At 54.9% G+C, this 56,337-nt stretch carries 55 protein-coding genes and 1 riboswitch (1 of these 56 only partly in view); of the genes, 35 read left to right on the top strand and 20 right to left on the bottom strand.

All coding sequences use genetic code 11. The features are described 5' to 3' along the window. From ACT3RU_RS09810 to ACT3RU_RS09780, 7 genes are all read right to left on the bottom strand, one after another. Nucleotides 1–810: the 5' end (the start) of a VRR-NUC domain-containing protein gene (locus ACT3RU_RS09810; protein WP_193053599.1), read on the bottom strand. 885 nt of this gene lie to the left of the window's left edge; the window shows 810 of its 1,695 coding nt (coding positions 1–810); it begins with the start codon at nt 808–810; its stop codon lies off the left edge, out of view. A 44-nt stretch (nt 811–854) separates the two neighbouring features. Further along, nucleotides 855–1,220, bottom strand: coding sequence for a hypothetical protein (locus tag ACT3RU_RS09805; protein WP_193053600.1), 366 nt, complete (start codon nt 1,218–1,220; stop codon nt 855–857). A 57-nt stretch (nt 1,221–1,277) separates the two neighbouring features. Next, a complete protein-coding gene (locus ACT3RU_RS09800) occupies nt 1,278–2,321 on the bottom strand; it encodes a histone deacetylase family protein (protein WP_193053601.1) in 1,044 nt (347 codons plus the stop codon). 69 nt (nt 2,322–2,390) lie between these two features. After that, nucleotides 2,391–2,669 (bottom strand): GIY-YIG nuclease family protein, encoded by a 279-nt coding sequence (locus tag ACT3RU_RS09795; RefSeq protein WP_087108829.1) that lies wholly within the window; start codon nt 2,667–2,669, stop codon nt 2,391–2,393. Between the two features lie 9 nt (nt 2,670–2,678). Then, on the bottom strand, nt 2,679–6,650 hold the full coding sequence (locus ACT3RU_RS09790) for an EAL domain-containing protein (protein ID WP_226912061.1): 3,972 nt from the start codon (nt 6,648–6,650) through the stop codon (nt 2,679–2,681). A gap of 37 nt (nt 6,651–6,687) precedes the next feature. Then, nucleotides 6,688–7,680: a tripartite tricarboxylate transporter substrate binding protein gene (locus tag ACT3RU_RS09785; RefSeq protein ID WP_193053602.1), complete on the bottom strand. Its 993-nt coding sequence runs from the start codon at nt 7,678–7,680 to the stop codon at nt 6,688–6,690. A 36-nt stretch (nt 7,681–7,716) separates the two neighbouring features. After that, nucleotides 7,717–8,190, bottom strand: coding sequence for a YchJ family protein (locus tag ACT3RU_RS09780; protein WP_193053603.1), 474 nt, complete (start codon nt 8,188–8,190; stop codon nt 7,717–7,719). Between the two features lie 184 nt (nt 8,191–8,374). Here ACT3RU_RS09780 and ACT3RU_RS09775 point away from each other — a divergent pair, with 184 nt between their 5' ends. Next, nucleotides 8,375–8,686: a hypothetical protein gene (locus ACT3RU_RS09775; protein WP_193053604.1), complete on the top strand. Its 312-nt coding sequence runs from the start codon at nt 8,375–8,377 to the stop codon at nt 8,684–8,686. A 61-nt stretch (nt 8,687–8,747) separates the two neighbouring features. Here the strand turns inward: ACT3RU_RS09775 and ACT3RU_RS09770 are convergent, their stop codons facing one another. Continuing rightward, nucleotides 8,748–9,650, bottom strand: a complete 903-nt coding sequence (locus ACT3RU_RS09770; RefSeq protein ID WP_193053605.1) for a LysR family transcriptional regulator — start codon at nt 9,648–9,650, stop codon at nt 8,748–8,750. 103 nt (nt 9,651–9,753) lie between these two features. Here ACT3RU_RS09770 and ACT3RU_RS09765 point away from each other — a divergent pair, with 103 nt between their 5' ends. The 4 genes from ACT3RU_RS09765 (at nt 9,754) to ACT3RU_RS09750 (ending at nt 13,520) form a co-directional block, all read left to right on the top strand. Continuing rightward, nucleotides 9,754–10,392: a 4-carboxy-4-hydroxy-2-oxoadipate aldolase/oxaloacetate decarboxylase gene (locus ACT3RU_RS09765; protein WP_193053606.1), complete on the top strand. Its 639-nt coding sequence runs from the start codon at nt 9,754–9,756 to the stop codon at nt 10,390–10,392. A 101-nt stretch (nt 10,393–10,493) separates the two neighbouring features. After that, on the top strand, nt 10,494–11,459 hold the full coding sequence (locus ACT3RU_RS09760) for a tripartite tricarboxylate transporter substrate binding protein (protein WP_193053607.1): 966 nt from the start codon (nt 10,494–10,496) through the stop codon (nt 11,457–11,459). 84 nt (nt 11,460–11,543) lie between these two features. Further along, the gene (locus ACT3RU_RS09755) at nt 11,544–11,993 is read left to right on the top strand and encodes a tripartite tricarboxylate transporter TctB family protein (RefSeq protein WP_193053608.1); all 450 of its coding nucleotides are present in this window, start codon (nt 11,544–11,546) and stop codon (nt 11,991–11,993) included. Nucleotides 11,994–12,005: 12 nt separating this feature from the next. Then, entirely contained in the window at nt 12,006–13,520 is a 1,515-nt protein-coding gene (locus ACT3RU_RS09750; RefSeq protein ID WP_193053609.1) for a tripartite tricarboxylate transporter permease, read from the top strand. A 30-nt stretch (nt 13,521–13,550) separates the two neighbouring features. Here ACT3RU_RS09750 and argE read toward each other — a convergent pair whose 3' ends face one another. Further along, complete coding sequence (argE, locus tag ACT3RU_RS09745; protein ID WP_193053610.1) at nt 13,551–14,717, bottom strand: acetylornithine deacetylase; 1,167 nt, start codon at nt 14,715–14,717, stop codon at nt 13,551–13,553. 218 nt (nt 14,718–14,935) lie between these two features. On the opposite strand from argE, the gene ugpB reads away from it, so the two are divergent. From ugpB to ACT3RU_RS09705, 8 genes are all read left to right on the top strand, one after another. Further along, nucleotides 14,936–16,264 (top strand): sn-glycerol-3-phosphate ABC transporter substrate-binding protein UgpB, encoded by a 1,329-nt coding sequence (ugpB, locus tag ACT3RU_RS09740; RefSeq protein WP_193053611.1) that lies wholly within the window; start codon nt 14,936–14,938, stop codon nt 16,262–16,264. A gap of 161 nt (nt 16,265–16,425) precedes the next feature. Further along, on the top strand, nt 16,426–17,310 hold the full coding sequence (gene ugpA, locus ACT3RU_RS09735) for a sn-glycerol-3-phosphate ABC transporter permease UgpA (protein WP_193053612.1): 885 nt from the start codon (nt 16,426–16,428) through the stop codon (nt 17,308–17,310). 18 nt (nt 17,311–17,328) lie between these two features. Further along, on the top strand, nt 17,329–18,177 hold the full coding sequence (gene ugpE, locus ACT3RU_RS09730) for a sn-glycerol-3-phosphate ABC transporter permease UgpE (RefSeq protein ID WP_193053613.1): 849 nt from the start codon (nt 17,329–17,331) through the stop codon (nt 18,175–18,177). A gap of 1 nt (nt 18,178) precedes the next feature. Then, nucleotides 18,179–19,234 carry a sn-glycerol-3-phosphate import ATP-binding protein UgpC gene (locus ACT3RU_RS09725; RefSeq protein ID WP_483392664.1) on the top strand — a complete coding sequence of 352 codons (1,056 nt, stop codon included), beginning with the start codon at nt 18,179–18,181 and terminating at the stop codon, nt 19,232–19,234. Between the two features lie 132 nt (nt 19,235–19,366). Continuing rightward, nucleotides 19,367–20,584, top strand: coding sequence for an RNA polymerase sigma factor (locus ACT3RU_RS09720; protein WP_483392663.1), 1,218 nt, complete (start codon nt 19,367–19,369; stop codon nt 20,582–20,584). 105 nt (nt 20,585–20,689) lie between these two features. After that, nucleotides 20,690–21,532, top strand: a complete 843-nt coding sequence (locus tag ACT3RU_RS09715; protein ID WP_193056564.1) for a YciI family protein — start codon at nt 20,690–20,692, stop codon at nt 21,530–21,532. Then, a complete protein-coding gene (locus ACT3RU_RS09710; protein ID WP_193056565.1) occupies nt 21,529–21,906 on the top strand; it encodes a YciI family protein in 378 nt (125 codons plus the stop codon). The genes ACT3RU_RS09715 and ACT3RU_RS09710 overlap by 4 nt, the downstream gene beginning before the upstream one ends. Continuing rightward, nucleotides 21,903–22,271 carry a DUF1428 domain-containing protein gene (locus ACT3RU_RS09705; RefSeq protein WP_193053616.1) on the top strand — a complete coding sequence of 123 codons (369 nt, stop codon included), beginning with the start codon at nt 21,903–21,905 and terminating at the stop codon, nt 22,269–22,271. The genes ACT3RU_RS09710 and ACT3RU_RS09705 overlap by 4 nt, the downstream gene beginning before the upstream one ends. 77 nt (nt 22,272–22,348) lie before the next feature. Here ACT3RU_RS09705 and ACT3RU_RS09700 read toward each other — a convergent pair whose 3' ends face one another. After that, nucleotides 22,349–23,995 (bottom strand): bifunctional metallophosphatase/5'-nucleotidase, encoded by a 1,647-nt coding sequence (locus ACT3RU_RS09700; protein ID WP_193056566.1) that lies wholly within the window; start codon nt 23,993–23,995, stop codon nt 22,349–22,351. A 337-nt stretch (nt 23,996–24,332) separates the two neighbouring features. Here ACT3RU_RS09700 and phnD point away from each other — a divergent pair, with 337 nt between their 5' ends. The 5 genes from phnD (at nt 24,333) to ACT3RU_RS09675 (ending at nt 30,690) form a co-directional block, all read left to right on the top strand. Continuing rightward, a complete protein-coding gene (phnD, locus tag ACT3RU_RS09695; RefSeq protein WP_193056567.1) occupies nt 24,333–25,214 on the top strand; it encodes a phosphate/phosphite/phosphonate ABC transporter substrate-binding protein in 882 nt (293 codons plus the stop codon). Between the two features lie 99 nt (nt 25,215–25,313). After that, nucleotides 25,314–26,117 (top strand): phosphonate ABC transporter ATP-binding protein, encoded by an 804-nt coding sequence (phnC, locus tag ACT3RU_RS09690; protein ID WP_193056568.1) that lies wholly within the window; start codon nt 25,314–25,316, stop codon nt 26,115–26,117. Nucleotides 26,118–26,133: 16 nt separating this feature from the next. Beyond that, nucleotides 26,134–26,937: a phosphonate ABC transporter, permease protein PhnE gene (phnE, locus tag ACT3RU_RS09685; protein WP_193056569.1), complete on the top strand. Its 804-nt coding sequence runs from the start codon at nt 26,134–26,136 to the stop codon at nt 26,935–26,937. Between the two features lie 253 nt (nt 26,938–27,190). After that, nucleotides 27,191–30,157: a formate dehydrogenase subunit alpha gene (gene fdhF / locus ACT3RU_RS09680; RefSeq protein ID WP_193056570.1), complete on the top strand. Its 2,967-nt coding sequence runs from the start codon at nt 27,191–27,193 to the stop codon at nt 30,155–30,157. Continuing rightward, nucleotides 30,157–30,690, top strand: coding sequence for a helical membrane plugin domain-containing protein (locus tag ACT3RU_RS09675; protein WP_441678152.1), 534 nt, complete (start codon nt 30,157–30,159; stop codon nt 30,688–30,690). The genes fdhF and ACT3RU_RS09675 overlap by 1 nt, the downstream gene beginning before the upstream one ends. A gap of 45 nt (nt 30,691–30,735) precedes the next feature. Here ACT3RU_RS09675 and ACT3RU_RS09670 read toward each other — a convergent pair whose 3' ends face one another. After that, nucleotides 30,736–31,734, bottom strand: a complete 999-nt coding sequence (locus ACT3RU_RS09670; RefSeq protein ID WP_441678150.1) for a mechanosensitive ion channel family protein — start codon at nt 31,732–31,734, stop codon at nt 30,736–30,738. Between the two features lie 487 nt (nt 31,735–32,221). Between ACT3RU_RS09670 and ACT3RU_RS09665 the strand changes: the two genes are divergently transcribed. The 4 genes from ACT3RU_RS09665 to ACT3RU_RS09650 all read left to right on the top strand — a co-directional run bounded on the left by ACT3RU_RS09665 (nt 32,222) and on the right by ACT3RU_RS09650 (nt 35,714). Then, on the top strand, nt 32,222–33,385 hold the full coding sequence (locus ACT3RU_RS09665; RefSeq protein ID WP_483392662.1) for a glycosyltransferase family 4 protein: 1,164 nt from the start codon (nt 32,222–32,224) through the stop codon (nt 33,383–33,385). Beyond that, the gene (locus ACT3RU_RS09660) at nt 33,348–33,887 is read left to right on the top strand and encodes a phosphatase PAP2 family protein (protein WP_087108870.1); all 540 of its coding nucleotides are present in this window, start codon (nt 33,348–33,350) and stop codon (nt 33,885–33,887) included. The genes ACT3RU_RS09665 and ACT3RU_RS09660 overlap by 38 nt, the downstream gene beginning before the upstream one ends. Before the next feature lie 1,153 nt (nt 33,888–35,040). Continuing rightward, complete coding sequence (locus ACT3RU_RS09655) at nt 35,041–35,172, top strand: entericidin A/B family lipoprotein (RefSeq protein ID WP_087108872.1); 132 nt, start codon at nt 35,041–35,043, stop codon at nt 35,170–35,172. A gap of 5 nt (nt 35,173–35,177) precedes the next feature. Beyond that, the gene (locus ACT3RU_RS09650; protein WP_192527328.1) at nt 35,178–35,714 is read left to right on the top strand and encodes a YqiA/YcfP family alpha/beta fold hydrolase; all 537 of its coding nucleotides are present in this window, start codon (nt 35,178–35,180) and stop codon (nt 35,712–35,714) included. Between the two features lie 17 nt (nt 35,715–35,731). Here the strand turns inward: ACT3RU_RS09650 and ntrC are convergent, their stop codons facing one another. The 4 genes from ntrC to ACT3RU_RS09630 form a co-directional block, all read right to left on the bottom strand. After that, nucleotides 35,732–37,159 (bottom strand): nitrogen regulation protein NR(I), encoded by a 1,428-nt coding sequence (gene ntrC, locus ACT3RU_RS09645; protein WP_087108876.1) that lies wholly within the window; start codon nt 37,157–37,159, stop codon nt 35,732–35,734. Then, complete coding sequence (gene glnL, locus ACT3RU_RS09640; protein WP_192527327.1) at nt 37,156–38,214, bottom strand: nitrogen regulation protein NR(II); 1,059 nt, start codon at nt 38,212–38,214, stop codon at nt 37,156–37,158. The genes ntrC and glnL overlap by 4 nt, the downstream gene beginning before the upstream one ends. Before the next feature lie 270 nt (nt 38,215–38,484). After that, nucleotides 38,485–39,891, bottom strand: a complete 1,407-nt coding sequence (glnA, locus tag ACT3RU_RS09635; RefSeq protein WP_172117682.1) for a glutamate--ammonia ligase — start codon at nt 39,889–39,891, stop codon at nt 38,485–38,487. A gap of 487 nt (nt 39,892–40,378) precedes the next feature. Beyond that, nucleotides 40,379–41,407, bottom strand: coding sequence for an acyltransferase family protein (locus tag ACT3RU_RS09630; RefSeq protein WP_192527326.1), 1,029 nt, complete (start codon nt 41,405–41,407; stop codon nt 40,379–40,381). Between the two features lie 165 nt (nt 41,408–41,572). Here ACT3RU_RS09630 and ACT3RU_RS09625 point away from each other — a divergent pair, with 165 nt between their 5' ends. Both ACT3RU_RS09625 and ACT3RU_RS09620 read left to right on the top strand, forming a co-directional pair. After that, nucleotides 41,573–42,448 (top strand): alpha/beta hydrolase, encoded by an 876-nt coding sequence (locus ACT3RU_RS09625; RefSeq protein WP_412767835.1) that lies wholly within the window; start codon nt 41,573–41,575, stop codon nt 42,446–42,448. Between the two features lie 64 nt (nt 42,449–42,512). Then, nucleotides 42,513–42,818 carry a hypothetical protein gene (locus tag ACT3RU_RS09620; RefSeq protein ID WP_087108882.1) on the top strand — a complete coding sequence of 102 codons (306 nt, stop codon included), beginning with the start codon at nt 42,513–42,515 and terminating at the stop codon, nt 42,816–42,818. A 103-nt stretch (nt 42,819–42,921) separates the two neighbouring features. Here ACT3RU_RS09620 and ACT3RU_RS09615 read toward each other — a convergent pair whose 3' ends face one another. After that, a complete protein-coding gene (locus tag ACT3RU_RS09615) occupies nt 42,922–43,101 on the bottom strand; it encodes a hypothetical protein (protein ID WP_192527325.1) in 180 nt (59 codons plus the stop codon). 98 nt (nt 43,102–43,199) lie between these two features. Here ACT3RU_RS09615 and ACT3RU_RS09610 point away from each other — a divergent pair, with 98 nt between their 5' ends. From ACT3RU_RS09610 to ACT3RU_RS09595, 4 genes are all read left to right on the top strand, one after another. Further along, nucleotides 43,200–43,853, top strand: coding sequence for a hypothetical protein (locus tag ACT3RU_RS09610; RefSeq protein WP_087108896.1), 654 nt, complete (start codon nt 43,200–43,202; stop codon nt 43,851–43,853). A 293-nt stretch (nt 43,854–44,146) separates the two neighbouring features. Beyond that, nucleotides 44,147–44,881: a metal ABC transporter ATP-binding protein gene (locus ACT3RU_RS09605; RefSeq protein ID WP_087108900.1), complete on the top strand. Its 735-nt coding sequence runs from the start codon at nt 44,147–44,149 to the stop codon at nt 44,879–44,881. Beyond that, nucleotides 44,865–45,755 (top strand): metal ABC transporter permease, encoded by an 891-nt coding sequence (locus tag ACT3RU_RS09600; protein WP_192527324.1) that lies wholly within the window; start codon nt 44,865–44,867, stop codon nt 45,753–45,755. The genes ACT3RU_RS09605 and ACT3RU_RS09600 overlap by 17 nt, the downstream gene beginning before the upstream one ends. Before the next feature lie 21 nt (nt 45,756–45,776). Beyond that, nucleotides 45,777–46,829, top strand: a complete 1,053-nt coding sequence (locus ACT3RU_RS09595) for a metal ABC transporter solute-binding protein, Zn/Mn family (protein WP_192527323.1) — start codon at nt 45,777–45,779, stop codon at nt 46,827–46,829. Here ACT3RU_RS09595 and ACT3RU_RS09590 read toward each other — a convergent pair. Further along, nucleotides 46,826–47,698, bottom strand: coding sequence for a LysR family transcriptional regulator (locus ACT3RU_RS09590; protein ID WP_318779690.1), 873 nt, complete (start codon nt 47,696–47,698; stop codon nt 46,826–46,828). The genes ACT3RU_RS09595 and ACT3RU_RS09590 overlap by 4 nt on opposite strands. A gap of 147 nt (nt 47,699–47,845) precedes the next feature. On the opposite strand from ACT3RU_RS09590, the gene ampC reads away from it, so the two are divergent. Both ampC and ACT3RU_RS09580 read left to right on the top strand, forming a co-directional pair. Beyond that, nucleotides 47,846–49,009 (top strand): class C beta-lactamase, encoded by a 1,164-nt coding sequence (ampC, locus tag ACT3RU_RS09585; RefSeq protein WP_225733787.1) that lies wholly within the window; start codon nt 47,846–47,848, stop codon nt 49,007–49,009. A gap of 134 nt (nt 49,010–49,143) precedes the next feature. Next, nucleotides 49,144–49,809 carry a cupin domain-containing protein gene (locus ACT3RU_RS09580; protein ID WP_192527321.1) on the top strand — a complete coding sequence of 222 codons (666 nt, stop codon included), beginning with the start codon at nt 49,144–49,146 and terminating at the stop codon, nt 49,807–49,809. Here the strand turns inward: ACT3RU_RS09580 and ACT3RU_RS09575 are convergent. Beyond that, nucleotides 49,806–50,171, bottom strand: coding sequence for a DUF6164 family protein (locus tag ACT3RU_RS09575; RefSeq protein WP_087108910.1), 366 nt, complete (start codon nt 50,169–50,171; stop codon nt 49,806–49,808). The genes ACT3RU_RS09580 and ACT3RU_RS09575 overlap by 4 nt on opposite strands. Before the next feature lies 1 nt (nt 50,172). Then, a complete protein-coding gene (gloA, locus tag ACT3RU_RS09570; protein WP_087108912.1) occupies nt 50,173–50,706 on the bottom strand; it encodes a lactoylglutathione lyase in 534 nt (177 codons plus the stop codon). 227 nt (nt 50,707–50,933) lie between these two features. Next, nucleotides 50,934–51,029, top strand: a riboswitch (TPP riboswitch). A gap of 24 nt (nt 51,030–51,053) precedes the next feature. On the opposite strand from gloA, the gene thiM reads away from it, so the two are divergent. From thiM to ACT3RU_RS09545, 5 genes are all read left to right on the top strand, one after another. Further along, nucleotides 51,054–51,854: a hydroxyethylthiazole kinase gene (gene thiM / locus ACT3RU_RS09565; protein WP_192527320.1), complete on the top strand. Its 801-nt coding sequence runs from the start codon at nt 51,054–51,056 to the stop codon at nt 51,852–51,854. Beyond that, nucleotides 51,854–52,468 (top strand): thiamine phosphate synthase, encoded by a 615-nt coding sequence (thiE, locus tag ACT3RU_RS09560; RefSeq protein ID WP_192527319.1) that lies wholly within the window; start codon nt 51,854–51,856, stop codon nt 52,466–52,468. Before thiM ends, thiE begins: the two co-directional genes overlap by 1 nt. Then, the gene (locus tag ACT3RU_RS09555; protein ID WP_192527318.1) at nt 52,465–53,385 is read left to right on the top strand and encodes a LysR family transcriptional regulator; all 921 of its coding nucleotides are present in this window, start codon (nt 52,465–52,467) and stop codon (nt 53,383–53,385) included. The genes thiE and ACT3RU_RS09555 overlap by 4 nt, the downstream gene beginning before the upstream one ends. A gap of 86 nt (nt 53,386–53,471) precedes the next feature. Continuing rightward, complete coding sequence (locus ACT3RU_RS09550) at nt 53,472–53,888, top strand: DoxX family protein (protein ID WP_192527317.1); 417 nt, start codon at nt 53,472–53,474, stop codon at nt 53,886–53,888. Nucleotides 53,889–53,992: 104 nt separating this feature from the next. Further along, a complete protein-coding gene (locus ACT3RU_RS09545) occupies nt 53,993–54,730 on the top strand; it encodes a DODA-type extradiol aromatic ring-opening family dioxygenase (RefSeq protein WP_192527316.1) in 738 nt (245 codons plus the stop codon). 114 nt (nt 54,731–54,844) lie between these two features. Here the strand turns inward: ACT3RU_RS09545 and ACT3RU_RS09540 are convergent, their stop codons facing one another. Continuing rightward, on the bottom strand, nt 54,845–56,146 hold the full coding sequence (locus ACT3RU_RS09540; protein ID WP_192527376.1) for a D-alanyl-D-alanine carboxypeptidase family protein: 1,302 nt from the start codon (nt 56,144–56,146) through the stop codon (nt 54,845–54,847). Nucleotides 56,147–56,337: the final 191 nt, after the last annotated feature.

Below are 56,337 nucleotides of genomic sequence, written 5' to 3'. Positions count from 1 at the left end.
CTCCGCTTCGCGGCCCATCTGCAACACCACGCGGGCATGCCGAGTCGCTAACCAGGCGTTAGCGGGTTTGGGCGGTAGCTCATGCTGTAGATGTTCAAGTGGCTCGCCCTCTTCAAGACGCTGCCTAAGCCTATGCAAGACGAAGTAAGCATTCACTTCTTCGCGTTTCTGAAAGGCACGCGAGGCGGCGGTGAACGGTACCTTTTCAAACCGCTGAAGCCCAAGCTCCGTCAGCACGAACTCGGCCCAGTCCTGGCGCAGGTTGCCAAAGAACATCAGCCGTAACCGGTCGCACACGTCCATTACGTTAAGGCGCACGATGCTGTCCGACGCTTTTGGCCACCACTCGGTTAACGGTTTTATCTCAGTGAGCTGGGGCGTTAGCGTGGCCTGGAGTACCGCTTTGCCAGCAGACGCGGGCAGCCCCGCATCGCGTATAGGCGTTGCCAAGGCTGAGCGCAGCTCGGCCAAGCGCAGTTGATGAAACAGCTCATTCACACTCAGCGCCGGGGCAGTATCCACCCAACCAAGCGAGGCCAAAGGTGCGAGGGCATCTGCCGTGTCGCCTATTTCCGGGTAGTTGAGTTTGTAAAGCCGGAACAGCTCGCCCTTGCGCATTACCATACGGGTAAGCAACGCCTGGGAAGAGCGCGGCAGCGTATCAAAGCGGCTTATAAAGGTGAGTTCGTCGGTATCTAGAAGGTCAGCGTGGCGCTCACCCACCCACCCCAGCACGAAGCGGAAGTTCGTCAGGTAGTAGAAGGGGTCGTCGAGCGAAGCAGTAACGGAAGTGGCAGAAGCACTGTTCATGCATCCATTGTATCAGCGCGATTTGCCCCGCGTCATGGGCTATTTCAGCCCACGCGGTGCTGCCTTAACACCTCAAGTGCATCATCCACTTCGTCATGGGAAACGCTGGAAGACACGGGGGATTGGCGGGTGGTGCGAGGCTTCGCACTATCACCTACCAGTACGTACCATTCGGCTTCGGTGAGGTAGTGCTGACACCAACGACCCAGGCCGTCGGCGACTACGTCACGGCTCTGCTCGCCACCGCGAAAGCCGTGGGCCAAGTAAAGCAGGTCCTGCCGGGCGGTGCGCGCACGGGCATTGCCGCCATGCACCTTGGAAAGCGGGCAGCGCCGGTCGTAGGCCGCGTTGGTTAACGCATTAAGCCAACGCTCCAATTCATGCCCCTGAATACCGCCGTAAACTGCCACGCCTGCGCTCCCTGCCCGTTAGTGGGGGCGTTAGCCTGCCCTAATAAAGGCCAGCTGTCATCTATCTCGCGAGTTTATCTGCTCAAACCCTTGTAGCACATTGACGACGTTGACACCTATTTCTTCAACCGCATAGCCTCCCTCCATTAAAAAGGTGGTGGGTAGACCGGCTTCTGCCAAACGCTTGCCCAAGGCAATAAAGTCATCGCGCTTGAAAGTGAACGCGCTAATAGGGTCGCCTTCGAAGATATCCACGCCGAGCGATACGATCAACAGCTCACACTCATGGGTTTTGATGGCAATAAGCGCCTGCTCCAGCGTTTGCATCCAGGTGGCTACGCTGGTGCCAGGCGCCATCGGGTAGTTGAGGTTGAAGCCCTGCCCTTCGCCCGTACCGGTTTCATCGGCGTAGCCTAGATAGTAGGGAAAGGTCACATCAGGGTCGCCATGTAGCGAAGCAAATAGAACGTCGTTACGCGCATAGAAAATCTGTTGGGTGCCGTTGCCATGGTGGAAGTCGACATCCAGCACCGCCACGCGGCGTCGGCCTGCATCCAGCGCGTGCTGGGCAGCAATCGCGGCATTGTTAAAAAAGCAGTAGCCACCAAACTGGTCAAATGCAGCGTGGTGCCCCGGCGGGCGGCACAACCCAAAGCTGGGCTCTCCCGTGGCCAAGGTATATTCCTCAGCACCCAACGCGGCGTCCTTACTCGCCATGGCCGCTTCAAAGGTGCCTTCACAGATAGAGGTTTCCGCCGCAAGCGCGTAGTAGCCAAGCTGGCCACTCACCGAGAGCGGAATTTTATCCTGACGCAGGGTGCGCGCTGGCCAGATATTGGGGATCGCCTCACCGCTATGCCCGGCTGCTTGCCATGCCTGCCAGCAGGTTTCAAGGAAGCTGACGTAACTGGCGTCGTGAATCGCACATACCGGCTCAAGGCCATAGGCGTCAGGAGCGCGCACTTCGAAACCGGCCTGGCGCAGTTGTTCGAGCACCAGGTCAACACGCTCGGGGCACTCAAAGGGGCTGACAAGTGCCCCGTCATGAAGCTCCGTTCGCGCCTGGCGCAAACGACTATCCTCAGAGAAAAACGTCAGCATGTTGGCTCCTGAATAACCGGGAAAGGCGGCAGGCTCGTATAAAAACGAGCGCTTTAGCTTTACGTTAGCTTAATCCACTTCTATCGAAAGCGGCCAGCGCGTTGCCCAATGACGTTTTTGAACAGAGGTTTGCTGTTTCAACTGATACTCCGCCCGGCTGGCGGCGGCCCTATCTTCAAACGGCTGGGCGCCCAGCAGAGCAACCGGTGGGTTAGCACGGGTATAACGCGCCCCTTTGCCCGCACAGTGGGCGCGATAGCGTTTAGCGATATTGTTGGTGATGCCCACATAAGTCCCGCGTCGGCACTCTAATAAGTAAACATACCAAGGGGTTGAGGGTAACGACATCCCAGCTCCTTAGGGAGATAAATGGGCAATAAAGGCTTGCAGGGCTTCCACTGGCATCGGCTTGGCCAGTAGATAGCCCTGGAAAATATCACACTGATAGCCCAGCAGGCGCTGATACTGCTCTTCGGTCTCCACTCCTTCAGCCACGACCTTGAGCCCCAAGTGGTGAGCCATGGAGATAATCCCTTGCACAATCGCCGCATCATCGTAGCTATTGGTGAGTTCATTAATAAAGCTGCGGTCAATTTTCACCGTGCTAATAGGCAGGTCCTTAAGATAACTAAGGCTTGAATAGCCCGTACCAAAATCATCAATCGACACGCCAATATGCATACTGCGCAGGGCATGCAGCGTATCGATCGCGCCTTCAGCGTTATCCGTCAAAATACCTTCGGTCAGTTCCAGACTCAGCTGTTCAGCCGGTAGGCCGGTGGTTAGCAGGGTTTGGCGCAGCGTGGCAAGAAAATTGGAGCGCTGGAACTGGAGCGGTGAAAGGTTAACCGCCACACGTATTTTACCCAGCCCTTGTTGCGCCAGTGACTGCATATCCTGGCAAGCACGTTGGAGTGCCCACTCACTGATCGGAATAATTTGCCCGGTGGTTTCTGCCAGCGGAATAAACCGCGCGGGAGAGATAAAGCCTTTTTCCGGATGCTCCCAGCGCAGTAGCGCTTCTACACCGGCAAGCTTTCCTTCCCGATTCATTAACGGCTGGTAATGCAGTGCGAACTCTTCGCGCTCAATGGCTTCCTGGAGATCATTACGCAGCACCATGCGCTCGCTAACCGTATCGGTAAACGCGTGGGTAAACCACTCGTAGGCATTACGCCCTTGCTGCTTGGCCTTGTACATCGCCATATCGGCTTGTTGAATCAGCGTTTTTGGCTGAAGTGTATCTGGCTGGCTCATCGCGATACCGATACTCGCGGTCAGGTAAAGCTCTTGGGATTCAATACGGTAAGGGCGCGCTAACATAGGCAGCAACCGCTCCACCAAATCAACAACGTCAGACTCGTCGTTAATCGCCGTTTGCAGAATAACGAACTCATCCCCGCCCATACGGGCAACCGTATCCTCAGGCCTGACCGCATTGATAAGCCTACGGGCGACTTCGACCAACACCTGATCACCCACTGCATGCCCCAAGTTGTCGTTAATGGGCTTGAAATCATCCAGATCCACAAACAGCACGGCCAGACGCTTTTTATCCTTACCCAGCGTAGAAAACTGCTTTAACAGCATTTCCTCAAAGAATGTACGGTTAGGCAGGCGGGTCAGGTCATCATGTGAAGCATTGTGAGCCAAACGCGCCTCGTACGCTTTATGCTCGGAAATATCTTGCTGCACGCCGACAAAGTGCGTTACCTGATCGTCCTGGTCGCGTACCGGCGCTATATACAGATCATTCCAGAATAGCGTGCCATCTTTGCGGTAATTGCAGATAGTGACGTTGACGTCTTTCTGCTCATTAATACAAGCACGAATGCGTTGGATAACCGCCGGATCGCTGCCAGGCCCCTGAAGCAGGCGACAGTTTTTACCAAGGATTTCCTCCTGGCGATATCCCGTTATTAACGTAAACGCTTTATTGGCATAAACAATGGGCAAATCAGGCTGTCCAGCATCGGCGATCACAATGCCGTTAACGCTGGCTTCCACACTGCGCTCCAGGATACGCAGGCGAGACTCCTGTTGACGGGCAGCTGTCACCTCCTGAGCAATGGCATGCACCCCTTGCACGGTGTTATGCACCACCATCGGCAGATGAATAATATCCAATTGATGCAAACGACCCGCGCGGTCTTTCAGATTGAGTTCATATCGGTCAATCCCCCCTTGCAGGGCCGTTTCAATATAGGCCTCTACGCGCGTCACATCCTGTTCAGCAATAAAGAAGGTGAACGGCTTGCCGAGCATTTCCTCAACGGAGTAACCGGTCAGTGACGCGCAGGTGGCATTGGCCGTTACAAAGCAGCCCGCCTCATCCAGGGTAAATACCGCATCAGGATGATGGGTAAACAATGAGCGATAGCGCTGCTCGCTCTCCTCCAACGAGCTCCGCACCTGAAAACGCTCAACAGCCAGCGCCATCAAGCCAGCCGCTTTTTCAATTCGCACCGTATCGGCACTGCCTGGGGTGCTGGGCTTTGGGTAGTAAACTGCAATAGTGCCTACCAGTTGGCCCTCGCCACCGTAGACAGGGCTCGACCAACAGGAGGCAAGCCCCGCCTGTTTGGAAACGCCATGATAGCCCCGCCAGCGCTCGTCCTCGGCAATATTAGCGCATATCACCGTTGCCCCCTGATAGGCGGCACTACCACAAGCGCCATTATTCGCGCTGATCAAAATGCGTTGTATCGCGCTGCGATAAGCGGCGGGCAGTCGGTCTCCCGCGATGAATTCCAGGTGAGTACCTGTCTCGTTAGCCAACATGACAGAACAGATTGCCGAAGGTAACTCGCGCTCCAACATAAGACACAGACTTTCCAGCGTTTCCTTTAGGGGCTGCTCTTGGGCAATCATGTGCTGAATCGCCTGCTGGTCTTCCAATGACTGACGCGTCTGAACAAGCTCGCGGGCACGAGAAACACTGACGCTCACAACGCCAAGACTAAAAGCCAACAAACCACTAAGCAGCAAGCTGCCTAACGCAACCGCAAACGACAGCAGGTTCAATTGATGCCAGTTGTGCTGGTTACCTGGGTAGACATAAAGCACCAGGTTAATGCCGCCGGGCAAGCCGATATAGCGTGACGCCAGCGCAAGCTCTGGCGTTTCCATGCGGTCGGCAGCAAAACCAGCGGGGTGTAGCTTCATCAGCGGCATGTCATCACGATTCACTCTCACCTGGAAAGGGCCCACCTCTAGGCGCAACTCGTTTTCCAACATGGTGGCCAGGTTAAAACTGGCGAACAGGTAACGATTGTTAGCGGGAACCGGGATAACAAATACCGCTTCGTGGGGTCGGCTGGTATCCGTCATCAACATCCTTGGACGACCGAGCGGAATTTGCATCCAGGCACGTGTTTGCTCTTCCTCCAACTGCTGACGTAGCCATCGTTCCATTTCAACCGTCCGCCCCACTCCCCACTCCCAGGACAACTGCTGCTGATCAACTATCGCAATGGCGCTAATACTGGGGATGTCCCGCAGATAGTGTTGTGCGTCATTATCCAACAGGTTCACATCCCAGTCTGTGCCCATGGCGTTCAGCCGCTCCGCCATTCGTTGCATTAATCGCAAGCGGTCTTGTGTTGCCCGCTCGATATTGAGTTGAACGTTATCCAATAGATAGGCGGCTTGCTGTTGCAGCGACGTTTGTTGATAAGCGTTTAACAATAACCAGATAAAACAACTGATCGTAACGCCCCATAGCGAGGCGACGACGGTCACCCGACCTGGATTTAGACGTTGCGGTTTACCCCGTAAGCCTGCTGCCAGCATGGCGGTACCTAAAAAGCAGGTAATGACCAATGCACTCATGGGCGACGATGAGAACAGAGGAGATGCACCGCTTAGCGTAAGCCATAGTTTTCCAACCACAAAAAGGGCAAGCCCCCACAGGCTTAGCCCACCGGCTATCCATAACCAGCGCCGCCATGCGGTAGAAAGCCCCAACCAAAAGCACACCCCAATCATTAAAAAAAAGCCTGCCGACAAGCTGGTGATACGCGGCCCATTGCTGAGCCATGAGTCGCCTCGACCGCCTTCCAGGCTATTATGTACCAAGGTGTAGGTGACAACCAAAAACAGAGATAAGATACTGATAGTTCTTGTTTTTCTCCACCCCTGAAGCGACGCCAGCAGCGCAATGCCGACCAGCAGAGTGACCAGTGCTCCATCCGGCACTAGCGTTGCAAAAAATGGCCGTGTCGGCACACTGAGACCGACCACCACCCCGACGACTCCCATGCAAACGAGGGTTGCCGATATCATAAGTAGCAGGGTTTCCAACGCCAATTGGCGCGTATTTATCCGCATGGTTCTACGCCCCATCAGGCCTTGGCATTGATATCTTTCACCGTCCCAAGTGTACCCGTTCTGTGAGTGATACCAGCTCATTAAATTGCTCATCCAAATAGTCGCGATAAGTGCTCAGCGACCGATAATCAATTAATGAGCCATACTCATGTGTAATCCGATGACGTAATGGCTCGCTGGCAAGCGCGTAAGCTAACGCATCGTTCAAAACGGCAAGCTCTCCCGGTGGTGTTCCTGCAGGCGCAAACACACCTCGGTCGCTCGTATGGACCAGATCAATTCCCTGCTCACGAAGCGTAAGAACGTCCGGCAACCCAGAGAGTCGCTCACTCCCCGCTACGGCCAGTGGCACCAAGGCACCCGAGACAAAAAGAGTGCCCGCCGAGGGCAGGTTAAGCATGGCGAAATCAATTTCTCTAGCCACCAAAGCTTCTACCTCGGAGGCCGTATCAGGAAAATGAACCAACTGTACATCCGAGAGCGAGATACCGCTTTGTTCAAAAAACTGCAGCCAGAACAAGTGGTCGGTGGAGTTAGCGATAACGCCAAACTTGAGCGGGGTTGAGGAAGTCTGCACTAACGCGCCAATATCGCTGGCTTGTTGAGCCGCATGCCCTGCATACGTGGCGGGAATATTAATCGTGCGAACCAGCAGTGACACCGGCGCAAAGTCTGCATGGGAAAACGAAGCGAGCCCCGCCAGGTACGAAAGATCAATCGTTTGATGACTACCGAGCAACGTATAACCATCGGGCGAGGCATTTTTGACATACTGAGCGCCCCGCATGGCTTCACGACCGGGCATATTAACCACAAGCACTGGCTGGTCTAGATAAATTTGTGCCGTGTCAAAAATATCCCGAAACAACACATCGGTCGCCCCTCCTAAACCAAAGGGAATGACAACGGTAATTTCTCTATCCGGGTACCGATTTTCAGCAAACGTGAACGTCGTTCCCCACAATAACAACCCACTGACAAACCCTAATGTGATGCAATAACGAGCGAGTCCCCTGCCACTATATGCCATGACATCAACCCCTCGTTTTTATTAGTTAACGCATAGCTACTCTTTGCAACATAGCTTTAATTTTCGGCCGCTACCACAAAAGCAGGGATCGTTACGCCGCGGCTTGAGACGCACGACCTCAGGCGTCCCATCCACGTACCACCACCGGCTCTGCTCAAACACGAAACGCGAGTTTTCTTCAAGCATGTGCCAGCGGCCACGCTCTTTGAAATAAGCGCGAAAATGAATATAACCTTTATCAGCATCGGGGGGCGTCTCTTCGGATGCTGCTTTAACAATGATGAGAGCTTTCCACTCGGTGTTAAGGTCCGGTGATAGCGCTTCAGGGCGAGTGCTCACGTGCCAAGTGGCAAGCACGTAGTCGCATAGATTCAGCGCAAAGGCACTGTAGCGAGAGCGCATTAGCGCTTCCGGGGTAGGGGCTGGCGCGCCATCGTGGTAACGGCCACAGCATACGTCAGTCGACAACCCTGTACCGCAAGGGCAACTTTTTTCAATTAGAGACATCATAGAAAGGCTCATATATCACGGTCACTTAAGCCTAACCGATAATCCTTAAAACCGTCCTACACATGGCCTATGTTTTATTCGATTTTGGTCCCATGTTAAGCGTATAGTGGCTGAGCAAGATTTTTTTGGCTTACGGAGTACGAAACACGACCCAATATTCTTTCCAAATGCAGCGGAGGTTCTCATGAAGGTTTATAAACCCGAATGGCAGTGCACGTTTAGCGTAAACGAAGGCGCAGAAGAATCAGCCAACTGGAAAGAGCGAGTCGCCTGGCGGCTGCGGGCGATAGCCGACCGTTTGGACGGTGTTGGTCGGACGCTGAAGGTTAATTGTCATGTTTCTCCTCAGGTCAGCCAGGAGGAAATGGATACCTGCCTGGGCAAAGGGTTTGAAGTCACCCAGCAGCTATTGACCCAACTGGCGCACCAGCAGGCGTGTGAAGATGTAATGCGCAATGCCAAAGCCGAGCTTTTCGAGCATAACCATCAGCACTGAAGTGGTTCGCAAGCAGTCTCGACTTTCCACTCCGCAACGGGGTGGGAAGTTTCTTGTAGGATCACTTTATTGCTTCGTCAGCCTTGCTGATCAACATCCGAATGAACCCCTCCAGCAGCGGATTCGCCTCCCCCTTTCGGCTCACCGCCACCAGCATGGTACTGATGTCAATGTCATTGACAGGTAGAAACACGACATCTCTTCGGTTATTGGTCGTAATCGAACCGCTCACTAACGTGACTCCCAACCCTGCTCCCACCAGAGCCAACGCCGTGTGTATTTCAATCGCGTCATGGATGACCGCTGGGCGCACGCCTCTTTCGTCGAGATACGTCAGCATCTTTTGACCGAAAGGGCTACGTTTATCTTTCGGATAGAGAATGAAGGGTAATTGCTCGAAATCGCGGATGGAAAAGCTGTCGCGCTTGGCCAGCGGATGATCGATGGGCAAGGCGACCCAGAAAGGGTCATTGATGATAACCTCGTACTGCATGTCCGCCTGCCGCTCGAAGGTGCCGATGAATCGCGAGACACCGACATCGATGCGGTGCTGCCTTAATCGCTCTTCCTGATATTCCGACAGTACTTCAACAAGATCCAGATGAACCTCTGGATGCTCCTCACGGTAACTCTTGATCACGCTGGGCAATAATGAAAAAAGCGTTGAGCGGATGAAACCCACTCCCAACCATCCACCGCTCCCATTAGCCACTTGCCTAGCCTCTTGCTCCAACCGTGAAGCCTGAGCCAATAGCTCTTTTGCACGGGGATAGACGAACTTTCCCAGCGAAGTGAGCTTCATCGGCCGCGTTGCGCGATCAAAGAGCTCCCCACCCAAGACTTGTTCCAGCAGCGCGACCTGCGCACTGATAGCAGTCGGCGCCACAAAAAGCCGCTTGGCAGCCGCACTTCCGCCACCGGCATCGACCACTTCGCAGAAATAACGTATCTGTCGTAAATTCATTTTTTTTGGACTTATGTGCGCTATTCGCTGATTGATTAAAGATAATCGATTATAGACAATCAATAGACAATAGTGAAATTGTTGTCAACCTAGGAACACAATAATGATAAATAAGCATCTCGCTTCACAACTCAGTCAGTTCAGTAGCGCCTCTATCTATGAAGCGCAAGGTGCTGTCGGCGCACTCGACAGCGGTATCAAGCCTCTCTGCTCCTCCATGCGCCTTTCTGGGCCCGCGTTCACGGTCGATATACGCCCAAGCGACAATCTCATGCTGCATTACGCCTTACTGCATATTCAGCCGGGTGATGTACTGGTGGTCGATGCCAAGCGCTTCATCGAAGCGGGTCCTTGGGGGGATATTCTCACCGAGCAGGCGATCAGCAAAGGCGTTTCGGGTCTCATCATCAACGGTTCGGTCAGGGATGCCCAAGTGATAAAAACGCTGGGCTTCCCTGTCTTCTGCCGCGGCTTGAGCATCAAAGGCACCGCCAAGAAGCAGCCGGGCAGAATCAATGTTCCTATTTGCATCGGGGACACGGTCATTCACTCAGGGGACTATGTGTTTGGAGACGAGGACGGTGTCGTGGCGGTTCCGCAGCAGAATCTCGCTGCGGTGCTAGAAGCCACTGTAGAGCGCGAAAGCACTGAAGCCTCATACCGAGAAGAGATCAAGAAAGGGCGCAACACAGTCGATCTGCTCGGCCTGAAGGATACCTTGCAGCGCCTCGACCTGGTCTGAAGCCGGCGAAAACTATGTCTTTTCAGACCATGGCCATTAGACGCCAGCCACGCATCCATAACTATAAATCTATACGACAGATATAAAGAAAGAGGTTAAACATGAAAACGATAACAACCATCAGCATACTCTCCTGCCTTTCACTGCCCATGATGTTCGCCGCCCCTGCGGCAGCGGATACCTATCCAGAAAGGCCCATTTCGGCGCTCATATCCTTCGGCGCCGGAGGTAATACGGACGTGGGCGCACGTATCCTGTTTCCGGGCGTCGAGCGCGAGCTTGGCGTACCACTCAATATCATCAACCGTCCAGGCGGCGGTGGCTGGGTAGGTTGGACGCAACTGCTCAATTCACCCAGTGACGGCTACACCCTGGGATACATCAACACACCCAACTTGATCACGGGCTACTTGGACCCCCAATATCGCCGTAATGTCGACCTGGATGACTTCGAGTTCATTGCCAACCATGTCACGGACTACGGTGTTATTTCGATCAATAAAAACGAGACACGCTTCAGCAATATCGACGAGCTGGTGGAGTATGCTCAGTCAAACATATTGACAGCATCCACCACGGGGGCAAATGGTGATGATCATATCGCCATGTTGAAGATGAACCGCCACTACGATACGCAATTCGTGCCTGTACATACCACCGGCACCGCAGAACAACGTGCCGCCATTCAGGGAGGTCACGTCGATGTCAACTTCTCCAATGTGGGCGATACCAACATGGCGCATCGCAACGGTGACCTGAACATCATTGCGATCATGGCGCCGGAACGTTCGGCGTTCATTCCCGACGTTCCCACTCTTGAGGAGCTTGGCTATTCAGGCGTGATCTCTTGGTCGGCACGAGGTATCGCAGCACCAAAAGGGATCGACCCTGCTCAGCGCGAGCTGCTGGAGGCAGCATTCGTTCGCGGCATGCAGGACCCTGAGCACATGGCCAAGATGGAAGAGATGGGCCTGATGGTCGATATCCGCACTGGAGAGGCCTACCGAGAGATGCTGGAGGAAGAGGAGGAGAGCGTTCGCGCACTCGAAGGCCTGCTCGGCTGGTAGTCCGAGTCCCTGGCCGCGGCAGTTTCCCACTTCACGGCCAGCCCCATCTCACGCCGTTCTCTACAAGAATAAATTGGTGGTTTTATGAAAACGCTCCATATGGACGTGGCTATTGGGTTAGCCATGCTGCTGTTCACGATCGTGTTTTATAGTCTCACAGTGATGATGCCCGCTGACCCAGCGGTGTTCCCCAAACTCATTCTTTCCGTTTTAGGCCTGTTTTCGCTACTGATCCTCGCCTCGGGCATCTCCAAGACACGGGGCCCCCTAAAGGCAAACGTCAACTCCGCGCCCATTTTCACCCATGTGCGCGGTCCTGCCGTGACGTTTACCGCCCTGTGTATCTATTTAGCGCTCATCAGCGTACTTGGCTTCTTTACGGCCAGCTCCCTCGCCGCCATTTTTTTCATGTTTTACTTTGGCCTCAAGTCGTATGTCCAAATGTTATTCGTCCTCGTGCTGATGAATACTTTTGTCTATTTACTGTTCGTCTGGCAGCTTCGTATCTCGCTGCCTACCGGACTACTTTTATAGAGGAGAGGGATCATGACTATTGATACGACCCTGCTATTGTCGGTGCTCTCCCAGCTTACCTCTCCAGATGTTCTCCTCATGCTGGTCATTGGGGTCCTGGGGGGCATTTTCCTGGGCGCGCTGCCAGGACTGAGTGCCACCATGGGCATTGCCCTGTTAATTCCAGTAACGTTTGGAATGCAACCCGTAGCGGCGATGGTATTGCTTGCAGCCATTTATGCGTCGGCCGTATACGGGGGATCCATTACGGCGATCCTGATTCATACGCCGGGCACTCCGGCATCAGCCGCGACGGCAGTCGATGGCTATCAAATGACGCTGCATGGCGAAGGGCTCAAGGCACTGGGAACATCCACGCTCTGCTCCGTCATCGGCGGCCTAGTGAGCGTGGTGGCCCTGCTATTACTCGCGCCTCCTTTGGCACAAATTTCGCTGCGTTTCAGCGCACCGGAATATTTTCTAATCGCTATATTCGGCTTGACCATTATTGGTAGCCTCTCGAGCGATGCTCTAGTGAAAGGCCTCTCTGCCGGGCTGCTGGGTCTATTGATCAGTTTAGTAGGGGTCGATGTCATGACCGCCTACCCGCGCTTCACCTTTGGCGTGGCTGAGCTGGAGAGTGGAATTTCGTTGATTCCCGCCATGATCGGCCTCTTCTCTATCTCGCAGGTTATGATTCAGTCGGAGAAGCTGCACAGTACCCACGCCCCTAGCTCCCAAGCCCCCACGTTGAGCGGGCAGCTCTTCCCCAGCCGAGTAGAGTGGAGAAAACTGAGGCGCACGATTTCACGCTCTTCGGTCATTGGCGTAGTGGTGGGCGCCTTACCGGGCGCAGGCGGCGACGTCGCCTCATGGGTGGCGTACAACGAAGCCAAGCGCAATGCCAAACAGCCGGATCGTTTTGGCAAGGGCGAAATCGAGGGGTTGGCAGCAGCGGAAACAGCCAATAACGCCGTGACCGGCGGCGCCATGATTCCCTTACTTACGTTGGGTATCCCAGGCAGCGCGGCGACTGCCGTCATGCTGGGCGGCCTGTACATTCATGGCTTGCAACCCGGGCACGAGCTGTTCAGCGTCAATGCGCATATCGTCTATGCCATTATCGTTGGACTGCTGCTGGCTAATATATTGATGGGTATCGTCGGCTTGGCGTTGGCAAAGCAGGTTGTCAAGGTAGCGACGGTACCTTTTGCTATCCTTGCGCCGATCATCGTGATTCTGTCGGTCGTGGGTTCCTACACCATCAACAACAGCATGTTCGATGTTTATGTCATGGCCGCGTTTGGACTGCTGGGCTACCTGATGAGAAAGACCGGCTTCCCGACCGCCGCCATTGTGCTGGCCATGATTCTAGGTGCGATGGCCGAGATCGGTTTCCGTCAATCGCTGGTCATGTCGAAAGGCAACATGCTGAGCTACTATTTTGATCGGCCATTTTCACTGCTCCTCATGGGGTTGATCCTGCTGGCCCTGATCTCTCCCCTCATCCTGCGCTGGAAGCGGTACAAGGCTCAGCAGGAGGTCTAGCGCGAACCGCTCAACAGCAGCCATGGCGGGTCATCGCCATGGCTGCTCCAGCGCCTTCCCCAAACAGCCCATAAACGCCAGGCACGCCTCAAGTTCGCTTTTCTCAATATATTCATCCGGCTGATGCGCTTGAGCGATACTGCCCGGACCCAGAATAATCGTTTGTAACCCTTGGCCTTGAAATTGCCCCGCCTCGGTGGCGTAGGCCACTGCGTGGTTGCAGCACTTACCTGGCAGGTGGTCCTTGGCCAAGCGCAGTACAGCGTGGTTATCTCGGTCGGCAAGGCCTGGCACCGTTACATTCAGCGGTTCGGTCGTAATCTGTACGTCCTTGCCACGCGCCCTTAGCTCGGCACTTAACGTATCGGCATACGCTTCAAAACGCGCAAACACCTCATCAAACGTCTCGGTGGGCAGGTGGCGTATTTCCCACTCAAACTGGCACTCTCGCGCCATGATATTGATGGCCGTACCGCCCTTGATCTTGCCCACGTGGAGGCTGGTGTGGGGTACGTTGAACGCCTCATCCACTTTGCCCTCCTCCACCAACGCCGCCATGGTGTCTTCGATGAAGGTGACCAGTCGCGCTGCCACATGAATGGCCGAAGTGCCCTGGTTCACCTGACTGCTGTGCGCTTCGCGCCCTACGACGGTGGTGCGCAGATTAGTGGCGCCCTTCTGGGCCACGACGGGCTGCATGCTGGTCGGCTCACCAACAATGACGTGCGCGGTGGTTGAGTAGTGCTCGTAGAACCGTTTGATCAGCGCAGGCGCACCGACACAGCCAACCTCCTCGTCATAGGAAAAACCAAAATAGATCGGCTGCTGCAAAGGCGTTTTCACCCACGTGGGCACCATGGCAAGAGCGCAGGCAATGAAGCCTTTCATATCACAGGTGCCACGGCCGTAAAGCTTACCGTCCTGGCCGTCATGCAGGGCGAAAGGATCCGTCGACCAGGGCTGGCCTTCCACCGGCACCACATCGGTATGGCCAGAGAGCATCACCCCACCCGGCGCATCAGGGCCTATACGGGCAATCAAGTTCGCCTTGGTGCCGCAGGGGCTCATCACCCGTTCGGAGGCGGCGCCGTACTCTTCAAGATAAGCTTCGACAAATTCGATCAGCGCCAGGTTAGAGCCACGGGAGGTAGTATCGAAAGAGACCAGTTTGGTTAATAGCGCTATTGCGTCACTCATACGACTCTCATTAGTTATGCACATTGTCTCAACCCTATCATCGCCCTCGCAGAGCGCCTACTACCAATGCCCTTGGATAAAACCCAAAGCTTTTATAAAACCTTGGTCCAGTTAGCATTCATCAAAATGTCATCTACACTCACTAATGTTCAGTGCACCCACAAATCTTAAAAACGCATTGTGCCACCTGGCTCTCGCCAGGCCCAAAAGGAGCTTACATGTCTCGTTTTATGTTACGCGCGTTATCTGCCGGTATTGCCGCGGCCACTCTGAGTGTTTCTGCCCACGCCGCTACCGAGATCACCTGGTGGCACTCCATGGGCGGCGAGCTGGGCGAGCGCTTGAGCGCGCTTGCCGAAGACTTCAACGCCACCCAGGATGAGTACCGTGTCACGCCTTCCTACCGGGGCGAATACGAACAAACCATGGTGAACACCATTGCTGCCTTCCGCGCAGGCGAGCAGCCCCACATCGTACAAATTTACGAAGTGGGCACCGGCACCATGATGGCCGCCCAGGGCGCTATCTATCCGGTGTTTGAGCTGATGGAAGAGCACGGCAACACCTTTGATCCGGCTGATTATCTGCCCGTGGTAACCGGTTACTACACCGACACCAACGGCAACATGCTCTCCATGCCGTTCAACTCGTCCACACCGATTCTTTACTACAACAAAACCATTTTTGAAGCGGCTGGCCTCGACCCTGAATCACCGCCTACTACGTGGGCTGAGATGGGTGAGATGGGTCAGCAAATCGTCGATGAAGGCGCGGCCTCTTGCGGTTTCACCATGGCCTATGCGGCTAACTGGGTCGGCCTTGAGAACTTCTCAGCACTGCACAATCAATCCATCGGCACCCAGGAAAACGGCTTCGGCGGTCTGGACACCGAGTTTGCCTTTAACGGCGACGTACAGGCGCGCTTTTGGGATCAGTTGAAAGAGTGGTCGGATAGCGGCGTCTACAGCTACGCAGGCCCAGCAAACGGCCCGGACGCGGCACCCTCGTTCTATTCCAGCGACTGCGCGATGTACATGAACTCGTCAGCATCACGCGCCGATGTGTTGGCTAACTCCGACTTCGACGTAGGTTTTGGCATGCTGCCCTACTACGACGACGTAGACGGCGCACCGCAAAACTCGATCATCGGCGGCGCGACTCTGTGGGTGCTTTCTGGCCACGAAGACGACGAGTACACCGGCGTTGCTGAATTCCTTGAGTACCTCTCCTTGCCTGAGATTCAGGCCGAGTGGCACCAGGGCACCGGCTACCTGCCGATTACCACCGCCGCTTATGAGCTGAGCCAAGAGCAGGGTTACTACGACGAAAACCCAGGTGCGGATATCGCCATCGAGCAGATCAACTTAAACGAGCCGACAGAGAACTCCAAAGGCCTGCGCTTTGGCAACTACCCCCAAGTGCGCATGGTTCTGGACGAAGAGTTCCAGGCCGTACTAGCCGGCGACAAGAGCGGTCAGCAAGCGCTGGATGATGCGGCAAGCCGCGGCAACCAGATCCTGCGCGACTTTGAGGCAGCCAATAACTAAGCACTTCGCATTACTTGTCAACAAACCCCGGCTTTTATAGCCGGGGTTTGTTATAGGAGCCATCCCATACGCCCAAGTCACCGGGGCCTATGGGATGGCTTACTTCCTGGCAGCTGAGCACAGCAGCCAGCCGCACCAACGCCCGTACGACAGGATGTGTCATGCAGACCAAACGTTCCACCTATCAAAACCGGTGGCTCCCTTTCTTACTGTTAGCGCCGCAGTTGGCGATTACGCTGGTGTTTTTTATCTGGCCGGCAAGCCAGGCGGTTAAATCGAGCTTCGAGCGCACCGATGCATTCGGCTTTAAAACAACGTTTGTCGGTCTGGAGAACTATGCACGCGTTCTGGCCGACCCCAGCTACCTGAACGCGCTGGGGCGCACCGCGATTTTTTCCGTCTCGGTGACGGTGCTTTCCATGAGCCTGGCGCTTTTACTGGCCGTTTGCGTCAACCGTGTGCTGAAGAGCGCCAAGTTCTACACCACGCTTCTGGTATGGCCCTACGCCGTCGCCCCAGTGGTAGCAGGTGTATTATGGTGGTTTCTGTTCAACCCCACCATCGGCCTCCTGCCGCATCTGCTCGACTGGTTCGGTATCAGCTGGAATCACCGCGTTTCGGGCTCTCAAGCAATGATTTTGATCACCATTGCCGCCGCTTGGAAGCAGATCTCCTATAACTTCCTGTTTTTCCTGGCAGGGCTGCAATCTGTGCCGCAGTCACTCATGGAGGCAGCGGCCATTGATGGTGCGGGCCCCTTCAAGCGCTTCTGGACCATCGTGCTCCCGCTTCTATCGCCCACCACCTTCTTCCTGCTGATCATCAACATCAACTACGTGATGTTCGACACCTTCGGGGTGATCGATGCCACCACCGCTGGCGGGCCTGGCCAAGCCACCATGACATTGGTCTACAAGGTCTACACCGATGGCGTAGCGGGGCTGAATATAGGCTCCTCATCCGCCCAGTCGGTCATGCTGATGGGCATCGTGATTATCTTGACGTTTATCCAGTTCCGATACGTGGAACGCCGGGTCAACTACTAGTGCGTTAAGGAAGTAAACATGGTTGAAAACAGACCCTTTCTAAATATTCTGACCCACCTGGTGCTCATTGCAGGCGTATTGGTCGTGGCGTTCCCGGTATACGTGGCCTTTATCGCCTCGACCCACGAATCCAGCGCCTTCGTGCGTGGGGTGTTGCCGCTGCTTCCCGGCGACAACATGTTTGCATCCTACCGGCAGATGCTCAGTTCCGGTTGGCAGGTAGGCGGCACGCCGCCGGTCTGGCTGATGCTGGGTAACTCGCTGATCATGGCGCTGACAATCGCGATCGGCAAGATCGCCATTTCGATTCTTTCCGCTTTTGCGATTGTCTATTTCCGCTTTCCGTTTCGCATGCTGGCGTTCTGGATCATTTTTATCACGCTGATGCTGCCGGTCGAAGTGCGCATCATCCCCACCTACGCCGTTGTGGCAGATCTCGGCATGCTGAACTCCTATGCGGGCTTAACCCTGCCACTGATTGCCTCTGCTACTGCGACCTTCCTGTTCCGCCAGTTCTTCATGACCGTGCCGGAAGAGCTGATGGAGGCCAGCCGAGTGGATGGCGCCGGGCCGATGAAGTTCTTCAAGGACATACTGCTGCCGGTATCGATCACCAATATCGCCGCTCTCTTCGTGATCATGTTTATTTACGGCTGGGTGCAGTACCTGTGGCCACTGCTGGTCACCACCGACGAAGACTTCTACACCATCGTGCTGGGCATCAAGCGCCTGATGGCCTCGTCCGACCGCGTACCCGCCTGGAACCTCATTATGGCGACCGTCACGCTTGCCATGCTGCCGCCGGTATTAGTGGTGCTGTTTATGCAAAAACTGTTTGTGAAAGGCCTGACCGAGACGGAGAAATAAGATGGCCAGTATTACCTTGGAAGGGCTTAGAAAGACCTACGCTGGCGATGTTCAGGCAGTGAAAGGCGTCGATCTTGCGATTGAAGACGGTGAGTTTGTGGTGCTGGTAGGGCCTTCGGGCTGCGGTAAATCCACGCTGTTACGTATGGTGGCCGGGCTTGAAACGATTACCGACGGCACGCTCAAGATTGGTGATCGGGTGGTCAACAGTCTCGAACCCGCCGAGCGCGATATCGCCATGGTATTCCAAAACTACGCGCTCTATCCGCACATGACGGTGTACAACAACCTCGCTTACGGGTTGAAAAACCGCGGCTTTAAAAAACCCGAGATCGAAGAGCGGGTACGTAAAGCGGCCAAAATGCTTGAAATCGAAGAATTTCTTGCGCGCAAGCCGCGCAAGCTCTCCGGCGGTCAGCGCCAGCGCGTCGCCATGGGCCGGGCATTGGTGCGCGAGCCCGCGGCCTTCTTGTTCGACGAACCGCTCTCTAACCTGGATGCCAAGCTGCGTGTGCAGATGCGGGTGGAGATCAAGCAGCTTCAGCGGCGCTTGAAGACTACCAGCCTCTACGTAACCCACGACCAGTTAGAAGCGATGACGCTGGGCGATCGCTTAGTGGTGCTTAGCGCTGGCAAAATCGAGCAGGTAGGCACGCCCATGGAGATCTACGCGCGCCCTGCGTCGATGTTCGTGGCAGGGTTTATCGGCTCGCCTGCGATGAACATGGTGCCGCTTGAGTACCTGCAAACGCGCGGCACCCATGACCTGCTAGACGATCTTCCCGCCGAGACCGACACAGTCGGCATTCGCCCGGACGATATGCGCCTATCGCCACCCAATGCCCCCCACCTGGTGGTCGACTCCACGCTTGAGCTTTTTGAAGCCGCCGGCGCCGAAAGCCACCTTTACGTGCGGCTCGCCGACAGCGACCAGCCCACTGTGATTCGGGTGAGTGGCCAGCCGCCGGTCAACGAAGGCGAAACGCTACGCTTCTATGTCACCCGCGAAGCGCTGCACCCGTTTAACAGTGTAACCGGCCAGCGCGCGGGGGATTGACTCGCCTTTTACGAAAACAACAGCCAGTAGAAAAAGAGCAAGTAAAAAGGGGCGCTATAGGCTAGGTTTGAGAAAGCATTATTGACTATTATCCACTTTGGCGCCCCTATAGATGCGAATGGGTCTTCTACCATGCGTCCTAAACCCTCCTTACTCGATGCCCTTTACCGTACTCATGCCAGACGTGTTCAGGCCACCCTGATCCGTCTGCTGGGAGACTTCGAGCTTGCCGAGGAAGCCATGCAAGATGCCTTTGTCGCCGCAGCTCAACAGTGGCCTGCCAAAGGCGCCCCCGATAACCCTCAGGCGTGGCTGATCCGCACCGGCTATTACTGCGGAATCGATCAAATTCGTCGACGCAGTACAGCACGACGCCGGGCACATTTGCTATTACCGATGGAAGAAACCTGGGAATTCGACGATGTCGCTATCGCAGATGACTCACTGCGGCTGCTGTTTACCTGCTGCCACCCAAGCTTAAGCATAGAAGCACGCCTTGCGCTAACACTACGAGAGATGTGCGGGCTAACCACCGAACAAGTCGCCCGTGCCCTACTGATGAAACCTTCAACCGTGGCACAGCGCATCGTACGGGCAAAACGCAAGATTCGCGATGCGCATATTCCCTATGCGGTACCTGCGCCGGAGGCATTGCCCGAGCGTTTGCCGGACGTACTCCAGATTATTTACCTGGTTTTCAATGAAGGTTATTCAAGCAGTAGCGGCACGGCGGTGGTCGATATCAGCCTGACCCGCGAGGCGCTACGTCTTGGCGAGGAACTGGCAGCGTTGCTACCCCAGGGTGAAGTGTTTGGGCTACTGGCACTCATGCTGCTTACTAACGCCCGCCGGGATGCCCGCCAGGATCAACAAGGCGGCCTGGTCACACTGGAAGCGCAAAACAGGCGCTTATGGCACCAGAAGGAAATTCACACAGGTATTGAGTGGCTCGAACAGGCACTCGCCCTTACCCCTGTTGGTTTTTATACCCTCCAAGCCTCAATTGCCGCCGTACACGCCCAAGCCCATGACCCTGGGCAAACCGACTGGGCACGAATTGTTAGGCTGTATGACGCTTTATGCCGCCATTACCCATCGCCTGTCCTGACCTTGAATCGCGCGGTGGCCGTTGCCATGCATGATTCCCCAGCAACCGGATTGAGCCTGCTTGATGAGCTATCTCATCATCCTCAACTCTCTCGCTACTATTTATTGTATGCGGCACAGGCGGATTTGCTACGTCGACAGGGCAACAATGACGCCGCGCGCGATGCCTACCAAAAGGCCCTGACATTAACCTCTCAGTATCCAGAAAAACGCTTTTTGCTCGACAGATTGACCGAACTTTAAGCATCGCTATAAAAACATCGTTATAAAAAAATAATCTGCAGGCCTGTCGATTTGCGAACACGCCAGACGTCTAGAGAGTATCCACCACAATAAAAGAGACTCTCAATGAAATTCATGCTGATACGGCGTGCCGATGCGGCCACCGAAAATGGCGTTATGCCATCCCAGGAAATGCTTGCCGCCATGGCTGATTACAACGAGCGCATGATGCAAGCCGGTGTACTCGTAAGCGGCAACGGCTTACATCCAACAAGCGATGGCTGCCTGATCCAGTTCAATAACGGCACTCCCACTATCCTCCCCGGCCCTCTGGCTCCTGCCAGTGAGCGTATCGCTGGTTATAGCGTGCTGGAGACACCTTCACTTGACGTCGCTTTGGAGTGGGCACAACAGTGGCCAACGCTGGATGCCGACGGCAACGTACTCCTTGAGCTAAGGCGCTACTTTACACTTGAGGAGTTTGAGCCCGGCGCAGGCCTGGATAAGCATCACGACCATGCTCGCGTACCGGATGCCATGAATGTGTATGTCGCCTTTCCTGGCACCTGCCGGGAAGCCATGCAGTTCTATGCCGACGTGCTCGGCGGCCACATAGAGTGCTTGCTGACTTACGCAGAAACCCCAGCAGCGGAACATGTCCCCCCTTCACTGCATGACCGCATCATCCACGCCTCGCTGAACCTACGCGGTCGTCGCTTGATGGGCGCCGACATGGCGCCTGAACAGTACATGCCACCACAAGGCGTGCAGATTCAGCTGGAGTATCAGGAGATCGAGCAAGCCTCCCTAACCTTTACACGGCTTGCCGAAGGCGGAGAGGTGATCATGCCTTTTGAACCAACATTCTGGTCTGCAGGGTTTGGCATGGCCACTGACCGCTTTGGCGTGCAGTGGATGATCAATGTGTCGGCGGATAGTTGCCTTTCTACTGAAGGAGAAACGCCATGAAATATGCGGCCTTAGTGTACTACCAGGAACAACTTATTAGTGCCATGAGCGACCAGGCGTGGCATGACCTTAATCAGGAGTGCATCGCGGGGGTAGAGCGATTGAGTGCTCAAGGAAATTACCTAGCCGGTGAAGCGCTGCAGCCAATAGACACTGCTACCACGGTGCGTGTACGCAATGGCGAGACAGTGATTACCGACGGCCCGTTTGCGGAAACCAAAGAACAGCTGGCCGGTTTTTACCTGCTCGAAGCGCGTGATTTAAACGAGGCCCTACAGCTAGCCAGCCGCATTCCACCCGCGAGACTCGGCAGCATTGAAGTACGCCCCATTCGAGAACTCCCGCCCAAAGCCCAGACTGGAGAAGCATCATGAGCACCACCACTCAACGCTATATTGATGGTTTCGTCGCGGCCGTGCCCACGGCTAATAAAGAAATATTCATCGAGCACGCCCGTGTTGCTGCCGAAGTTTTCAAAGAGCATGGCGCGCTGCGGGTAGTCGAGTGCTGGGGCGAGGATGTCCCCGAAGGGGAAATCACCTCTTACTCCATGGCTGTTCAGCGCAAGGATAATGAAACCATTATCTTTTCGTGGATCGAATGGCCATCCCGCGCCGTGCATGATGAGGCGATGCCCAAGGTCATGAAGGACCCGCGCTTACAGCCGGATATCAATCCAATGCCGTTTGATGGCAAGCGGGCGATATTCGGTAGTTTTGCCACGCTTATCGATGAGTGACCAAGCTTCTGCCTGGCTTTCATGACTCTGAATAAGGGCCGCCTCTGCGTAACGTCCGGACGGCCCGTCATCCACGTTTAATGCTGGCGAGCCTGGTCAGTGATGCGCCCTTCGACCTGATAATCCACGCCACCTAACGAAACCATATAGTCACGCAACATTTCCCAGTCGGTATTGCCAACAATGGTGCTGCGCTCATCCTCATAGGCGGCTTCTAACGCGGTATGGCTGTCGCCACCAGCTGCGGTAAAATGGTTGGTGGCGATGGTGTAGGTACTTTCAGGGTCTACCGGCTGCAACATGCCATTCTGCGTCACCTTCAGGCTTACAACGCGCTCACCAACGGGTTGGCGACTGTCATATACCAACTCGGTACCGTTCGACACCTGCAGGAAACCGCCGTTTTCATCCGGGGCATTTGCCAGTCCAATCTCGAACGTTTCCAAAAGCTCCGCGCCCGTCACGCTCACCAGCGCCAGGCGATTGCCAAACGGCTGCACGGCAACCAGCTCACCCACACTCACATCACCCTGGGCGATGGGCTCACGAATACCGCCGCTATTTTGAATGGCCAGCACGGTTCCCGGGTTCACCCGGCGGGCAGCAACAAGCTGACCATCGGCAATCAGATTTCCCAGCGCCGTTTCATCGGCACGCACGCTCTGTTCATCACCCTTGCCGTGGCGGGGGTTAGGCAGGGCTGAAACCACCCGAGCGCCCACCAGCGTATCGCGTACCTCCTCAATTTTCGCGGTATACGGCGCCAAGAGGGCGGCAGCTTCGGCGTCTGGCTCGCGCTCTGCGGTGGCAAGCAGCTCCCCGTTAGCCTCCAGTACGTTGCCATTATCATCGAACGTTACCTGCATGACGCCCAGGTGCTGACCGTACTCGCCTGCCTGACCAATCACGGTGGGCGCTATCGGCTCGCCCCGGTCGTTTTCGGTTAGCATAACAGGGGCTTGCAAGTGAGTATGGCTGTGCCCGCCGATGATCACGTCCACTCCTTCCACATGCTGGGCGAGCAGCAGGTCATTGCCCATACTCGGGTCGCTGTCGTAACCTAGGTGAGTAAGCGCGACGATCTTGTTGACCCCTTGGGCTTCAAACGCTTCCACCATCGCTTCAGCGGCCGCCCTATAATCGCTAATGGTTACCTTACCGGGGCTGGAGACGGTCTCGCTGCCTTGCGTGCTTAGCCCGAAGATGCCGATTCGCTCGCCACCTTGCTCTACCACAATGCCATCGTAAAGGTGGCCAGGCTTAGGCTTATGTTCGAGCCCAGTGCTGATCGAATTGCCTAGTAGATCGGCAAACTCGGGCGAGGTAGAGAAGTCCAGATTCGCGCCCACAATGGGGAAGTCAGCGGCGGTAAAGAAAGCCGCAAGAGCCTGATGGCCCTCTTCCGGATCGCCCAGGTCGAACTCATGGTTACCGGGCACGAACGCGTCATAGCCCATCAGGTTCATGAACTCGACGGCGTCCTGCCCTTGGTATTCGGTGAAATAGAGCGTACCCGAAAAGATATCCCCAGCGTACAGCAGCAAGCCATCGCCGAACCGCTCGCGCGCCTCGTCCAGCGTGGTGATGAGCTGAGGGTAGTGGTCGGTACGTCCGTGCAGGTCATTGGTATGAAAAATGGTCAGCGTATAGGGCGCAGCATACGCCGAGGTAGTAAGCAGCCCCGCCGCTATCCCTAGCGTAATACTGTGAGGAATAAGACGCATCAGTATGGTTCCTTTTATATAAGCGTTATAGCAAAACGATAGCGTGCCCTAAAAGCCTGACAAATTGGTGACGGTCCTTATGCATGTCATTTCAGCGCACTCATTTACCTTAGCTTAAGTGATACAAAAATAGCCTTTTACCTCATTTTGCTCACGGCAACAGGCAGACTAAATAGTCCTCACTGTTCCAACCACCATGTCATGAGATAGAGATAAAACCGTCATCTTCGCTACACCCAAGTGTCATCAACAGCTGCCACTCTATGGAGCCATCACTCCATGCTAGGCAAGCTACAGCTGCGTTGCCTCTGATATCTCCTCTCTTGGGAAGCTCACAATGCACAAGTCACTCCTCGCGCTTGCACTCTCCACCGCCGCAACGCTGGCAACGACCGCCACCACCTACGCCAATGAAGATTTAAGCGACATCTGTCCTAATCCGCTGCGTATGGCCGACACGGGGATTGAAGGCATGGGGCCACTGGCAGAAGCGTTTGGCCCCTTCGCTGAGGCGTTTGAGGAAACGACCGGACTTGAGCTTAAGATGTTTAGCCTAAGCAACCGTACGGCGGCGGGAACAGCGCTTCAATATGACGATGTGGACCTGGTATTTGCCGGTCCTTCGGAATTCGTGCTGTTCGATCGCGAAAGCGATATTGAAATCCTGTTCGCCATCGAGCGCCCACACTATGGCAGCAGCTTCTATGTGCCCGCCGATAGCGATATCGAATCTCTTGAAGATTTAGCAGGCAATCGCGTAGCGCTGAAGGATGTTGGCTCTACCAGTGGACATATTTTCCCAAGCCAAATGCTGGTGGATGCCGGGCTGGATATTAACCGGGACCTGGAAATTATCATGGCTGGCGACGCGCGTATTGCTGCCCTGATCAATGGCGATGTCGATGCCATGGGCGGCGGCAATCGCGACATTGATGAGATTCAGGCAATGGATCCTAACGGCGAATACCGTGTTATCGCCACTAGCGATGTACTGCCTGGCGACCCCGTGGTTATGCGGGGCTCTTTAGATGATGCCTGTAAAACAGCACTGCGTGACACGCTAAATGCCAATGCCGATACGCTGTGGAGTGCATTGATTGCCACAGAGCGCAACGAAGGCAAATTCTTAAACCGAGACTCATCGCTGGGCTTTGACCGCACCAATGAAGATTACGACGTAGTCCGTCAAGCGTACGAAGCCGCGGGCATTCCCCTTTAACGGTTAGGTACCCAACATGCACAGGGACGTGCCGTTTAAAGGTTTCAACATGATGGCCTATAACTTCCCCCTCCTGGCAGTAACGCAGGAGGTTTTTGTATGAATGCGATCACGATTACTGACTTGCATAAATACTACGCAAAGCTTCATGTACTACGCGGCTTAAATCTCAGCGTTACTCAAGGCGAATGCGTTATTTTGCTGGGCGCCAATGGGTGCGGCAAATCGACGTTGATGCGCTGTCTCAACGGATTGGCCCCCCACGACCAAGGCAGTATCCACATCCTGGGTGAGCCGCTAACGCGCCTGTCGACAGCCCAAATGCGCAGGCTGCGCCAGAAAATAGGCGTTGTGTTCCAGCAGTTCAATCTGGTGCAAAACGTGAGTGTTTTTCAAAACGTTTTATACGGTGCACTTGGCCAGCAGCGTTTAGGACTTCTCACCAGCCTTGCCTGTTTCGCCAGTGATGAGCTGCGCGAGCGGGCGATGGCGGCGCTTGAGCGAGTAGGGTTGGCGCATAAAGCACAGGCTGAATGTCGGGCACTTTCAGGCGGCCAACAGCAGCGCGTGGCCATCGCCAGAACACTTATGCAGGATGCCGAAATTATTATTGCCGATGAGCCTGTTGCCAGCCTTGATCCTAAAGCCGGCCGTGAAATCATGGATTTATTGCTGGATGTCGTGACAGAGCGAGGCATGACGGTGCTCTGCACGCTGCATCAGCTAGAGCTCGCCCAGCAATACGGCGACCGTATTGTGGGGATGAAAGCAGGAAGAATTGTCCTGGACTCGCCACGCCAACAGGTCGAATTAGACGATATGCAGCAACTGTATCAAGGCGAGACCCGTGTCGATCAACCACTGCTTTCGACCCCTACTCGTTTAACGCCCGTTCCCCACTAACTGCCGAGAGCAGCCCATGCCTACTAATCGTCCGCTTGCGACGGCGTTGCCGCCCCGATTTAAACGACCGTCACTGTTTACCTGGGGTATTGCGCTGGCGTTTTTAGCCCTGTTTATTCAAGGCACCATGGCGACCAACGTCACGCTTGAGCGCTTGCTGCGCGGGGTCGTGAATCTGAGCCATTTTTTGGGCCGCGCTTTCCCTCCCGATCTCAGCAATCTAGATGTATTGGCATGGTCGATGTTTGAAACGCTAAACATTGCCATTGTGGGCGTGACGATTGGGGTAATACTTAGCCTACCGTTTGCCTTGCTGTCGGCGCGTAATACCACCCCCGCCTCCTGGGTTCGCACCCTAACGCGGTTTATTGTTTCGACGATGCGCACCATTCCAGATTTGATTTGGGCGCTTATTTTCGTGGTGGCCGTTGGCTTGGGCCCCATGGCTGGCGTGCTGGCGATCATCATGGACACCATTGGTTTTGCAGCGCGCTTTTTCTCGGAACGTATCGAAGAAGTCCACCCGGGCCCTTCTGAAGCGCTTAGCGCTACCGGTGCGGGTAAGCTTTCAGTGATCGGCGGCGCAATTTTGCCGGAGACGCTGGCTTCCATGACCGCGACTAGCCTATATAGCGTCGAAAAGGCCCTGCGCTCAGCGGTTACGTTAGGCCTGGTCGGCGCTGGCGGCATCGGTGTTGAGTTAGCTGCTGCCATGCGGCTTTTCAATTTTGATCGCGCACTGACTATTATTCTATTCATTCTGGTGGTCGTGATTGCCTTTGAGCAATTGTCCTCACAAATCCGGAAACGAGTGATTTAGCGCACAATCAAATATAAGCGCTTACTTATCTAAAATCGCCGTTGGCTGTCACTATAAATGCGCTAATACAGAAGGCCGCGGCGTCTCCGGAATACTCATTCAAATTCCCCTTTCACGCTTTAACTTAAGTTCAATCCCGGGCCGCCCGCTTTTACAACCCTCCCCCCTTGACTACCTTTTGACCAATACATCTGCGCATTAAAGAGGACTGATACCAGGATAAAAAACAAGGGATCCATGGAGGAATGCCCACATGAACCGACCGTGCACGATTACGTTTGATGATAAAACATTAACCGGCAACGCCGATGAACCGCTAATCGACTTTCTAAAAGCCCAAGGCATTAACTTACCCAGCGTCTGCTATCACCCCTCCCTGGGGCCTATCGAAACCTGCGATACGTGCTGGGTTAATGTTAACGGCGAGATAAAACGAGGCTGTACGCTGCGTACCGAAGAGGGTCTTAACGTTTCCAGCCAAGACAGAGAGGCCGAAGCCGCTCGCCATGAAGGAATGGATCGCTTGTTAGCCAAGCACGAGCTTTACTGCACCGTATGCGAGAACAACAATGGCGACTGCACGGTGCACAATGCACTGGTAGAAATGCAGATACCCATCCAGCGCTACGAATTCACGCCCAAGCCTCATGAAAAGGATACTTCTAGCCCTTTCTACACCTACGACCCGGACCAGTGCATTCTGTGCGGCCAATGCGTGGAAGCGTGCCAAAACGTCGAAGTTAATGAGACGCTGAGCATCGACTTTTCCAGCGAAAACCCGCGCGTACTCTGGGATGGTGGCGAAAAGATCAACGACTCAAGCTGCGTACATTGCGGCCACTGTGTAACGGTTTGTCCGTGTAATGCGCTGCAGGAAAACAGCATGTACGGCCAGACAGGCCCGCTGACCGCACTGCCCTGGTCGCTTAAACGGCCGATGATTGAAATAGTCAAGGAAGTCGAAAACACCACCAGCGCCATACCCATCACCGGTGTTTCAGAACTGGATGCCGCTTTGCGCGAGCCGGGCATCAAACGTACAAAAACGGTATGCACCTACTGCGGTGTAGGCTGCGCGTTTGAGATGTGGACCCGTGATCGCAACATTCTTAAGGTTCAGCCCACGCCAGATGCCCCGGCTAACGGTATCTCCACCTGCATCAAGGGCAAATTTGCCTGGGACTTTGTAAACAGTGAAAAACGCCTCACGACACCGCTGATTCGGGAAAAGGGTCAGTTCCGTGAAGCCAGTTGGGACGAAGCGCTGGATCTGGTGGCGAGCCAACTGATAAGCGTGCGCGACACCCACGGCCCACAGAGCGTGGGCTTTATTGGCTCCAGTAAAGCCAGCAACGAAGAGGCCTACCTAACGCAGAAAATTGCCCGGCTGATTATTGGTACCAACAGCGTGGATAACTCATCCCGCTACTGCCAAAACCCGGCGACTAAAGGGCTTTTCCGCACTGTGGGTTACGGTGGCGACGCCGGTACCATCAAGGACATAGAGCAGGCTGAAGTAATGGTGCTGGTAGGCAGTAATACCGCCGAAAACCACCCAGTGATTGCCTCGCGCATCAAGTCCTCACAGAAGCTGCATGGCCAAAAGCTGGTGGTGTTCGACCCGCGCAAACATGAAATGGCCGAGCGGGCGAATCTTTTCATGCGCCCCAATGTCAGCACCGATTTAATCTGGGCGTCGGCGCTATCACGCTATATGTTCGATAACGACCTGGCCGACCATGAATTCCTCGGGCGCTGGGTCAATAACGTCGATGAGTATCGTGAATCGCTGACGCCGTTTACGCTTGATTTTGCCGAGCAGAAAACCGGCATTCCCAAACAGCAATTGATTGAGGCCGCTGAATTAATCGGCCGGGCAAAACGTGTCTGCCTGCTATGGGCCATGGGAATTACGCAGCATAGCCACGGTTCGGATACCAGCACCGCGCTCTCCAACCTGCTGTTGGTCACGGGTAACTACGGCAAACCGGGCACCGGTGGCTACCCCATGCGCGGTCATAACAATGTGCAGGGGGCCAGCGACTTTGGCTGCCTGCGCAATATGTATCCAGGCTATGAAAAGGTTACCGACGAAGACGCCCGTAAGCGGTGGGCCAAAGGGTGGGGCGTTAAGCCTGAACAGCTCTCCAGTGAAATCGGTTATGGCAACTTCCTGATGGTGCAAGCCGCCGCCGAGGACAAGCTTAAAGCCATGTACATTATTGGCGAGGAAACGGCCTTCTCCGACTCCAATACCCATAACGTCCATTCCGCGTTTGAAAGTCTCGATTTTATGGTAGTGCAGGATGTCTTCTTGAGCCGTACCGCAGAGTTTGCCGATGTCGTGCTGCCCGCCTGCCCCAGCGTCGAGAAAGACGGCTCCTTTGTTAATACCGAGCGGCGTATTCAGCGCTTCTACCAAGTGCTTGATCCACTGGGCGACAGCCGCCCAGATTGGCGTATTTTAACGGACCTTGCCGCGCAAATGGGCCACGACTGGGGCTATAACCACCCCTCCGAGATCATGGCAGAGTGCGCATCTATATCCCCCATGTTCGCGGGGGTCAGCTACGAGCGCCTGGAAGGCTGGAAGTCGTTGCTCTGGCCGGTTGCCGAGGACGGCACCGATACGCCACTGCTGTATACCGATGGATTTCCGACGGAGGATGGCAAAGCTAGCCTGTTTCCGCTGGAGTGGAAAGAGCCTTCAGAGGCCTCGGATAAAGAGTACGGCCTAATGTTGAACAACGGTCGTCTGTTGGAACAGTTTCAGGGAACCAATCAGACTGGCCGCTCGCCGGGTATTTGTGACCAGGTAGCCCATGGGTTTGTTGAAGTTAGCCCCGAGCTTGCCGCCGAGCGCGGGATCGAAGACGGCACATGGGTCAAGATAGCTTCACGTCGGGATAGCATTGAGTTTCCAGCTATCGTCACCGAGCGTGCCGCAGGAAAAACTCTTTTTATGCCCATTCACTTCGGCAAACTGGGGGTTAACTCGCTGACCGGCGAACATAACGACCCCGATGTGCAAACACCTGCCTATAAGGAAGTTGCCGTAAAGCTTGAAGTGCTCGACAAACACACCGCCCTCCCGCTCCCCAGTAACAACTACCGCTACGGCCACCGTACGCCCAATAAGGGCGTTGCGGTCGAGGTCAAATGGGCAAAGGATGACTACCAGCTTCCGCCTGCCCAGCAAACCAATCCGAGGAAAATGTGATGGCCGAACGAATTTCCTACGACGTGCCGCCGCCTACTATCGGCCCGGATGCTCAGGAGGAACTTGATAGGCTGGTGCAAACGCTCCATGAGCACGGTCTGCTGCGGTTTGCCAATGACATGGTTGCCTCTAATCATGAGCTAATGCGTATTGCGGTAGACGGGTTAAATAAACCCGGCTCGCTTAACACTATTCAGAACTTATCGGTCATCGTGATGACGCTTTCAACGCTACCACCAGATCGGTTTTACCAAGTGATATTTGCGCTTAAAGAGGGAATTGAGCAGGTTGGCAACCATCGCCATGAGGACAAGGCCAAGCACAAGGAGCAAGCACGAAGCCAGGACAAAGAGAAAGAAGAAAAAGACAGCGCCCCCGGCATCACCGGGGTGTATCACATGCTCAAAGATGACGAGCTGTGGTATGCCCTTAAACCGATTCTGGCAGGCCTGCGGGCTTTTTCCGAGCGGCTGGACCAGCCCATAGATAAACCGGTGACGGATTTCACCAGCAAGCCTACCGAAGGGCCTTAAACATATTGCTTAAGGCTGTGTATGGTTATTAACGGTGGCGTGAGTTTAATCCTTCTCAAGATAGACAGTCCGAGAGGGGAAGGCAAAATCGGCGTCATGACCATGCACGATAGTGATGATATTAAGGTAGATATCTTGCTGGATCGCCAGCCATTCAGCCCATTTCGTGGTCCTGGTAAAACCATAGACCATAATATTTAGTGAGGAATCCGCAAATTCGTTGAAGTAGACGAGGAGAGTCTGCGTGAAATCAATGCCGTCGTGCTTCTGAAGCATCGCGCGAATATCGTTGACGACGGCGGCAACCTTGTCGGCATCCTCGTACCTGAGGCCGACCGTAGTACTGATGCGCCTGTTACGCATCTGCCCCGGATTTTCGACGCTGATCGTTGAGAAAACGGAGTTAGGGACGAAGAGCGGGCGGTTATCGAAGGTGATGATCTTCGTCATTCTCCAACCGATTTCCTCGACGGTACCCTCAATATTACGGTCTGGAGAACGAATCCAGTCGCCAAACTTGAAGGGGCGGTCGAAATAGAGCATCACGCCGGAGAAAACATTGCTTAGAACATCCCGTCCGGCAATACCGATGGCGATACCGCCGAAGCCGCCAAAGGCCAAGAGGCCCGAAAAGCTCAGGCCCAGATGTTCACTGAACAAAAGCAGTAACACCAGCACCATTGCAAGTTTAAGGATGCGAGCGATGCTTGTGGCCGAGGTTTTATCGCTTCCCTTCGTTACCTGATCGGCCGTCAGGCGGTTAATCAGCAGGAAGGTTTGCTGCATGGCGGTCAGACCAATAGCCACCAAGGTCAGGTCGTCAATGATATCCGGCTTTATGGCGGAGACCTTCCTGTCGACCAGTATCTGATTGATGGTCTTATTCAGAGTCAGCAGGAAACCCGCATTCGCGGCGAACAGAACAACGTGAACGGAGATGCTGTGGGACCAGCTCTTTCTTTTCCGCATGATAAAACCGGAGGCCAGCGCGACCGTCAGAAAAGCTATCAAGAGCCCCGCATTTATCCAGTCGTTGATCATCATGTTTCCGTTCCTTGTTCCAGGAGCCGCCAATTTCGCCCAGCTTCATCGCCATGTAAAACCAGTGTTCATTCATGAATACCCATCCAAGCATGGCAAATCTTCTTTATTAAAACGTCATTAGAGCCTAATAAAACATACCACTTCTTAGCAACGCACTACCAATATGCTCAAGCAACATCACAGAACGTAGTGGCATGCGCCCACGGCTCTTTTTAGTTGTCCGTGAAAACCCTATTGTCCTAATAACACTGCAGCACACCCAACGGTAAAAAAAATAGCCAACGAATCTTTTATTATAAAATTCCTCTTTCAGTTGCTTTTATCAGGTTGTAATCTATTAATAATAACGCCGTTAAAAAGCAGGCCTATCAATAAGTAAACAAACGGCGATTGATATTTATGTCACTAGTTTTTCACTGTCCTGACTTGGCAATGTCATCGTTACCGGCCACACTAAGTTAAAATATGATTAAGGGGCGTATCGTTTATGCGGCTATGTATTGTGAGTGAAACGTGGTCACCCGATATTAATGGCGTTGCGCACACGCTAAGCCGCATTAACCACGAACTGCACCAGCAGGGCGTAACGGTCGACGTGATTCGCCCGCGCCCCAAAGTACCCGGAAGCGCTACGCATATTGCCCAGGAAATGCAGGTTAAATCTGTCGCTTTACCTGGCTATGCGGAAGTACAGGTAGGCTTGGTAACGCCCGCTAAGCTGCGCCGTTTCTGGCGTAAGTACCGTCCTGATACGATCTATCTTGCTACCCAAGGCCCGCTTGGCTGGGCGGCACGACATGCGGCGAGGCAACTCAATATTCCTCTGGTGGCGGGCTGGCATACCAACTTTGACCACTACTGCCACGATTACGGTGTGTCGTGGTTATCCTCTGCCACGCGGCGCTATTTACGCTACTTTCATAATGGTTGTACCACCACGCTGGTCCCCACCCATTTACAAGCCGAGACGCTACGCCGCCAAGGCATTCACGGTGTTAAGGTGCTGTCGCGCGGGATCGACGGAGAGCGCTTTTCACCCGCTTTTCGGGATAGCGCGTTACGCCGCCAATGGGGAGTGAGTGACCATCAGCCAGTGGCCATTTATGTCGGTCGTTTAGCCGCTGAGAAAAACCTCTCGCTACTCCAGGAAACACTGCAAGCCATGCGTGAAGTGCGCCCGGATATGGCCCAGGTCATTGTGGGCGATGGCCCAGCGCGTGCGCAGCTTGAAAAGGCGCTACCTGATGCACACTTCACCGGGTTCGTCGATAAACATGAATTAGCCCGCCACTATGCCAGCGCCGATATCTTTGTCTTCCCTTCGCTGTCAGAAACCTGGGGTAATGTGATTACGGAAGCCATGGCCAGTGGTCTGGCTGTTGTGGCCTATCGATACGCAGCAAGCGCTGAACTGATCGAAAATGATCAAAACGGCATGACGATAGCGCTTGATGATGGCGACGCGTTTCAGCAAGCGGCCGTCGAGCTCTGCCAACACCCCGCCGACTATGCACGGCTAGGGCGTGTTGCGCGCCTTCGCGCACTTGAGCAAAGCTGGTCGGGCATTGCAGACCAGTTTATGCAGTACCTTCAGCAAGCCCAGGAGAATTACCATGCGTCCGCGCCCGCTTGTCGTATTCGATCGTCTTGATTTGCTGGAGTGGCGCCTCTGCCAGCGGGTGACACGACTCAACCTGTTTCGCCCGTGGCGAATTCTCTTGCAAGCCGCCAGTCGAATAGGTGACTGGCCTATCTGGGTACTGCTGATAGCCGCTCAGCCTTGGCTACAGCCGGATGGAACCTGGCGTATGGTGCAATACGCCAGCATCGCACTGCTGGCGATGGCAGTATACCGCCTGGTCAAAACGCGCCTGTGCCGCGAGCGGCCTTTTATCACCTACCTGGGGGGCGTGCATTGCGGGGAGCCTGCGCGTGACCGTTACAGCTTCCCTAGCGGCCACACCATGCATGCCATGCTGTTCAGCGTACTGGTGGCAGTCCATACGCCGTGGTTGCTGCCTTTAGTAGTGCCTTTGGCCTTACTGATTGCGATTTCTCGTGTTGGGCTTGGATTACACTACATTAGCGATGTTCTTGCAGGCGCCGCTATGGGTTATGGCTTTGCTCTACTTAGCCTCTATTGGGCAGGCTAAACATTAACTATTCGCCAATTTAACCACGACGCACTACGTTAAAACCAACCCTGTCATTTACTTGGTCTTGCGAAGACGGCATACGCCCTCTCGCATTCATTATCGGACGCATGGTGCCCGACAGAGGCCGTGGCCGCTGGCAGAAAAAATAGCCCGCCGCGTTATGCTCACCCCAAACGATCATGCCCACTTTCGTGGGCATGATCGTTTAGTGTATGTATCATTCTTAGAACGCGCCGTTGGGCGGTAAACATCAAATATCGGGCGGTATGTCTTCGTGGTTTTCTGTTGTGACCATAAAAGAGCTTTTAAACATCATGTATAACCCGATGGCGGAAAACACCAAGAACAGCACAAACATGCATAACATCAATCCCATCGCCATAACGCTTGTTCCTGAAATGCGCGGCTACTGCATTGGCATGTTCTAACCGCTTAGATTTAGTATGCTGCAAGGATAGACTAAATCGGCGACGTCATCTGTACAAATCTTTTGCAGATTATAAGCAGAAAGCAACAATGTTATAACTTTCAACAACTTAAAAAAACACACAACGCAAAAAAACCACATCGCTTACGCGAAGTGGTCATTTTGCATCTCAGCCAATCCTTGGCCTCGACGATTAGCATATCCTTATGCTAATACAAATGAGCGGATGAGTGTCCTTTAACGTCCTGTTCTTCTACTTGGCTCCTGCCTTCCCTTACTTCCTACCAATCCGCTCATGTTGTTCCTACTCATGATATTGCAGGCTTTAGGCCAACCACCAACATAAAAACATAAAAACAATTAAATCAATGACTTGAAACAAAAATACTTTTCTAAAAAACAACTAAAACCCTCTTTAACCGTGTGCAAAAAAGGCACATGCGACAAAAAATACCTGCCCATTAGATGGCAACCGTGACACTAAGCGCCACTGGGGAAGCTGAACGTTTGGCCATTGCTCACTTTATTTCGGCCAAAACGTACTACTTATTACCCTAACGTGTTATTGCTGGCTAATATAAAGAGAAGGCAAGATACTTCGAAGGCGCACTTGGTATGGGCTACTGCGTTGCTGAGGCAGCCGTACTGTTTTATGCAAGAATGGTTTTACGCAAGACTGTTTCTACTCACGACTATTTCTGATCAACAAGAAGGGATCATTCAATGAAACGCACATGGGCGATGGGTGTAGTGCTATTAACCACACTGCTGGCGATCAGCGGTTGTAATACGATTCATGGCGCGGGAGAGGATATCTCGGAAGGCGGCCAGGCGATTGAAAGAGCAGCGGAATAACCATAATGATGACCGTCTATCTTTCACACGGCTTGGAAAGCGGGCCCGGTGCCTTGAAAATTCAAGCACTCAAAGGGATCGCCGAAACGCTCGATGATTGTGAGCCGGTCGTTATGGATTACCGTGGCATGGCAGAGCCCCCCAGGCGGCTGGATCATCTGTTGGATACTCTGTCAAAACGCAATGATAACCCCGCAGCATGTGTGCTAGCGGGTTCAAGCTTGGGAGGATGGCTGAGCGCTGCGGTTAGCGCTCAGCATCCCCTTTTAGGTTGTTTTTTACTTGCCCCTGCGCTTGGCTTACCGGCGTACCCCGAAACCTCGCCGATAATTCAGGCTCAGCTTACCCATATCATCCACGGCTGGCAGGATGACGTCGTACTGCCCGGCCCCGTTATTGAACGCGCCCGGTTGCAGCAACTCTCGTTACGGATGGTTGATGACGACCATCGTCTTCACGCTAGCCTGGACACCATACTGAGCGACTTTGAGCGTTTTCTAACGCAGTGCCAAACGCTTACCAAGCAATCAATGCTCGTTTAGCGCGAACAGTGGCACCATTATTCGTCTGCCAGGGCGGGTAGCAGCGTCTTTAATTTACGCGTTAGTGTATTGCGCCCCCAGCCTAACAATTCCGCTGCTTCTCCTTTACGCCCACCGGTATGTTTTAACGCCGTCTCAATCAGAATTTTCTCAAAGTCGGGTACGGCCTCTTCCAACAGATGTGTATGCCCTTCGGCCAGAGCACGGTCGGCCCATTCCCGAAAGGCGGTGCGCCAGTCGCCGTGGCCACCGCTTTCAGTTGCCTGGGGGGAGCGTAGCTCTGGCGGTAAGTCCTCCACCAGAATTTCACGCCCAGACGCCATTACCGTTAACCAGCGGCAGATATTTTCCAGTTGGCGCACGTTACCCGGCCACGACAGGCGCGTCAGGTGCTCCTCGGTTTCAGCCGTGAGTACCTTGATGTCGGTGGCAAGTTCTTTGGCGGCTTCAGCAAGAAAATGCCGTGTGAGTCGTGGGATATCCTCACGGCGTTCGGCAAGACGCGGCAAGTGAATGCGGATAACATTCAGGCGGTGAAAAAGGTCCTCACGAAAGCGCCCATCATCCACCAGCGACTCAAGGTTCTGGTGTGTCGCGGCGATAATCCGCACGTCGACCTTGACCGGGGTATGTCCGCCCACTCGGTAGAACTCACCGTCGGCCAATACGCGCAGCAAGCGAGTTTGGGTTTCAGCCGGCATATCACCGATCTCATCCAGAAACAGCGTGCCGCCGTTGGCCTGTTCAAAGCGCCCCTGGCGCTGGGCAGCGGCCCCGGTAAACGCGCCTTTTTCGTGGCCAAACAGTTCAGACTCAATCAGATCACGCGGGATAGCCGCCATGTTCAGGGCAATAAACGGCTTGCCCGCCCGGGGGCTGTGCTGGTGGAGTGCCTGGGCTACACGTTCTTTACCGGTGCCCGACTCGCCATTGATGAGCACAGTAATATGCGAATGAGAGAGCCGCCCAATGGCCCGAAACACCTCCTGCATGGCCGGGGCTTCACCAATGATTTCTGCGTTCAAACCTTCGGGAACGCTGATCGGTCGTTGGCGCTCGCGCGCATGAGCCACCGCCCGGCGCACAAGCGCCAGCGCTTCATCCACATCAAACGGCTTGGGCAGGTACTCAAACGCACCGCCTTGATAAGAGGCCACTGCACTGTCGAGATCCGAATGAGCGGTCATGATGATGACCGGCAAATCCGGGTGCGCCTCACGGATGTGCGACATAAGATCCAGCCCATCAATGCCCGGCATGCGAATGTCAGTCACCAGCACATCCGGTGGGGTTTTCAGCAGTCGTTCCAGTACTGTATCGGCGCGTTCTATGCACTCTACATCAAGATCCGGCTGTGCCAATGCACGTTCAAGCACCCAGCGGATAGCGCGATCGTCATCCACAACGACCACCCGTGCAACCTCGTTACGTGTCGCCTCTATCATGATGCTTCTCCGGTGCAATTAATAACCAATGGAATCAGTAAGCGGAACTCGGTGTGCCCGGGGCGTGAGTCACATTCAATCAACCCTTGATGCTGATGCAGGATCGACTGAGCGATGGACAACCCCAATCCGCTGCCTTCAGCACGCCCTGACACCATCGGGTAGAAGAGCGTCTCTTTAAGCCCTTCCGGGATACCAGGGCCGTTATCGATCACACCCACCTCGCTCACTAACCGGTGGCGCTCAGCACCCAGGGTGAACTGGCGCCGGGCACGGGTGCGCAGCATCAATTCGGGCACAGGGGTCTCGGCATCGCTCATGGCCTGCACGGCGTTCCTGGCCACGTTAAGCACGGCCTGGATCATCTGCGCCTCATCCCCGGAAAGGTCCGGCAGGCTAGGGTCGTAATCGCGGCGGATGGTGATATTCGGATGTTCAGCCACCAGCAGCGTTCTTACCCGCTCCAGCACTTTGTGGATGTTCACCGGCGCGTGCTTAACAATGCGATTCGGGCCAAGCATCGAATCCACCAGATCACGCAAGCGGTCAACCTCCTCCACGATGATATGGGTAAACTCACGCAATTCAGGCTTATCCAGGTCACGCTCTAATAGCTGAGCCGCCCCGCGGATGCCGCCCAGCGGATTTTTCACTTCATGGGCCAAGCCCCGGGCCAGCACTTTGATGGTTTCCTGGCGCGTGGTGAGCGCTTCCTCGCGGGAAATTTGCATCAAGCGGTCACGAGGTTCTACTTCCAGCAGAAGCTCGTCTTCCGACAGGGGCGTCACGGTGTAATCCACCGTCAGCGCCTCACCGTTAACCGGGGTAATGCGCGCCTCGCGCTGGGTGTAGGGATGAAAGGCATCCCGCGCCTTGGCCAACACCTGGTCGATACTTTCATCACCGCCCAGCAGGGTATCCAGGCTGCTCCCCTGCACACGGCTAAAGCTTACTGCCAACAGCGCTTCGGCGGCAGGGTTCATCCAGCGTACGCGGAGCTCACCGTCCAGCAGCAGTACTGCCATGGAGAGATGTTCTAGTAAACGCTGATACATGAAGTGTCCTGAATGTCGCTGATAAAAACGTTCAATACGTAAGAGAAACTGCAAAAAGCACGCCAGGTTGGCCCCTTTCATCAGCATGCACGCCTTGTGGGCGCCAAGCCTTGATTCAACGAGCGTTAAGCGCGCAACCTGCCATGGTGCGATCCACCACATGCACTATTTTAGTGCATGGAGTACCGTTAAGGCGTACCCTTTCACTGGTTAAGTGCAATAAAAAACCCCGCCGAAGCGGGGTTTTAGGGCTATCGCGTCAAAACGCGATTAGCAGCTGTAGTACATATCAAATTCGATGGGGTGCGTGGTCATGCGAATACGCTCCACTTCTTCCATCTTGAGTTCGATATAGGCATCAATCATATCGTCGGTGAACACGCCACCTTCGGTCAGGAACGCACGGTCAGCGTCGAGCGCTTCCAGAGCCTGGTCCAGGCTGTTGGCAACGGTCGGTACCAACTTGCCTTCTTCTGGCGGCAGGTCGTACAGGTTCTTGTCCATGGCATCGCCAGGATGAATCTTGTTCTTGATGCCGTCGATACCTGCCATTAGCAGAGCAGCAAACGACAGGTACGGGTTAGCGGTCGGGTCAGGGAAGCGGGTTTCAACGCGCTTGCCTTTGGGGCTTACCGTATAGGGAATCCGGATAGAGGCGGAACGGTTACGGGCGCTGTAAGCCAGCATAACCGGCGCTTCAAACCCCGGTACCAAACGCTTGTACGAGTTGGTCGAGGCGTTGGTGAAGGCGTTCAGAGCGCGTGCGTGCTTGATCACACCGCCGATGTAATACAGCGCCATTTCCGACAGGCCTGCGTACTCATCACCGGCAAACTGGTTCTGACCATCTTTCCAGAACGACTGGTGAATATGCATACCAGAACCGTTGTCACCAACCAGCGGCTTGGGCATGAAGGTCGCAGTTTTGCCGTACGCGTGGGCCACGTTGTGGATCACGTACTTCATTTCCTGAACTTCGTCCGCCTTCTTCACCAGCGTATTGAATTTAACGCCGATCTCGTTCTGCCCCGCATTCGCCACTTCGTGGTGGTGAACTTCAACGGTCTGACCAATCGCTTCCAGGGTGTTACACATCGCGCCACGAATATCGTGGAAGCTGTCGACCGGAGGAACCGGGAAGTAACCGCCTTTAACGCGCGGACGGTGCCCCAGGTTGCCACCCTCTACCTGATTACTGGTCGCCCAAGCGCCCTCATCGGAAGAAATCTTGTACATGGAGCCCTGAATGTCGGACTTCCAATGCACTTCGTCAAAAATGAAGAACTCAGGCTCCGGACCGAAGAAAGCAGTATCGCCCAAGCCGGTAGACTCCAGGTACGCCTCAGCGCGCTTAGCGATAGAACGCGGGTCACGGTCATAGCCCTGCATCGTGGCAGGCTCGATGATATCGCAACGCAAAATCAGAGTAGCGTCTTCGGTGAAGGGGTCGAGGAAAGCAGTGCCGTCTTCCGGGCGCAGGATCATGTCGGATTCGTTAATGCCTTTCCAGCCCTCGATTGAGGAGCCATCGAACATTTGGCCATTCTCGAAGAACTCTTCGTCTACATCGCGGGCAGGCACGGTAACGTGCTGCTCTTTACCACGAGTATCGGTGAAACGCAGATCCACCCACTTAACATCATGTTCTTCAATTAGCGCGAGAGTCTTGGCTGACATTGTGCCTCCGATATGGGCGTGGCTTAAAGCATGTAACAGTAAGCTATCGATAAAAGTGTTATTAGACAAACCCCGTCATTTAATAAAGTGCGTGCCTGACAGGCCTATCCTTTTTATTCGCTTAACGTTTGCCTGAAATTGAATCACACATCGCCTAGCGATCATTTCAAACCGGCTATTGTTGTAGCACGCCGAGAGGCATCTGCCTACGGTGGCTAGCCGCTGACAAATATAATGCAGAGAACATGCCAACCCTGCACCAACATGTCCTACGAAATCACTAACCTGTTGTTTTAAAGTATATAAAAAATGCGCCTACATGCCTCTCTATGACGCATAAATATTTCCCGAGGCTTCTAAACACACGCTGACCTGTTTTTTTGACCCAAAATAGATCAAATATAAGTATAAGCGCACCTAATTGGTGCATAAAAAGACATTGAGCGCCCCTCTCAGCTTCCAACCCACCGCACGGCGCGTCAACGCCCTACACTTTTAGTCGCTTGCCAAACATCATGGCCCCGGCTTTTGTGGTGTTCGCCATTTTATTGAGCAGGATAGAGCCCGTGGCACCCATCACTATCAGCAGCAGCACGTAAACCGCTATAGGCAACGCCAACGGCATCACCAGTGCATCGGTAATGGCAAAAAACATGGGGTGCGCCAGGTAAATACCAAACGAATACTGGTTGATATAGCGCACCCAGCGAGGCGCTGTGATGTCTTTTAAATAACGCATCGCTACAAACGTTGAGAGCATGAACAGCGGTATCACCCACACTTCCTTGGATGAGAACTGCAACCAACCCGCCACACTGGCCGCGACCAGCAGGCAAACCAACACGACCAGCCACAAAGGCCACGACAGGTACTGCATCCATAAAGGCCGCAGCGGTGCCTGGGCTCCACTATCAAAGGGGTAGTAACGCACCAGCACCAGGGCTAGAAAGAACAGATATATCCAGCCCAGAGGCGCCACCCAGAGCAGATACCCCGGCAGCGCCACACCCAGCCAATACGCTACTCCCCAGTACGTCATACTCACCCAACAGCTCACCCACAGCCACGGCACCGGGTTAAAGCGCCACAGCTGCCAACGGGTAAACAGCCAATAAGCGATATAAAACTGCATGGCGATAATCAAGAAATAACCGTGCCACCCGGCGAAAACAAAGTACTCCAGCGCATTGGCGGCAAAGCCTACCGGCTCCCCTGTCATATACAGCTGAACCCACTCGGCTGTCGAGTAGATAAAGCCATAAACCAGATAAGGCAGCATGACGTACTTCACCCGTTGGGCCAAAAAGCCGGGCGGCACTGCCTTGTCATAGCGCATGGCAAACACAAACACTGAAATGAACAAAAAGATCGGCGTGCCCAATACCAACGGCAGGCGCATCAGGTCGGTGGCCAGGTTATCCACACGCTGATTAACGTGGTCCAGCAAATGAAATAAAAACACGGCCACGCAGCCGTACGCACGCAACCAGTAAATTTCCTCTATCCTTTTATGCATACCTGCTCCATGTATGCTTGACATTCGCCTGCGCTGAACAGTGTCGGCGGGTACGGTGTACGACGCTATAACCCTGCGATAATTCCCGGAGGCTGTTTGTCACTCTTCTCATTTTCAAGTGTATTTCATGGGTTGTTACGTTCCTTGTTGACCAGCCTGGCAGCCTTGGCGGGCCTATGGAGCCTGTTTAACACCGCCGTTGCTGGCGAGGTGCACTACGACACCTTTGACTCGCCCACGCTGGGCCACGACTACCCTTACACCGTGTATCTACCCGACCATTATGACGCCAATGCCGCCGAGCCTTACCCAGTGGTTTATCTGCTCCATGGCTCTTTTGGCAACGAACGAGACTGGCTAGCCAAGGGCAACCTTGCCCAAACCGCTGATCGTTTGATTCGCGCGGGGCACATTCCTCCTGCCGTTTTCATCATGCCCGGTAGCCGCAGCTGGTGGGTAGACGGCCATAATGAGGCCGCCCGCAGCGCCTTTTTTAACGACCTGATGCCGCATGTTGAAAACCAGTACCGAGTGGGCGCCACGCGAGCGCTTCGCGGCGTAGGCGGGCTATCCGCCGGAGGGTTTGGCGCGCTTAACTTTGCCCTGGAAAAGCCCGAGATGTTTGCCGCCGCCGCAGCGCTAAGCCCGGCAAGCTATCTTCCGTATCCGCCGAGCAATTCCTCAGCACACCGCCATCCCGCGTTTTTGGATGAGCAAGGCAATTTTGATACTGCTTTATGGGACCAGCTCAACTACCCCGCTTACCTTGAAGCGTATCGCATTAACGTAACGCCCCGGCCCAGCGCAGAAGAGAGCGACATCCCGATCGTGCCACTTTACATTAGCGCAGGCCGCAGCGATGTGTACGACGCCGAGTTTCACGCCCGCCAGCTACGCCAAGCCATGGAACGCATTCAGCCTAATGATGTACGCTTGGACCTCTACCCCGGCGGGCACACTTGGCGCGTTTGGCGTGCCAGCCTACCTGCGGCCTTAACCTTTATGTTTCAGCACATTGGCAAGGGCCCCATTAACCAATAACTAGCAAAATCAATAAAAATCAAACTACACTTGTGTTTTTCGGCCCACTTACAAGGAAACCACGATGCATCGACATATCGAATGGGAAGACCCCGGCAAAGACAGCGTATCCAAACTGTTTGCTAACGACCACCATGAACACGCCCGCATTGGCACCGGCGATATTTTATCCGCCCGCTACCAAGGCAAAATTGTCCACGTAAAAGTGGAAGCCTACCGAGAAGAAGACGCCGTTAGTATTGGCAGCGTTGCCGCCATCATGGACACCAAAGGCCACCATATTAAAGGCCTTCCTGATCTCAACATCGGTGACATCGTCCGGCTCCCCGATGACAAGCGCGCCTTTGAACACTGGGACAAGGACAAATAAGCGGTTCCAACACCGCTATTTCAAAGAGCCTCCATTGAGGCTCTTTTGCTTAAAGCTGGCCTCTAGCGTTAATTCCAAGGCAGCACTACAACCTCACCAACTTTCAAGTATTAACCCATTCAAGCAGCGCGGCAGTAACCGTTAGCGCACCCGCGATGGAGGGATGGCCATCTAAATACCCCGGCTCTTTATCGCTCGCGCAGGGATCAACTTTTCCATTATCGCTCATATCGACCACTGACGGTTCATCCCCGCCTGTGCGGGGATCGCCTTTAAGCGCCATTGACCTTAGTCATACTTAGCGATTAGCCACCGCGCAAACTGCCTTTCACGTACATGCTACGCTTAATGCCATCCCCCTTTGATGACAGGACTTTCCCGATGCGTTTACACCCTCTTTTAGGCGTACTGCTGTGCGTTGTGGCACTGCCAGCCTTGGCGCAACCCACCAATGAATGGGCGGGCTACGACGATGTATTTGAGCGCGGTGCGCGGCAGGCCAATGTGTGGGAGTGGGGTTGGACAGGTATTTATGGCGCAAGCCTTGTGGTGGATGCTTATCAGGCCAGCGAGGCAAGCGACCGCGATGACCGTTTTGATGCGCGGATCGGTGTGGTGAAATCAGCATTGGCGCTTGGCGGGGTGTTGTTGGATAGCCAGCCACACCAGGCGGCGTTGGCGCAGTATGAGCGCTTAAAAGCCCGTGGTGAGCTAAGCGGTGTGCAAGCGCTGGGGTTGGAACTTGCCCAGGCCGAGCGGGCACGCCGTGGCTGGGGTGAGCGGGTGAACTCACTGGTGATTAACGGCATTGCGGGCGGTATTATTGCGGCCGATGGCCGCGAGCGTGACGGGGCGATGAACTTTGCCATGGGCATGCTGGTCAATGAGCTTCAGATTTGGACCCAGCCCAACCAGGCGTCTTCCGCTATTAACCGCTTTCAGCCCGCCCGCGTTTCGCTTGGCCCGGTGACGATGGACGGCGAGTACGCGCTGCTGGTCTCTCCCCAACAGATTAGCGCTACATGGCGTTACTAAAACGCCCTGTAGATAAGCACCTTTGGGAGGAGTGAGTAAGCGCGTTTGCCATTGTCACGACGCAGTAAGCACGTAAAATATTCAGCAATTTTTTTGGCTTCGCCAATTGTTATGTTATAACTTATTCTATTGTTAAGAGGGTACTCTGTGAGTCATCGCACACACCGCCATAACCGGGAGGGGCCTTGCCACTTCTCTTTAATGTCATTGTCGGCCACGAAACGGCTGCTATTGGTGACGATACCGCTTGTGGCGCTGTGGGCGCTGGTGGTGTGGGCTGGCGGGTGGCCCAAATGAGTCAGCGCACGTCATCACGCTTACAGCTTAAGAATTTGCACTTGGCCCAAGGGCATCGCACCGTGCTTGAGCATGTGGATGGCGATATCAGGCCGGGGGCTATTACGGCGTTAATTGGTGCCAATGGGGCCGGTAAAAGCACTCTGATCCAGGCGATTATGGGCGAACTTCGCCCGGCAGGTGGCAACGTAATATGCAGCGTTCCTTCTGAGCGCCGTGCCTGGCTGCCCCAGCAGTTGGCGCTGGATTTAACCTTTCCCATGAGCGTGGAAGAGCTGGTCATGACCGGGAGTTGGCCAAGCCATGGGGCACTGAAAGGCTACTGTGCGGTGCACTACCGTAAAGGTCGCGACATCATGGCGCGTTTGGGTATTTCGCACTTGGCTCACCGCCCTTTAGGCGAGCTTTCCGGTGGCCAGCGCCAGCGGGCCTTGATTGGGCGTACGTTAATGCAGGAAGCCGAGCTGCTACTGCTGGATGAGCCTTTTGCCAACGTGGACAGCGACACGGTCGATATTTTAATCCGCATCCTGCGCCAGATGGCCGATGACGGTACGACGATTATTATCGTTCTGCACGATATGGACCATTTACGCCGCTTGGCCGATGAAATATTGATGTTAAACGGCGGCCATGCCCGCTGGGTGGCACCCAGTGAACTACATCATCAGCAACTGCCCGCCCAAGCAGTACCTTTTTCACTGGGAGAGCACCATGCTGGAACTGCTTAATACGTGGCTGATTGCGCCGTTTGATTACGGCTTTATGCGCCGCGCGGTGGTCGGCGGGTTAGCGCTGTCCATTGCGGCCCCGCCCTTGGGCGTTTTTCTGGTGCTACGCGGCATGAGCCTGATTGGCGATGCCTTGGCTCATGCCATTATGCCGGGCGTGGCAATCGGCTTTCTACTGGCCGGGTTCTCGCTGCCCATTATGAGTATTAGCGGCGTCTTGTGCGGATTAATGGTGGCACTACTTGCCGGGGCAGTATCGAAGATAGGCGGCCAGCGTGAAGATGCGGCCATGGCGAGCTTTTTTATTATCTCGCTGGCGGCGGGGGTCATGCTGATCTCTATGGGTGGCAGCAGCGTTGATTTAACCCATGTTCTGTTTGGGTCGATTTTGGCCGTTAACGCCACCGCATTACTACTGATTGCAGGCATCAGCACGCTGATTTTGGTGACCCTGGCCATCATCTTCCGCGCACTGGTGGTGGAGTGTTTGGACCCGCTTTTTTTACGCGGCCAAAACAGCCGCAACGGCTGGGTGCACAGCGTGTTTTTAGCCTTGCTGGTACTCAACATGACGGCGGGCTTTCAAACGCTGGGCACGATGATGGCGGTGGGTTTAATGATGCTGCCCGCCACTGCCGCGCGTTTTTGGAGCAGGCGCCTTGAAGGCTTGATGGCGATTGCCGTTGTGATCGCCATGGTCGCCAGTACCGGTGGCTTGCTGCTCTCTTTTCATCTGGATATTCCCTCGGGGCCGAGCATTATTCTGCTGGCCGGTGTGGGCTATCTTTTCTCGGCGATGTTTGGGCGCTACCACAGCCTGGCTGCCCGGCTAAGGCGTAAAACAGCCCCGCTCAGCGCTGAGGCATCTACGTAACATCATTCAACAGGAGTCGGTATGTCTTTACGGTTATCTTCGCGCTTATTGGTTGGCGTATCCGCCATGTTGGCACTGCCCGCGGCCATCGCAGCAGACCGTGTTCAGGTGGTGACAAGCTTCTCCATCCTGGCCGATATGGTCGAGAACGTGGGCGGCGAGCACGTTGAAGTAACATCGCTGGTGGGGCCTGACGGTGATTCGCACGTCTACTCCCCTCGCCCAAGCGATGCACGCGCACTGACAGAAGCGGACCTTGTGGTGTTCAACGGCCTACTGTTCGAAGGCTGGATGGAGCGGCTCATTGAATCCAGCGGCTACAACGGCGCATTGATAACGGCCACCGATGGCATTAACAAGCTCGACTACCATGATCATGGACACGACCACGATCACGATCACGACCATGGGCATGACCATGATCACGGACACGACCAAGCGCATGGTGAATTTGACCCTCATGCCTGGCAGGATATGGCCCAAGCGCGGATTTACGTTGCCAATATTCGTGACGGATTGATTGAGGCCGATGAAACTAACGCCGATGAGTACCAGGCTAACGCCGATAACTACCTGGCCAACATGGCAGAAGTCGATGCTGAAATTCGTGAGCTCATCAGCGAGATCCCGGCCTCGACCAGCGTGATTACTGGTCACGACTCCTTTGGCTACTTCTCGAATGCTTACGGCGTCAACTTTTTGGCACCTACCGGCTTATCGACCGAAGTAGAACCCAGCGGCGCCAGCATGGCCGAGCTGGTGGACGTGATCAACGACCAGAACGTACAAGCCCTGTTCCATGAAAACATGACCAATCCTGCGGTCATTCAGCAACTTTCTGAAGAGACGAGCCTGCCGATTGCCGGAACGCTGTATGCCGATGCGCTCTCTTCCGAGGGCGAAGCGAGCACCTACCTTGGCATGATGCGCCACAATGCGGTAGTGCTGCACGAAGCACTGGCCCAGCCGGGCCATGATGACCATGCGCATGACGGCCACGACCATGCACATGACGATCATGACCATGACCATGACCACGGGCATGATCACAGCGAGCATAGCCATAGCCACTAGGCATTGGTTGCCATGGTCAGCCACTCTCTAAAACAGGCCATGGCTTGGGTTTCTGGCCGCGACTGTAAGCGCGTCAGCCAGTACCCGCCTAAACTCACCGCGGTGCTGAACGGTTGTACCAAAGCACCGCTGGTGAGCGGGCGTGAGAACATTGAAGGCGGCGCCAGGGCAATGCCTACGCCCTGCTGTGCGGCTTCTATCATGGCAATAGAAGAATCAAACACGATACTTCTTGGCACAGAAACACTGCTTGATAACCCCGCCGCCAGTAGCCACTGCGTCCACTCATCGGTGCGATAAGAGCGTAGCCATGTTTCACCCACGACATCGGCCGGCGTCTTTAGCCGGGTGGCGATGTCAGGCGTGCACATGACCGACAGCGAGGCTGGCAACAAGGGCTGGGCCGCAATACCGTGCCAGGCGCCTGTTCCAAAGCGGATAGCAAAGTCGAACCCTTCCGCGGCCATATCCGTACGGTTGTTATGGGTCGAAAGGCGCAGATCAATAAACGGATAACGCTCCTGAAAGTCAGCAAGCCTGGGCAGCAACCAGCCGACAGCGAACGTGCCCACCGCGCCCACATTCAATACCTCCCGATAGTTCTGCTCGCCTAATTGATCCAGCGTGTGCGTAATCTGATCAAAAGACGCCTTGAGGACCGGCAGTAGCATTTCGCCCTCTTGCGTTAACATCAGCCCGCGCGGCAGGCGGGTGAACAGCGCTACCTTCAACTGGCCTTCCAGCAATTTTACGTGATGACTAACGGCCGCTTGCGTCACGCATAGCTCGGCGGCCGCTCGGGTAAAACTCAAGTGCCTGGCCGACGCTTCAAAGGCGCGCAGGGCTTTTAGCGGTAAGTAGGGACGCACGATACAGACCCCCAAATTTTTCTAATGGCTTATGCAAAATATCGCTGTTTGTCACCTTGTACGGTTCGCCGTAACGTAAGCAACGAATCAGCGGGGCCAACGCCCGATGTTAATAAACAACACGTAACGAGTTTCCAGATGAACAAGATGTTAACAGCAAAGAATGCGCTTATCGTGGCAGGTTCGCTCCTTGTCAGCGCTTTTGGCTATGCGAATGATGAGCCACGCAGCCTTCCGGTAGCGTCGGTGGTCAACGACACCATCGTGGACTTGATGGATGTGCACAATATTCCGGGCATGGCCGTGGCGGTGAGCGTTAACGGCACGCCCTATTACTTTAATTATGGGGTCGCCGATCAAGAGGCAGGCGTGCCGGTAACCACCGATACGCTGTTTGAGCTAGGCTCTGTCAGCAAGACGTTTACGGCGACGCTGGCGGCTTACGCTCAGGCCAGCGGTGCTCTGTCACTTTCCGACCCTGCCAGCCAGTACCTGCCAGCCCTTGAAGGGAGCGCCTTTGATAACATCAGCCTGTTAGAACTGGGCACCTACACGGCGGGCGGGCTGCCGTTGCAGTTTCCTGATAGCGTCAACAACGAAGACGACATGATCGCCTACTATCGCCAGTGGACACCGACGTATGCGCCAGGCACCCATCGGCTCTATTCAAACCCGAGCATTGGATTACTCGGTTACCTGACCGCCCAGCGTCTTGGAAAACCTTACGCCCAGTTGATGGAAACGCATGTGTTTTCAGCACTCGGCCTTGAGCACAGCTACCTGCAGGTACCTGAAGACGCGCAGGCGAACTACGCCTTAGGGTACTCAAAAGAGGATGAACCGATTCGGGTGAGTCCCGGCGTGTTGGACGCAGAGGCCTATGGGGTAAAGTCGAATACCGCCGATATGCTGGCCTTCATTGACGCCAACATGGACAGCTCAGCAGTAGACGAACCCCTACGCGAAGCACTGGAAGCAACACAGATGGGCTACGTCAATATGGGCGATATGACCCAGGGGCTTGGTTGGGAACGCTACGCCTACCCCGTGTCGCTTGACCAACTACAAGCAGGCAATTCGATGGAGATGGTGCTGGAGGCTAACGAGGCCGAGCAGCTTCAGCCACCGTTACCGGCAGATAAAGATGTATGGTTTAACAAGACCGGCTCAACCAATGGCTTTGGCGCTTATGTCGCCTTTGTACCCAGCCAGCGAATGGGCATCGTGATGCTCGCTAACCGCAATTATCCCAACCAGGCGCGTATTGAGGCCGCCCATCATATTCTGACAACGCTTGCGGCTACCCCCTGAAAAAAGACCGCTTTTATGCAGCGAGCCTTCTTCGAGGCTCGTCATTAAGGCGGTCTTTTTGCGTTGCATTTTGGGTTGTGGATAAGGAGACTTGCACTACCGCGATAACCACCCCACTGCAAAGAGCCAATACCATGCGCCTTAACGCCGACTTTAGCCACTTTGCCTGCGTAACGCCGGACCAATATCAATGGGTCGATTCGCCCAGTGCAGGCGTTATGCGCATGATGCTTGATCGCATCGGCGAGGAAGTAGCCAGAGCGACCAGTCTGGTACGCTACGCGCCCAACAGCCAGTTCACCGCACATACCCACGACGGCGGAGAAGAGATTCTTGTACTAGAGGGCGTGTTTGGTGATGAACATGGCCGCTACCCCGCAGGCACCTATCTGCGCAATCCTATCGGCACGGGCCACACCCCGCACATAGGCGATGAGGGTGCGCTCATCCTGGTGAAGCTTCACCAGTTTGCTGCCAATGACATTCTTCAACTGGCCGTTCCTGCTCACCGCTTACCTTGGCAGCCAGATCGTCGCCCGGGTATTACCTATAAAATGCTGCATACCTTTGGCCAGGAGCGTGCCAGCCTGGAACAGTGGGAGGCGGGCGTGACGATTGCCTACCCAACGCTGGGCGGTGGCCTGGAAGCGTTTGTTCTGGAAGGCACCTTGTGCGACGGCGATACCGAATACCCGACGGGCAGTTGGTGTCGCTACCCTCCCGGCGCCGCTCCCCAACTTAGCGCGGGCAGCGAAGGGGTCAAGCTCTACTTAAAACGTGGGCACCTGCGGCTTGATTAACGTGTCAGGCCAAGAAATGGTAGCAGCGTAAGCAGTGCCACCATGACGACCGCCACCATTACCAGGGTGACCTGAAAGGGATGCGCCGCCAAGCGGCGCCATAAGGTAGGTGCATCGCCTTGGCTCACGGCCTCGGCGTGCGCTTGCCGAGCCTTGGTGAAGCGCTCGGCTTGATACACCGCCAGTGCTGCTTCGGCCGCCTCACGCTGGGTTTCATCACGCAGCCAGATCGCATCCACCCCTAAGCGGAAAAAACCGGCCTGCGTTTCATAGGTATCAAAACCATGTTCTGCCAGTAGTGAGCGGACTTCCATGGCTTCTTCATCGGTAACGTAGCGCAGCCGAAACAGCAGGTGTGCCATATCAGTCGCCCATCGCCGCCATTAGGTCGGCCTGGATAACTTCGATCCAGTAGCCGTCCGGGTCTTTCACAAAAATGACGCCCTGCATTTTGCCTTGGTCTGCCCGCTTTATGAACGTCACATCGTGCTCATCAAACCATGCCTGGGCCGCTTCCAAGTCCGGCACGCTAAAGCAGATATGTCCAAAACCCTGCGGTTCGGCATTGCCATCGTGGTAGGCAAAATCGTCCTGGTCTTCGGTGCCCCAGTTATGGGTAAGTTCTAACAGCCCCTTTTGGCTGAAGGTCCAGGCCGTACGCGCTTGGGTATCTTCCGGCACCTGGTCGCTGGCTTCCAGGTTCGCCAGAAAGTAGAGCGAAAACTGCATCTCTTCAAAATCCAGCCGACGCAGTACCTGCATGCCAAATACCTGGGAGTAAAAGGCCAATGAACGCTCGGGGTCTTTCGCCCGTAGCATCGTATGGTTTAAGCGAAACCCTTGGGTTTGCGCAGGGGCCGGACGAACGCCTTTATGCTGTTCACCTTGCAATGTCATCTTAGGCTCCTTATGGGATTATCTGCTAAACGAGTTGATTGAGCGGTTATCTTTGACAAAAACCATACCGTGCACAAGCTTATAGCTAACCGTTTCACACCGCATGATGCCGTTGTGATGACATACCATGAGGGCAGGACAGCCATTATTCCAGCCCCGTTTACCCTACCGGATTCCCCCTTACCCATCGCCTGCGCTTTACAGCACCGCCCAAGGCAAGGATAGTAGCCAGACGACAGGGGCGCTTGAGACGCTCAAGCTGAGATGCACCCTTAGAACCTGAACCGGATAATACCGGCGTAGGAAGTCGCGGTGTCATCGCACCCGATCTACGCTGTGAGGTGGCCATGACATCACTCCCGCTGAGCGACGCGCTTTCCGCTGTACAGCGCACCACACCGTTAGTGCACTGTATTACCAATTTTGTGGCGATGAACAGCACAGCTAACTGCCTGCTGGCTGTCGGCGCTTCCCCTGCCATGCTGCATTCTATCGAGGAAGTCGCTGAATTTACTCGCTTGGCCGGGGCACTTTCGATCAATATCGGTACGCCTTCACCACACTGGGCAGAAGGTATGCAGCTTGCCGCTAGAACGGCCAACGAGAGCAATACGCCTTGGGTATTGGACCCGGTTGCGGTGGGCGCCACTTACTACCGTCAAACGCTTTCACAAACGCTATTGGCTTTTAAGCCCAGCGTGATCCGTGGCAATACCTCAGAAATCATGACGCTTTCCGGCTTGACCCACGCGGGCCGAGGAGTGGATGCCACAGCCTCTACGGATGAAGCGCGTGAGGCCGCCATTAACCTCGCCATGCAGCAGGGCTGTGTTGTCGCGATGACCGGTGTGCAGGATTTTATTACCGATGGAACCCAGCACTGGCGTCTGAGCGGCGGGCACGCGCTTATGCCACGTGTCACTACGCTTGGCTGCGCGTTAAGTGCCACCGTTGCTGCCTTTGTAGCGGCCAGCCCCGAAGCTCCTTTGAACGCCACATTAGCCGCACTTACAAGCTTTGCTATCGCGGGTAGCCGCGCTGGACAACAGGCGGCAGGCCCGGGCAGTTTTCAGGTAGCACTGCTGGACGCCTTGTATCAGCTAACACCTACAGACGTCCGTCAGTTTACCGGGCTGGAGGAAGGCTAATGCGTTTTGATCTTTCGCTTTATCTGGTAACTGACGCTCAACTCTGTAAAGCCGCAGGGCTAGAGCGCACCGTTATTGAGGCCGTCAAAGGCGGCGTCAGTTTTGTTCAACTGCGCGATAAACACGCAAGCGATACCGACATGATTGAACAGGCCAAGCGCTTGAAAGCGGCCCTAGCGGGTAGCGGGGTACCACTGGTGATTAACGACCGCTTGAACGTTGCCTTGCAAAGCGGCGCCGATGGGCTGCATGTCGGCCAAAGCGATACAGCGGTTCAAGAGGCGCGCACGGCCATGGGGCCAGAGGCAATCATCGGGCTTTCGATTAATACCCTTGAGCAGCTTCACGCAGCCCCCGTGGCACTGCTCGACTACGTGGGCCTGGGCCCGGTGTTTGCCACCCAAAGCAAGCAGGACCATGCTAAACCGTTAGGGTTTGAAGGCCTGGCTCAGCTAGCCGCGGCCTGCACCTTGCCAAGCGTGGCCATCGGCGGGCTAAAGGCTGATCACGCCCAGCAGGTCGTTGCAGCCGGTGCCAATGGCTTGGCGGTTATCTCCGCCATTTGTGGCCAGCCTGACCCTTACCAGGCCGCACGGGCGTTTGCTCGACCATGAACCAGCTCGACCATATTGCCGCCTTTGTGAAAGTTGCCGAGCTTGGCAGCTACACGCGGGCCGCCGAGGCGCTGGATCTTTCCCGCACGCGGGTATCGCGCATTGTCATGGCCCTTGAAGAGACGCTCGGGGTGCGGCTTATTCAGCGCACCACGCGACGCCTGCATTTAACCGCCGAGGGCGAGCGCTACCTTGCGCATGCCCAAGCAATTTTACAGGCGCTTGATGAGGCTGCCGCCGACGTAGGCAGCGGTATTTCTGAAATAAGCGGCCGTTTGCGCATCAACGGCCCCATGAGTTTTGGCATGCGTCACCTCTCCCCGCTGGTAGCGCGCTTTATGGTGGCGTATCCTGGCCTAGATGTACGCTTGGATTTAAGTGACCGCCGCGTGGATCTTCTCGAAGAGGGCTACGATGTGGCCATTCGTATTGGCAGCCTGCCCGACTCAAGCCTGATCGCCAGGCGTCTGACGCGCTGTCAAATGCTGTTTTGCGCATCTCCGGCGTACCTTGAAACCCATGGCGTGCCGGCAAACGCTGAGGCGCTTGCGCACCACCGCTGCCTGCGTTACCGAAGCGGTTTAGCCAATAACGACTGGCGTTTTGAGAATATGACGCTGACACCCCAAGGCCCGCTTGAAAGCAACAATGGCGATGTTTTAACCCATGCCGCCGAGGCAGGCATCGGTATCGCTCATCAACCCAGCTTTCTGGTAACGGAGAGCATTATCGCTGGACGCCTGGTTCAGGTACTGCCACAGATCCCTCCTAAGATGCTGGATATTCATGCTATTTATCCTGCGCGGCGCTTTTTACCGGCCAAGGTAGAACGGTTTATTGAAGTGTTAGCGGATGCGTGGGGCAGCCCGCCTCACTGGGAGCAGGAGATGGGATTGTCGCCTATTTCGCAACAGTGATGTCTAATACGCGTGGATTATCTCTGCCGCAAACGGACGTAAAGTATCTCCATTGCACTTGCACCACTGCCCAATGGAGATATCCCATGAATGCATCTACTTCCACCATGAGCACCAACCTTCAGCCCCACGCCATCGCGCTGCTGCGACTATCACTTGGCGTGATGGCACTCGCCCATGGCCTGACCAAAGTGTTTGTGTTTACCCTGCCAGGCACGGTCGGCTACTTTGAGTCACTGGGCCTGCCAAGCTTTATAGCCTACTTAACGATTCTGGGCGAAGTTGGCGGCGGCCTGGCCTTGATTCTGGGTATTTATACGCGCTGGATTAGCCTTGCGATGATTCCTTTATTGCTGGGTGCTACGTCCGTGCATCTTGGCAACGACTGGATGTTTTCCAATGCGGGAGGTGGTTGGGAATTCCCGGCGTTCTGGACCGTTGCCCTGCTCGTGCAGGCTGGCTTAGGCGGCGGCAGCTTTACACTGAGCCGTGGCGTTAGCTAATCGCTTTAGGCGCACCCTAGCGACTTTTATTTATCAAATTTTCTCCGCCACACTTTTGCTCGCGCCTTGGTAACTGCCAAGGCCTTCTGCCAGGAGACGTTGTTATGCTACCCAGTCTTTTTATATCCCACGGCTCTCCCATGCTGATCCTCACCCCTACGCCTGCCCATCACTTTTTACGTTCGCTGGGCAAGCAACTGACGCCCAAGGCGATCATTGTCGTTTCGGCGCACTGGGAAAGTCAGACGCTGAAAGTCAGTAACAGTCCTTGGCCAGAAACCCTTCATGACTTCGGCGGCTTTCCCCGCGAACTGTTCGAGCAGCAGTACCCGGCACCTGGCGAGCCTGCACTGGCCAACCGCTTGGCCAAATTACTGGGTGCCTCAGAAGTTGAACGAGGATTCGACCACGGCACCTGGGCACCTCTTTCGTTGATGTTTCCCAAGGCGGATATTCCTGTCGTTACGCTATCGCTGCCTGTGCGTTGGTCCAACGACAAGCTGATTGAGCTGGGCAAGCGCCTAGCACCACTGCGTGAAGAAGGCATTCTAGTAATCGGGTCGGGCAGCCTGACCCATAACCTTTACGAAACCATGCCGCTCGATAACCCAATGCCCAACTGGGTCGGCACTTTTGCAGAGTGGGTCGATACCCAGCTTGTGAACAATGACCGTGAGGCGTTGCTTGCCTGGCAAGCGGCCCCTGAAGCGAGCAGAAACCATCCAACGCCCGAGCATTTTCAGCCGTTACTGGTAGCCATGGGCGCAGGCGGTGATGTCACACCGCTCCACCGCAGTGTTGAGCATGGCGTGCTGGCAATGAACGCGTACGCCTTTGCCTAAGCGGTTGTGCGCGTACGCGTGCATGGGTGAAAAGCCGTTGTGGGTCGTGGCATCAACCATAAAAACCCTCACCAGCTTTATGCTGGTGGGGGTTTTTTACATTTAAAAGAAGGCTTAAAGGCTTGCGTTGACCACCATGCACTCCATGCCTTGCAGTTGTAGTTCACGGCAGGCTTCACGGGCGCGGTGCTCATCCAAAGCCACCAGGCGAGCACGGTATACCGGCGTTTGGCCTTCAAGCGTGTCCACCTCTACGCGCCCGGCTAAATTTTGCGTTAAGCGTTGGGCCGCTTGTTGTGCCAGCTGCTGAGCCTGCCCTTGCTGGCTAAATGCACCCACTTGGATACCCCAGGCGCCGGTCGGGGGGGCTTCCACCAAGCGTTCACTTTGAATAAAAGCCTGCAAAGGGTCAGCGTTAGACGCGCGAGCTCCCTCGGCTGGGCCTTCAACGGTGATCGTGGCAAGTTGCTCATCTACACTAGTACTGGGGGCAGGCGACAACGCGGTCGTTTCAATACTGGCAAGCATTTGGCTTGGCGCGGGTGTTGGCGCCTTGGGAGGCGCCACGGGAGGTGTAGAACCACCAAACCCCATAAACTCCTGAGAAAAACTGGTATTGGCGATCCACGTACGATGATCGCGCAGCTCAGCGCGCATAAAGCCTCTGTCCAATAAATTGGCCATATGAGTGTCACGCGATGCAGCGCTAAAGCCGCCCATTACAATGGCGACTAAACGGCGGCCGTCATGCGCCGCTGTCGTCGCTACGTTAAAGCCAGAGGCACGAATAAAGCCGGTTTTTAAACCATCGGCGCCGGGATAGTCACGTACCAGACGGTTATGGCTGGTATGACGTTTATCCCGATAGGTAAATTCCTGAAGCCCAAAATAGTGGTAATACTGTGGAAAATCCTGCATGACACGCACCGAGAGCGTGAGCATGTCCCGCGCGGAGGTGATTTGCTGGTCATCAGGAAGTCCCGAGGCATTGCGGAAGGTCGTGGCCGTCATACCTAACTCTCGCGCCTTTTCGGTCATAAGCCGCGCAAAGCGCTGCTCGCTACCGCCCAACGCTTCAGCCACCACAACGGCCACATCATTCGCCGAACGCACAGCCAGGGCGCGGATAGCGGTATCGACAGGAATAGTACTGCCCGCAGAAAGCCATAACTTGGTAGCGGGCATAGCCGCGGCCTGGGCAGAAACAGCGAGGGGTTCATTGAGCCTTAAAGTGCCGCTTTCCAGCGCCTCAAAGGTCATGTACAGCGTCATCATTTTGGTCAGCGAAGCAGGATAACGCGGTGCATCCACATTTTCTGCGTATAAAACTTCACCGTTATCAAGATCGACCACAATACCTGCGTAACGTGGATTCGCCTGCACGGTCGAGGTGGTGATGATCAATAGCAGTAACATCGTTACCGCAAGCCATGCCCTCGACGCCTTGTTATCGTTTACTCCCCTCGTCACCATGTTTGCCCCTTGATGATTCATTTACGCTGGAAACGAGACTCACTCTTTTTCCTCGACCTGCACGCGTACACCCCCGCATTGAATAATGCGCCATGAATCATCTCCCAAGGGTAAACAACTGCAGCGCCGATGGC

It is taken from the genome of Halomonas sp. TP35, from assembly GCF_052375975.1.
Lineage (GTDB): Bacteria > Pseudomonadota > Gammaproteobacteria > Pseudomonadales > Halomonadaceae > Vreelandella > Vreelandella citrativorans.
Note: the sequence above shows the minus strand (reverse complement) of the source record. Positions and strands in the feature narration are given on the sequence as shown.

Excerpts from the sequence above, each read along its gene's own strand:
- ampC (WP_225733787.1), top strand. The coding sequence starts at position 47,846 with ATGTTAACAGCAAAGAATGCGCTTATCGTGGCAGGTTCGCTCCTTGTC.
- phnC (WP_193056568.1), top strand. The coding sequence starts at position 25,314 with ATGAATGCGATCACGATTACTGACTTGCATAAATACTACGCAAAGCTT.
- ACT3RU_RS09775 (WP_193053604.1), top strand. The coding sequence starts at position 8,375 with ATGAAGGTTTATAAACCCGAATGGCAGTGCACGTTTAGCGTAAACGAA.
- ACT3RU_RS09785 (WP_193053602.1), bottom strand. The coding sequence starts at position 7,680 with ATGGCATATAGTGGCAGGGGACTCGCTCGTTATTGCATCACATTAGGG.
- ACT3RU_RS09575 (WP_087108910.1), bottom strand. The coding sequence starts at position 50,171 with ATGGCACACCTGCTGTTTCGGCTGCGCTACGTTACCGATGAAGAAGCC.
- ACT3RU_RS09750 (WP_193053609.1), top strand. The coding sequence starts at position 12,006 with ATGACTATTGATACGACCCTGCTATTGTCGGTGCTCTCCCAGCTTACC.
- gloA (WP_087108912.1), bottom strand. The coding sequence starts at position 50,706 with ATGACATTGCAAGGTGAACAGCATAAAGGCGTTCGTCCGGCCCCTGCG.
- ACT3RU_RS09715 (WP_193056564.1), top strand. The coding sequence starts at position 20,690 with ATGAAATTCATGCTGATACGGCGTGCCGATGCGGCCACCGAAAATGGC.
- ACT3RU_RS09540 (WP_192527376.1), bottom strand. The coding sequence starts at position 56,146 with ATGTTACTGCTATTGATCATCACCACCTCGACCGTGCAGGCGAATCCA.
- ACT3RU_RS09765 (WP_193053606.1), top strand. The coding sequence starts at position 9,754 with ATGATAAATAAGCATCTCGCTTCACAACTCAGTCAGTTCAGTAGCGCC.
- ACT3RU_RS09580 (WP_192527321.1), top strand. The coding sequence starts at position 49,144 with ATGCGCCTTAACGCCGACTTTAGCCACTTTGCCTGCGTAACGCCGGAC.
- ACT3RU_RS09800 (WP_193053601.1), bottom strand. The coding sequence starts at position 2,321 with ATGCTGACGTTTTTCTCTGAGGATAGTCGTTTGCGCCAGGCGCGAACG.
- ACT3RU_RS09600 (WP_192527324.1), top strand. The coding sequence starts at position 44,865 with ATGCTGGAACTGCTTAATACGTGGCTGATTGCGCCGTTTGATTACGGC.
- ACT3RU_RS09675 (WP_441678152.1), top strand. The coding sequence starts at position 30,157 with ATGGCCGAACGAATTTCCTACGACGTGCCGCCGCCTACTATCGGCCCG.
- ACT3RU_RS09545 (WP_192527316.1), top strand. The coding sequence starts at position 53,993 with ATGCTACCCAGTCTTTTTATATCCCACGGCTCTCCCATGCTGATCCTC.
- ACT3RU_RS09595 (WP_192527323.1), top strand. The coding sequence starts at position 45,777 with ATGTCTTTACGGTTATCTTCGCGCTTATTGGTTGGCGTATCCGCCATG.
- ACT3RU_RS09660 (WP_087108870.1), top strand. The coding sequence starts at position 33,348 with ATGCGTCCGCGCCCGCTTGTCGTATTCGATCGTCTTGATTTGCTGGAG.
- phnE (WP_193056569.1), top strand. The coding sequence starts at position 26,134 with ATGCCTACTAATCGTCCGCTTGCGACGGCGTTGCCGCCCCGATTTAAA.
- glnA (WP_172117682.1), bottom strand. The coding sequence starts at position 39,891 with ATGTCAGCCAAGACTCTCGCGCTAATTGAAGAACATGATGTTAAGTGG.
- ACT3RU_RS09555 (WP_192527318.1), top strand. The coding sequence starts at position 52,465 with ATGAACCAGCTCGACCATATTGCCGCCTTTGTGAAAGTTGCCGAGCTT.
- ACT3RU_RS09780 (WP_193053603.1), bottom strand. The coding sequence starts at position 8,190 with ATGATGTCTCTAATTGAAAAAAGTTGCCCTTGCGGTACAGGGTTGTCG.
- thiE (WP_192527319.1), top strand. The coding sequence starts at position 51,854 with ATGCGTTTTGATCTTTCGCTTTATCTGGTAACTGACGCTCAACTCTGT.
- ACT3RU_RS09620 (WP_087108882.1), top strand. The coding sequence starts at position 42,513 with ATGCATCGACATATCGAATGGGAAGACCCCGGCAAAGACAGCGTATCC.
- ACT3RU_RS09705 (WP_193053616.1), top strand. The coding sequence starts at position 21,903 with ATGAGCACCACCACTCAACGCTATATTGATGGTTTCGTCGCGGCCGTG.
- argE (WP_193053610.1), bottom strand. The coding sequence starts at position 14,717 with ATGAGTGACGCAATAGCGCTATTAACCAAACTGGTCTCTTTCGATACT.
- fdhF (WP_193056570.1), top strand. The coding sequence starts at position 27,191 with ATGAACCGACCGTGCACGATTACGTTTGATGATAAAACATTAACCGGC.
- ACT3RU_RS09605 (WP_087108900.1), top strand. The coding sequence starts at position 44,147 with ATGAGTCAGCGCACGTCATCACGCTTACAGCTTAAGAATTTGCACTTG.
- ACT3RU_RS09725 (WP_483392664.1), top strand. The coding sequence starts at position 18,179 with ATGGCCAGTATTACCTTGGAAGGGCTTAGAAAGACCTACGCTGGCGAT.
- ugpE (WP_193053613.1), top strand. The coding sequence starts at position 17,329 with ATGGTTGAAAACAGACCCTTTCTAAATATTCTGACCCACCTGGTGCTC.
- ACT3RU_RS09770 (WP_193053605.1), bottom strand. The coding sequence starts at position 9,650 with ATGAATTTACGACAGATACGTTATTTCTGCGAAGTGGTCGATGCCGGT.
- phnD (WP_193056567.1), top strand. The coding sequence starts at position 24,333 with ATGCACAAGTCACTCCTCGCGCTTGCACTCTCCACCGCCGCAACGCTG.
- ACT3RU_RS09610 (WP_087108896.1), top strand. The coding sequence starts at position 43,200 with ATGCGTTTACACCCTCTTTTAGGCGTACTGCTGTGCGTTGTGGCACTG.
- ACT3RU_RS09670 (WP_441678150.1), bottom strand. The coding sequence starts at position 31,734 with ATGATGATCAACGACTGGATAAATGCGGGGCTCTTGATAGCTTTTCTG.
- ACT3RU_RS09700 (WP_193056566.1), bottom strand. The coding sequence starts at position 23,995 with ATGCGTCTTATTCCTCACAGTATTACGCTAGGGATAGCGGCGGGGCTG.
- ugpB (WP_193053611.1), top strand. The coding sequence starts at position 14,936 with ATGTCTCGTTTTATGTTACGCGCGTTATCTGCCGGTATTGCCGCGGCC.
- ntrC (WP_087108876.1), bottom strand. The coding sequence starts at position 37,159 with ATGATAGAGGCGACACGTAACGAGGTTGCACGGGTGGTCGTTGTGGAT.
- ACT3RU_RS09710 (WP_193056565.1), top strand. The coding sequence starts at position 21,529 with ATGAAATATGCGGCCTTAGTGTACTACCAGGAACAACTTATTAGTGCC.
- ACT3RU_RS09790 (WP_226912061.1), bottom strand. The coding sequence starts at position 6,650 with ATGCGGATAAATACGCGCCAATTGGCGTTGGAAACCCTGCTACTTATG.
- ugpA (WP_193053612.1), top strand. The coding sequence starts at position 16,426 with ATGCAGACCAAACGTTCCACCTATCAAAACCGGTGGCTCCCTTTCTTA.
- ACT3RU_RS09630 (WP_192527326.1), bottom strand. The coding sequence starts at position 41,407 with ATGCATAAAAGGATAGAGGAAATTTACTGGTTGCGTGCGTACGGCTGC.
- ACT3RU_RS09760 (WP_193053607.1), top strand. The coding sequence starts at position 10,494 with ATGAAAACGATAACAACCATCAGCATACTCTCCTGCCTTTCACTGCCC.
- ACT3RU_RS09550 (WP_192527317.1), top strand. The coding sequence starts at position 53,472 with ATGAATGCATCTACTTCCACCATGAGCACCAACCTTCAGCCCCACGCC.
- ACT3RU_RS09795 (WP_087108829.1), bottom strand. The coding sequence starts at position 2,669 with ATGTCGTTACCCTCAACCCCTTGGTATGTTTACTTATTAGAGTGCCGA.
- ACT3RU_RS09615 (WP_192527325.1), bottom strand. The coding sequence starts at position 43,101 with ATGGCGCTTAAAGGCGATCCCCGCACAGGCGGGGATGAACCGTCAGTG.
- ACT3RU_RS09755 (WP_193053608.1), top strand. The coding sequence starts at position 11,544 with ATGAAAACGCTCCATATGGACGTGGCTATTGGGTTAGCCATGCTGCTG.
- ACT3RU_RS09650 (WP_192527328.1), top strand. The coding sequence starts at position 35,178 with ATGATGACCGTCTATCTTTCACACGGCTTGGAAAGCGGGCCCGGTGCC.
- thiM (WP_192527320.1), top strand. The coding sequence starts at position 51,054 with ATGACATCACTCCCGCTGAGCGACGCGCTTTCCGCTGTACAGCGCACC.
- glnL (WP_192527327.1), bottom strand. The coding sequence starts at position 38,214 with ATGTATCAGCGTTTACTAGAACATCTCTCCATGGCAGTACTGCTGCTG.
- ACT3RU_RS09655 (WP_087108872.1), top strand. The coding sequence starts at position 35,041 with ATGAAACGCACATGGGCGATGGGTGTAGTGCTATTAACCACACTGCTG.
- ACT3RU_RS09665 (WP_483392662.1), top strand. The coding sequence starts at position 32,222 with ATGCGGCTATGTATTGTGAGTGAAACGTGGTCACCCGATATTAATGGC.
- ACT3RU_RS09720 (WP_483392663.1), top strand. The coding sequence starts at position 19,367 with ATGCGTCCTAAACCCTCCTTACTCGATGCCCTTTACCGTACTCATGCC.